The following is a 55,317-nucleotide window of genomic DNA, read 5'->3' as shown; positions in this document are numbered from 1 at the left end:
GTTGATTTTTTTCCGCTAAACGCGCGGCGCTCAGGGCCGCCCACATCCCGGCAAAACCGGCGCCTACGATCAGGATTTGTTTACGCATCTTTTTTTCACTCGCTGTTAACTACGATTCATTTACTCGGATTTTATTGGTCGCAGTTAAGAAAAGCAACGCCTCTCACGCGATCCTGAGGATCCTTTAGCAGCGTTTTTATTTAATATACTGATAAATAATAAATTAAATTTTTGTCTTGCGAGAGGAGATATCAGATATCTGGAATGAGGCGGTGGGAAAAGCTACAATAACTCAGATTAATATTGGCTGAGATAAGTGAATGGCATTTTACAGTTCCGGAGTTGAGTACGGCATCCATAGCCTGATGTGTATGGTGGACAGCAAAGGCGACGCCCGCGATATGAGCGTGCGCGAAATCGCCGAGCTGCAAAACGTGCCCTACGATTATCTGGCCAAGATTTTTACCCGCCTATCGAAAGCGGGCCTGGTGCGCAGTATTGAAGGCAAAGGCGGCGGCTTTCAGCTTGCCAGAGCGGCTGAGCACATCACCGTGTTGGATGTTGCCAACGCTATTGATGGCGAAAAGCGTATTTTCGAGTGCCGTGAGATCCGCCAGCGTCTTGCGGTGTTTGATGAGCAGCCGCCGCAGTGGGCCTGCGAAGGTATTTGCGGTGTGCGTGCGGTCATGGATATGGCGCAGCAGCGAATGGAAGAGGCGTTAGGCCAGCATACTATCCTCGATCTGGCGCGTAAGATGTACCGTAAAGCGCCGGATGAGTTTGTGATTGAAGTGCAGGAGTGGATCGCGGCGCGTAAGAACTAGGCCGCGCGCCCCGGCGGTTGTCGCCGGGGCGGCTAACGGGTTACTCGGCGCTGGCCGGGGTATTGATCATCCGGTTCAGCCACGGCACCATAAAGGCCATCACCACCGTCACCGCCAGGGTCACGAGGCCAATTTTACTAAACACGTTGGTGTAGATCGGCAGCGTCTGCAGCGGGTCGGTTATATTTTCCGGCACCGCGGTGAAGGTCGCGACATAGCCGCCCATCAGGAACGCGGCGGCCTGTGTCAGGAACCACATCCCCAGAATAAAGCCCATCAGCCGCTGCGGAACCAGCGCGGCGACCATCGCCAGTCCCAGGGCGCTAATCAGCAGTTCGCCGAGACTCTGGAACAGATAAACCAGCACGATAAACCATGGCGAGGTGAGCCCCTGCGGGTCGGCAAACCACATCCCGGCCGCGGCGGCGGTCAGAAAGCCCAGCGCGCAGAGGAACATGCCGAGAGTGAATTTCATCGGCATGGTCAGGTCTTTACCTTTGTTGCCAAGACGGGTGTAGATAGCCGCCAGTACCGGGCTGGCGACCACCACCCAGAACGGGTTCAACGCCTGGAAACTCACCGGGTTAATCGCGATGCCGAGAATGTCGTGATGCACGTTATTGATGGCGAAGAAGTTCAGCGAGGTTGGCATCTGGGCGTACAGGATATAAAACACCACCGCTTCGAGCATCAGGATGAAGGCGACGAACATCTTGTTGCGGCCGGTTTTATCGAGGCGGAAGGCTTCGCGGAAGAAGAAAATCGTCACCACGATGGACAGCACAATCAGCACCAGGTTGGCGATTTTAACGTTATGCATCAGCCAGGCGCAGAGGAAAATCATCACCACGGTGCCGACCAGCACGTACAGCAGATTACGGAAACTCAGCGGCTGATGATCCGGGGTTGAACCGATATCTTTCACCATTCCACGGCAGGCGAAGTAGACCATCAGCGCGACGATAAGCCCGGCGCCGCACAAGTTGTAGGTCACCGCGTAGCCGAACTTATCGGCAATAACCGGCGCCAGCGACAGCGACAGTAGCGAGCCGATATTAATCGACATATAAAACAGGGTGAAGGCGCCGTCGAGACGGGCGTCTTTCGGCGGATAGCATTTTGACAGTAGGCTCGCTGGATTGGCTTTAAACAGCCCATTGCCGACGGCGATAGTGCCAAGCGCGATAAAGATAAGGTCGGGTTTGAGCAGCGACAGGCCGGTCATAAAGTAGCCGATAGCCAGCACGACGGCGCCGAGCACCAGCGTGCGTTTGGTTCCCAGCAGATGGTCACCGACATAGCCGCCGATGGAAATGAGGCCGTAGACCAGCGCCGCAAAGGCGCCAAAGGTGATAAATGCCTGTTCCTGAGAGAAACCAAGCTGTTTAACAAAGAACACCGCCAGGATGCCCTGGACGCCGTAATAGCCAAAACGCTCCCATAACTCTACAAAAAAGATCATGAAGAACGGACGGGGTTGCTGCAGCAAGCCCGTAGGTGCAGTTGTTTTCATATTCCTTCGCCTTTTAGTGCTATCCCAAAAAGTATGAACGCGTCTGCCAAAACGCGCCGAAAAAGTCTTATGGCCCATAATGATTCGGCCATTGGCTGAATGTATAGATTATTATATAGATATTAATTCTAATAAATGGTTGATCACACTAACCGATATTAATTATCTGGATTGATATCCTGATGGGGGCAATGGGATTCAGGCGGGATGCAGCATAAAAACAAAAACGCCCGCAGGCGCGGGCGTTGGCTGGCGAGGAAAAGCGATTATTCGTCTTCTTCGTCGCGCAGCGGTACGATCAGCATATCAACGTGAACGGTGTTGATCAGCTGACGCGCGGAGGACATCAGCTTGCTCCAGAAGTCCTGATGGTGACCGCAGACTACCAGGTCCATATCATATTTTTTAATCGCGTCGACCAGCACCTGGCCAAGATCGCCGCTGCCGCTCAGGGTTTCGGTAATCGGGTAGCCGGCGTTGGTGGAAAGCTCGGTCAGCGCGTGGTGCGTCTCTTCAGAGATGCGTTTCTGCATGTCGCCCAGATTGACATCGATAAGACCGGTGTAGAGGTCGGAGTAATTCACATCCACGTGAATCAGGGAAACTTTCGCATTGTAGGGACGCGCCATAGAAACCGCTTTCTCTACCAGCACTTTGCTTTCCGGTGATAGGTCTACTGCAATAAGAATGTGTTTGTAAGCCATAGTGTTACTCCTTCCATAAGTTGTCGATGACCGTTGGACCAGACAGCCTGTGCTGTCGATTCGCCCGCGTCCTGCAAGCTAGATTCGCGGGGGGTAAGCCTTTAAGGACTTAATTGTAGAAGATAATTTCTACAATATAGCGCCCCTCGCACTCCGTCAATGCACCTGGTTCACCGTTAGTTAAACAAATTATTCCGTCTTACGTATTGATAACGATTAACCTTGTGGTAAAAAAATTAACTGATCTCCTACACTATTTAATGAGCCGGTCGGATAAATAAACGTGACCGGAATCGCACTCTTTTACTGTACGGTGGGTTGGATGATATTGGGGAGCGGTAGTCCCGGAGGGATCTCCGTGGATGGGTCGCCGGGGAGGAAGTATGATCAGCACTGTTGCGCTGTTTTGGGCCCTGTGTATCGTTTGTGTGGTGAATATGGCACGTTACTTCTCATCGTTGCGTGCATTATTGGTTGTGCTACGTGGTTGCGATCCCTTGCTCTATCAATATGTTGATGGCGGAGGTTTTTTCACCTCGCATGGGCAGCCCAGTAAACAAATGCGGCTGGTTTGGTATATCTATGCCCAACGATATCGCGATCATCATGATGACGAGTTTATTCGTCGCTGTGAGCGTGTTCGCCGGCAGTTCATCCTGACCAGCGCGCTGTGTGGTCTGGTGCTGGTGAGTATGATTGCGTTGCTTATCTGGCATTGAGCCGTGCTGAATAGACGGCAAAAAAAATGGGCCAGTTTCCTGACCCATTTTTCGCATGACTACTGCTTAGATAAGCTTCAGAGCCAGCCAGTACAGCACGCCTGACAGCAAAATGGCTGCCGGCAGGGTGAGTACCCATGCCATCAGAATGCTGGTGACGGTTTTCTTCTGCAGACCGCCGCCATCAACGAGCATTGTCCCCGCAACCGAGGAAGAGAGCACGTGGGTGGTGGAAACCGGCATCCCGGTGTAGCTGGCAAGGCCGATAGACACCGCGGCGGTCATCTGGGCGGACATACCTTGCGCGTAGGTCATACCCTTCTTACCAATCTTCTCGCCGATGGTGGTCGCCACGCGGCGCCAGCCGATCATGGTGCCAATACCCAGCGCCAGCGCGACCGCCATAATGATCCAGATTGGCGCGTACTCGATGGTGCTCAGCATATCGGTTTTCAGTTTCTTCAGCAGGCGCTGGTCGTCAGAGCTCACATCCGGCAGTTTTGCCACTTTGTCGGTGGTGTCGGAGATGCAGAGCATAATACGACGCAGCTGGCCGCGCTGATCCACTGACAGCGAATCGTAGCTTTCCGTTCCGGTGAGCATCGTCTTCACGCGGTCAAGCGCATTGATGGTGTTCGCCGGATGGCAGTGGAACTCGCCGTTGGCCGCGGTGTTGGTCTCCGGTGACGGAACCAGTTGATCAACGCCGGTGGCTTTCTTCAGCAGCTCAGGGCGCTGTTGGAAGAAGGTTTCCACGTTGTTGACCGCATCGCGGGTACGAGTGATTTCGTAACCAGATGCGTTCATGTTGACCACGAAGCCCGCCGGCGCGACGCCAATCAGTACCAGCATGACCAGACCAATGCCTTTCTGCCCATCGTTAGCGCCGTGCGAGAACGACACGCCGATAGCGGACAGGATCAGCGCGATACGGGTCCAGAACGGCGGTTTTTTCTTACCGTCTTTCTTTTCGCGTTCCGCTGGGGTCAGGTGGATACGAGCGCGTTTTTTGGTACCGCTCCAGTAACGACGCAGAATGAAAATCAGGCCGCCTGCTACCACCAGGCCAACGATCGGCGAGACGATGAGCGAGGCAAAAATGCCGATGACTTTCGGGATATTCAGTGCATCCACCACTGAAGTACCGGTCATCAGCGCATTGGTTAAACCAATACCGATGATGGCGCCAATCAGGGTGTGAGAACTGGAGGCCGGGAGGCCGAAATACCAGGTTCCGAGGTTCCAGATGATTGCCGCCAGCAGCATAGAGAACACCATGGCGAGGCCATGTGCGGAACCCATGTTAAGCAGCAGGTCCGTTGGCAGCATATGCACGATGGCATAGGCTACGCTGAGACCGCCCAGCAGAACGCCGAAAAAGTTGAAGAGTGCCGCCATCGCAACAGCAAGCTGCGACCGCATTGCGCGAGTGTAGATCACCGTTGCAACAGCGTTTGCGGTATCATGAAAACCGTTAATCGCTTCGTAAAACAGTACAAAAGCTAAAGCAAGCAATAATAATAGTCCGGTATGTAAATCCAGACCGGCAAATAAATGTAGCATAGGACGTTACGCCATTTTGAGGACATGAACGCGGCGCATTATCAGTGACTTTAGCGGCGCGGGCAAAGTGAAATATAGACTTTTTTTGATTTTCTTCCTGTTTGGGTTTTACCCGGTTGGGAGTAATCCTATATTTTTCAAAGACGTAACTGATTGTTGTTTTTTTCGTGCTGGTGCGACCAGAGTGAAATATTTACAATTCCCGACAATTCGGGAATGAGGAAAGTTGAGTGGAAAGGTTTGATGCCATTGTGATCGGCGCCGGTGCGGCGGGAATGTTTTGTGCGGCGCTGGCGGGGCAGTTGGGCTGCCGGGTACTGCTGCTCGATAATGGCAAAAAGCCGGGGCGCAAAATCCTGATGTCCGGCGGTGGCCGCTGCAACTTTACCAACATGTATGTCGAGCCCGCGGCGTATCTCAGCCAAAACCCGCATTTTTGCAAATCTGCGCTGGCGCGCTACACCCAGTGGGACTTTATCGAGCTGGTTGGCAAATATGGCATCGCCTGGCATGAGAAGACCTTAGGTCAGCTGTTTTGCGATGATTCAGCGGAGCAAATCGTCAACCTGCTGTTGTCTGAATGTGAAAAAGGCGGCGTACAGATCCGTCTGCGCAGCGAAATTCTCAGCGTCGAACGCGATGAACAAGGCTACCGGCTACAGGTGAACGGCGAAACGCTGGCGGCGAAGAAGCTGGTAATCGCCTCCGGCGGTCTGTCGATGCCGGGGCTGGGCGCATCGCCGTTTGGTTACAAGGTGGCCGAGCAGTTCGGCCTGAAGGTGCTGCCAACCCGCGCCGGGCTGGTGCCGTTTACTCTGCATAAACCGCTGCTTGAACAGCTGCAGGTGCTTTCCGGCGTTTCGGTGCCAGCTACCATTACCGCCGAGAACGGTACGCTGTTCCGCGAAAATTTGCTGTTTACCCATCGCGGCCTTTCCGGCCCGGCGGTGCTGCAGATTTCCAGCTACTGGCAGCCCGGTGAGTTTGTCACCGTCAACCTGCTGCCGGACTGCGATCTTGAGGCATTCCTCAACGAGCAGCGGGGCGATCATCCGAACCAAAGCCTGAAAAACACCCTTGCGATGCAGTTGCCGAAGCGGCTGGTCGAATGTTTACAGCAGCTTGGGCAGATACCTGATGTGACACTGAAGCAACTGAACGTTCGCGATCGGCAGACGCTGGTGGAGACGTTAACTGCCTGGCGCGTGCAGCCGAACGGCACTGAAGGTTATCGTACTGCTGAAGTGACGCTCGGCGGTGTGGATACCAACGAACTTTCGTCACGTACTATGGAAGCGCGTAAAGCGCCGGGGCTTTACTTTATCGGTGAAGTGATGGACGTCACCGGCTGGCTCGGCGGCTATAACTTCCAGTGGGCGTGGTCAAGCGCCTGGGCCTGCGCGCAGGCGCTGGCGGAAGTTTAATCGAAAAAGCCCGGGCATCCTGATGCCCGGGCTTTTTCGATCAGTTCAGCCCAAGAAAATACTGGGCGATTTTGAAATAGATAATTAATCCGGTGCCATCAATCAGCGTGGCGATAAACGGCGCGGAAACCACCGCCGGGTCGATACCGATCCGCTTAAGCAACATCGGAATAACCGAAGACACCACCGCGCTCCACAGAGTAATGCAGACCAGCGTCAGGCTGACGATCAGCGTGATTTCCATGCCAATCCCCATCATCCAGGCGCGCAGGCAGCCCGCCAGACCCAGTGTCAGGGCAATCAGAAACGAGGTCGACACCTCTTTGCGGATTACCCGTCCCATGTCACGTAAGCGGACTTCACCCAACGCCATCGAACGCACCAGCGTTGAGGTTATCTGAGTTCCGCTGTTGCCGCCGGTGCCGATCAGTAACGGGATGAAGAAGGCCAGCGCGATGGCCGATTCCAGCGCCTCTTCAAAATGCTGCAGCACGCTGCTGGTGTAGGCTTCGGCAACAAACAGCAGCAATAGCCAGACCGAACGTTTCTTCCACAGCGTCCACGGACTGATTTCCAGATACGGTTTTTCCAGCGGTAGCGTCGCCCCCTGCAGCTGGGCGTCTTCGGTGACGTCATCCTCCAGCAGATGAGCAATTTCTTTTTCCATCAGGCAGCCGACCAGCTCGCCTTTATCGACAACCGGCACCAGATCGAGGCCGCGCTCGGTGAGTTCGGCAATGACCTGAGGACGCTCATCGTCGGGTTTAACGCGGAACAGACAGCTGTCCATCAGGTAGCGAATAGACTGGCCTACCTCTGCCTCCTGCAATAGTTTTTTGACCGATAAGCTGCCGCGCAGCTTGTTGCCAGCGACGACAAATACCTGGCCGGGGATATCGTCGCTGGCGAGCTGCGAGATAAAGTGTTCACGCGCCTCATGGACGCTGAAATGTTCCTGCAGCGTAATAAAGTCGGTACGCATGTACTGGGCGATCGCATCGCCGTCGAAGCCAGAGGTCGCCTGATGCGCGGCGCAGAGTTGAATGGAAGACATGATTAAAATCCCTATAAAAAATCACTCATAGGGGCGAACAAGACAGGGTTAGCGCAGGCAGATCCCTACGTCCTGGTTTTAGCACTGCATAACGTATCTGAACGGTTATGACCGCCAGAAGTTACCTTGGCAACACCTTGATTCGATGGAAGCCTGTATTTCCCTGAGTGGTCTCTCTCGATACCAACAGGGCGGTAACTTGTATTTATGCAGGAGCCTCGCCATAACGAGATCGTTAAATGAGGCGCCATTATTGGCGAACAGGGATAATTAACAAAGTGTATAGTTTATGTGGTTTATCAACTGTTGATAAACAAAGTTTGCCTGGTAAGAAGTTGACTTCACATTGTGCTATCAGAAAAATGATTTCAGTAGGTGAACTCATGCGGCAAGGAGGGGTAAAACCATGATCAAACCTAAAACGCCAAATTCAATGGAGATTGCCGGGCAGCCTGCTGTTATCAACTACGTGCCTGAACTCAATGCATTCCGCGGTAAGTTCCTGGGATTATCAGGATATTGCGATTTTGTTTCCGATAGCATTCAAGGGTTACAACAGGAGGGCGAGATATCATTACAGGAATATCTTGCTGATTGTCGTGAAGCGGGCATCGAGCCTTATGCTCAGCCGGAAAAGTTGAAAACCTTCACATTGCGCTATCCTGAATCATTTGGTGAGCGTCTTAGCTCCGCCGCTGCAGAGGAGCAGGTTTCCGTAAATACCTGGATCCTTGAGACGCTCAATGAACGTCTCAAACAGGCTTAAAACAGTCTGCATCAAATTGCCATCGTTTTAATTATCATCCGCTAAACACCGCAAATGCCCATGCCGCACGCCGCGCTGGGCAATCACCTCGTCGGCAAAATGCTGTACTTCGTCCATGTTGCCTTTCAGCACCGCGATCTCCAGACAGTCATCATGATTGATGTGGACATGTAACGTGGCGACCGAAAGATCGTGATGCTGATGCGAAGAGGCGACCAGCCGGCTCGCCAGTTCGCGTTTTTCATGCTCATACACGTACGACAGGACCGCATAGCCGCGCTGCGCCGCCTGCTGTAGCGGATTGTGGTGAAGCGCGTCACGCAGAATATCGCGCACCGCTTCCGAGCGGTTGTAGTACCCGCGGTGGGCGCTGTGCGCGTCGAGCGCGGCCAGCAGGTCATCATCCAGAGTCAGGGTTACGCGCTGCATGGCATGGCCTCGTTAAGCAGAGTGTTGGGAAAGGGCGGGAGCACCGCGCGCTGTAGCGCCTGTCCGGCAGCGGATGTAAGGCGCAGCGGCAGACTAACCGTTGCCGTTTCAACGATGCGTCCGCTATCCATCACCAGCACCCGCTGGCAAAAACGCTCCACCAGCCGCAGGTCGTGGGTGATAAACAGGCAGGCGGTGGCGAACTGCGCCTGCAGGCGTTTGAGCAGGGCGATAATTTCCGCCTGAAGCATTAGATCGAGATTCGATACCGCTTCGTCGAGAATTAATAGCTGCGGACGGACCACCAGCGCCCGCGCCAGGCACACGCGCTGCAGCTGTCCGCCGCTGAGCTGCGCCGGACGCTTGTCGAGCAGCGCCGGGGCGAGATCAACCGCAAGCAATATCTCCTCCACCCGCTGCGTACGCTCATCGCGCGATAAACTAAACAGGTGCCGCAGCGGCTCGCTGATAATCTCGCGTACCGTTTTGCGCGGATTCACCGCGCTAATGGCATCCTGAAACACCAGCTGAATATCGCGGCGAAAGGCGCCGGTCGCTTCCCCCTTCAGGGAGGTCAACGACGCGCCGCGCCAGGCGACATCGCCATACCGCGGCGTTTCGAGACCGACCAGCATCCGCGCCAGGGTACTTTTGCCGCAGCCGCTGCGCCCGAGCAGCGCCACCGTTTCACCGGGGGCGATGTCGAACTGGATATCGCGCAATACCGGGCCATGATGGGGGTAATCGTGGCTCACTGCGTTTACGCTGAGTAAATTCATGGTGTTTTCTCCAGACCATACAGCGCCAGATGGGCGGCCAGCAGGCGCTGGCTGAGCGGGTGCTGTGGGGCGCTAAATAGCGTGTTGACGTCGCAGCGTTCAACGAGACGGCCGTTTTCCATCACCGCCACGTCATGCGCCAGACGGGCGACAACGCCCATATCATGCGTCACCAGCAGCAGCCCCTGCCCGCGGTTGGCGACGATATCCGCCAGCAGGTCGAGAATGCGCGCTTGGGCAACGGCATCAAGGTCGGTGGTCGGCTCGTCGGCGATAATAAACGGCGCGCGGCTGAGCAGGGCCAGGGCCACCATCATCCGCTGCAGCATGCCGCCGCTCATCTCGAAGGGGTAGCGCTTAAGTAGCGAGAGCGGATTTTCCAGCCCCACTTCTTCCATCGTCGCCAGCAGGGCGGCGTTATTGACTTCGTAACCCGCCGCCCGGCAGGTTTCCCACGCGTGCGCCGCCATGGTATGTAGCGGATTAAAGGCGCTGCGCGGATTTTGCATAATGGTGGCGATGATCGAGCCGCGCAGCTGTTCACCATACACCGGGATACCATCGAGCAGCACCCGGCCCGCGATTTGCCTGACGCCAGGCGGTAAAATACCGAGCGTGGCGGCGCAGGTCAGTGATTTACCGCTGCCGCTACTGCCGAGCAGCGCCAGAACCTGACCGCGGCGCAGGGTAAGGGAAACGTCGCTGACCAGCGGACGGTCGGCGACGAGCGAAAGTTGTTCCAGTTGGATCTTTTGCGGCATCAGTGGTTATGCTCCGCGATCAGCTGAGGATCGAGACGATCGCGCAGCGCGTCGCCTACCAGGTTAAAAGCCATCACGCTGATAAACAGCGCCAGCCCGGGCCAGACCATTTGCAGCGGCTGCGTCCAGATATACTGACGGGCGTCGTTGATCATCACCCCCCATTCCGCCGTCGGCGCGCTGACGCCGAGGCCGAGGAACGACATACCGGCCACGTGCAGCATCATATGACCGATATCCAGCGAGGCGAGCACCAGTAGCGAAGGGATCACCGCGCCGGCCAGATGGTCACGGAACAAGGGCCAATGTCCCGCGCCGCTCAGGCGCGCGGCGAGAATAAACTCGCGCTGGCGCAGAGAGACCACCAGGTTACGCACCATCCTTGCGTACCAGGCCCAGTGCGACAGCGCAATGGCGATAATCACGTTGCTAAGACCGGTACCGAGTACGCCGACCATAAAGAACGACAGTATTGAGGTTGGGAAGGTCATAAATAGTTCGGCCAGGCGCATCAGGCCGCGATCGACGCGGCCGCCCACCATCCCGGCGCTGCCGCCGACCGTAAGGCCTATCAGCAGCACCAGCAGCAGGCAGGCCATCACCGCGCCCAGCGAGACGCGGGTGGCGGCGAGAAGGCGCGAGAAAATATCCCGGCCGAGATGATCGGTGCCGAGCCAGTGGGCGTCACCTGGAGAGAGCAGACGTTGATGGAGATCGATGGCCGCCGGGTCATAGGGCAGCCACCAGCCGCTGCTCATGGCGATTGCCGCCAGCAGCGCAATAATGAGTAGCGCCAGTTTTACCGGCCAGCGGAAGGTTGCGAACAGCGTCATACGGTAGCCTCCTCATGGCGGCGCAGGCGCGGATCGAGCGCGGCGTTAAGCAGGTCGACCGCCAGATTGGCCAGCACGAACACCGCCACCATCATCAGGGTGAAGCATTGGATCACCGGGTAGTCGCGATTGAAAATCGCGGAAACCGCATAGCGACCGACGCCGGGCCAGGCGAAGATATTTTCGATGATCATCGTGCCGCCAATCAGCTCGCCGATGTGCATACCCAGCGCCGTCACTACCGGCAACGTCGCGTTACGCAGCACGTGTCGCCGCTCCACCTGACTTTCGCTCAGCCCGCGCAGACGCGCCCAGACCACGTGGCGCTGGCTGGACACTTCCAGCATGCTGGCGCGCAGCAGACGGGCATTGATCGCCAGCGACATCAGGGCGATGGAAAACGCCGGCAGCAGCAGATGTCGCCAGCCGCCGTAGCCCATTGCCGGCAGCCAGCGCAGATGGACGGAAAAGAGCATCACCAGCAAAAAGGCCAGCCAGAAGTTGGGCATTGAGACGCCGAGGAAGGCAATCAAACGTACGGCGAAATCGGGTAATCGGTCGCGATGGCGCGCGGCCCAGATCCCCAGCGGCAGCGAGGTCAGCAGAATAATCACCAGCGCCGCGCCGGTGAGCTGTAGCGTCGCGGGCAAAAAATGCAGCAGGTCGTCCAGCACCGGGCGCTGGCTGGCGTAGGAGACGCCAAAATCGAGATGCAGCGCGCGCCACAGCCAGTGTAGATACTGTAGCGCCAGCGGCTGATTGAGCCCAAGCTGCTCGCGGGTAGCGGCAATCATTTCGCTGGTGGGCGGCACGTTAGAAAGGCGCAAATAGTCCAGCGCCGGGTCGCCGGCGCCAAGACGTAACAACAGGAAGATGATCGCCGAGGCGGCAAGCAGCATCAGCGGCAGCGGTAGCAGGCGGCGAAGGAGATATTTCAACATCATGGTGTCACCGGCGTAATGAGTTCTAACGGCAGATCGGTGGTCACCGGCGCGAAGGGCACTTCGCCCAGCGTTTTGCGGGCGACGGACATCAGCGAGACGTAGCTTATCGGCAGATAGACCGCTTCGTTGTGCAGACGGGTGAGGATATCGCGATACAGTTCGCGACGGCGGCCTTCGTCGGTGGTAGTCAGTACCTCTCCTATCTCTTGATCAATCACTGCTTTATCCGGCAGGCCGCGCTGCGCCTGATAGTCGGCGTGCGAAGCGACGCGCATTGAGCTCATAAACGCGTGCGGGTCGAAGGGCGCGCCCCAGCTATGGTTGAAGATCATCGTGAAGCGGCCATCGTGCTGGCGGGCATAGATACTGCTCTCCTCTTCGCCGACCAGCCCGACATCGATACCTACCTGGCGCAGGTCGGCCTGGATAATTTCCGCCATCGACTTAGCCAGCGCATCGGTGCCGATAAAAGCCAGTTCAAGTCGCAACGGGCGCCCGTCTTTTTCACGAATATCCTTGCCGGATATTCGTTTCCAGCCAGCGCTTTCCAGTAGCGTTCGGGCTTTATCTGGATTGAAGCGGCGCGGCGGCAGATCATCCGGCGCGTAAGGTACCGACGGTGCGAAAAGCGCGTCGGCAACCTGCTGAGTGCCGTACAGCACGCCGTCAATGAGCGCCTGTTTATTGACGGCATAGTTAAGTGCCTCGCGTACCACCAGTTCATTCGTTGGCGCTTGCAGCGTATTGAGCGCCAGCATCACGGTTTGCGACGGGGCGGAAAGACGCGTGCGGTACTCGTCCTGCTGGCGAAAACGGGCGAACGTATCCAGCGGCAGTAGCCCTTCATCGCCGTATAGCAGATCAACTTCACCGGTTTCAAAGGCGACCGCCCGGCTGGTGGCATCGGGGATCACTTTCACGGTGACTTTCTCAAGCGCCGGTTTTTTGCCCCAGTAGCGCGGGTTGCGTACCAGTACATCCTGCTGATTAAGCTGCGAGCTGGCCAGCATCCACGGACCGGTGCCGATGGGCGCCTTGATGCCTCGCTGCGTACTACCGTCAACAAACTGCGAGGGGGCGATAAAACGAAACGGGCGGGGAAGGGCGAGTTCCTGTAGGAACGGGTAGTAGGCGCTTTTCAGGGTGATTTGTAGTTCGTTATCGCTGAGCGCTTGAACGTCCGTTATTTGATTGGTCAACTCCAGCCAGGCGTGCCGCTGGCGGTTGGCCAGCACCGCCTGAAAATTGGCCACCGCGGCCTGGGCGTTAAAAGGTTCGCCGTTGGAGAAGTAGACATCATCACGCAGGGTGAAACGCCAGATTTTACCATCGGCTGAGTGGATCCAGCGGGTAGCCAGCCAGGGGGTAACCCGGCCATTAGCCTGATATTTGACTAGCGGCTCATACACCATACTTTGGGCGAACATTTGGTTCGGCGTATACAAATGTGGATTAAGAGGACCGACGTTAACCGGCCAGGCGATGGCGATTTCATGCATGGCGGCGGGCGCGAGCAGAGGAATGCAGGCGCAGAGCGCCAGCAAGGTGGTGCGGAAAATAGACAAGGTTTACATCCAGAAGGAACGAAAAGTATGACGATTTTAATAATTTGTCATACTTAAGGAGTAACCTGGATCAATATGTTGGGAGAAAACCATAACAAAATCATATGTAGCATATGATTACGATTGTCTGAACAAATCCAGCAGGGTGGTGACCTGTTCATCGAGCGGAGCCAGGTCCCGCTTCACTATCAAATGCAGCGGCGTGGCGCGGCGGGCGCCATGGCTCAGCGGCAGCGCTTTCAGCACGCCCTGTTCCAGGTGTGCGCGGATTCGCTCCTCAGGTAACCAGCCGAATCCCACCTGATACAGCACCGCATCTATAGCGGCATCAATAGTAGAAAAGGTCCAGGCATCGCGCGTGGATGAGGCATCGCCGCTACGGTCGGCAATGCGGATCAGCGGCCAGGGAGCCAGTGCGTTGTCGTCCAGCAATTCATCCGATTGCGATAGCGGATGGTCGCGATGGGCGACCGCGATAAAGTCGATATTCATCAGCCATTCACCGCGCCCGGTAATATCCTGGCGACGGGTTAAGACCATCACGTCTGCCTCGCTGCGGGCGGCGCTTGCCTCATCGACGTTTTCCAGCACTTCGGTCAGCCGAACCTGAGTTTGCGGGTAGCGTTGCTGAAACTGACGCAGAATGGCGAACAGCCGCTGGCGGGGAAAAATGCTGTCGACGACCAGATCCAGCCGGGTGCGCGCGCCGTTGCGCAGCGTCGCGGCGTGGGTCTCAACCCACGAAAAGGCCTTCAGTAGCGGTTTCACCTGATTGAGCAACAGTTCGCCAGCGGGCGTCAGCACCGCCCGCCGCCCGGACGGCGCCAGCAGCGCCACTCCTAAACGTTCCTGCAGCAGCGCCAGGTTATAGCTCACCGAAGACTGGCTGCGGTTGGTCTCTTCCGCGGCTTTGGCAAAGCTGCCCAGCTCAATCACCTTTTCCAATAGCGCCCATTGTTCCAGCGTGGTCTTGTGCATAATTCATCTAAAAATTAGATTATTTTCATCCAAACATAGCGTTATTCATTCAATTTTTAAAGCCGTATTCTTACCTCAACGAAACAGAGGAGAATAAATAATGAGCACTTTCGATAAACATGACCTCAGCGGCTTTATCGGTAAACATCTGGTTTATACCTACGACAACGGCTGGAACTACGAAATTTACGTTAAAAATGGCACCACCCTGGATTATCGTATTCACAGCGGCATCGTTGCCAACCGGTGGGTGAAAGACCAGCATGCGTACATCGTGCGGGTAGGCGAAAGCATTTATAAAATTTCCTGGACCGAACCAACCGGTACCGACGTCAGCCTGATCGTCAACCTGGGCGACAAACTGTTCCACGGCACCATTTTCTTCCCCCGCTGGATCATGAATAACCCGGAAAAAACCGTCTGCTTCCAGAACGATCATATTCCGTTAATGAACGCCTTTCGTGACGCCGGCCCGGCCTACCCGACCGAAGTGATTGATGAATTCGCGACTATTACCTTTGTTCGCGATTGCGGCGCGGATAATAACGAAGTTATTAATTGCCCTGCTAATGAATTACCTGCTGATTTTCCTGCAAATTTGTAATACAGCAGAAATAATTCTGTGATCTAACGCTAATTTTTACCGATAGATTAAAACGTAAATAAATATTTATTGCGGGCTGGTTGACGATTCGTTTACTTTTACCCGTTAAGCCCCAGTTTTCTCTATGAAACTGGGGCTTTTTACTACTAATTCCTGCCATAAGAAAATACTATCCATCTGATTCTCAATGAGATATTACTATTCTCGCGAAAAATATTAATTTCTTAATATTATCCTAAGCAACAGCGACTAGATTTATAACCGTCGAAATACCCTGGAATGAAATGTGGCGGTGAACCGACTTCATTTTCATTTTGTTTAAGTCCGCTGGCGCAGGATATTTCTTTCTACCGACCCCCTTTTTTAGTGGGTTATTAATAGAACAGGAAAAAGATGAGCGAATTTCTGCCGTTTTCGCGCCCGTCGATGGGCGACGCAGAGCTGGCTGCGCTGCGTGAAGTTTTGCAATCAGGATGGATTACTACCGGTCCTAAAAACCAGGCGCTGGAAGAAGCATTTTGCCAACTGACCGGCAACCGCCACGCTATCGCCGTCAGCTCCGCCACCGGCGGTATGCACGTCACGCTAATGGCGATGGGCATTGGCCCTGGCGACGAAGTGATCACCCCTTCGCAAACCTGGGTGTCGACGTTGAATATGATCTGTCTGCTGGGCGCTACGCCGGTGATGATTGATGTCGATCACGACAATCTGATGATTACCCCTGAGGCGGTGGAAGCGGCGATCACCTCGCGGACGAAAGCGATTATTCCCGTCCACTACGCGGGCGCGCCTGCGGATATCGATGCGATCCGCGCCGTTGGCGAGCGCCACGGTATTCCGGTTATCGAAGATGCCGCGCATGCCGCGGGAACGCACTATAAGGGCCGCCATGTCGGCTGGCGCGGCACCGCGATTTTTTCGTTCCACGCGATCAAAAATATGACCTGCGCCGAAGGGGGGCTTATCGTCACCGATGATGACGAGCTGGCTTCCCGCATCCGCAGCCTCAAATTCCACGGCCTGGGCGTTGACGCCTACGACCGCCAGACCCACGGCCGCGCGCCGCAGGCGGAAGTGATTACACCCGGCTTCAAATACAATCTGGCCGATATCAACGCCGCGTTGGCGCTGGTGCAGTTGGATAAGCTTGCACAGGCGAATCAACGTCGCGCTGCAATCGCCCAGCGCTACCTGCGCGAGCTGGCGGATACCCCGTTTAAGCCGCTGACCGTTCCGGCATGGGATCACCAGCACGCCTGGCACCTGTTTATTATCCGCGTTGATGAAGCGGCCTGCGGCATCAGCCGCGATGCCCTGATGGAAAAACTCAAAGCCATGGGCATAGGCACCGGTCTGCACTTCCGCGCGGCCCATACGCAAAAGTATTACCGCGAGCGTTTTCCTGAGGTTTCGTTACCGAATACCGAATGGAACAGCGCGCGCATTTGTTCCATCCCGCTGTTCCCGGATATGACCGACGACGATGTCACCCGCGTCATTACCGCGCTGCATCAGTTGTCAGGACGTTGATATGCTTACTTATCCTCCCGTAAAAAAAGTCTCGGTGGTTATCCCGGTTTATAACGAACAGGATAGTCTGCCGGAACTGCTGCGTCGTACCGACGCCGCCTGTGCGACGCTAGGGCGCCAATATGAAATTCTGCTGATCGACGACGGCAGCAGCGACGATTCCGCGCGCATGCTGACCGAGGCCGCCGAAGCCGAAGGCAGCCACGTGGTGGCGGTGCTGTTGAACCGTAACTACGGCCAGCACTCGGCGATTATGGCCGGTTTCAGCCATGTCACCGGCGATCTGATCATCACCCTTGATGCCGACCTGCAAAACCCGCCGGAAGAGATCCCGCGGCTGGTGGAAAAAGCCGATGAAGGCTACGACGTGGTCGGTACCGTGCGCCAGAACCGTCAGGACAGCATCTTCCGTAAATCTGCCTCGAAGATGATTAACCGCCTGATTCAGCGAACCACCGGTAAAGCCATGGGTGATTACGGCTGCATGTTGCGCGCCTATCGCCGCCATATCATTGACGCCATGCTCAACTGCCATGAGCGCAGCACCTTTATCCCGATTCTGGCGAATACTTTCGCCCGCCGGGCGGTCGAGATCCCGGTGATGCACGCCGAGCGCGAATTCGGCGACTCCAAATACAGCTTCATGCGTCTGATTAACCTGATGTATGACCTGGTGACCTGTCTGACCACCACCCCGCTGCGTTTACTGAGCATTTTCGGCAGCGTGATAGCCCTGTTGGGCTTCGCCTTCGGCCTGCTGCTGGTGGTGCTGCGTCTGGCTTTCGGTCCGCAGTGGGCGGCTGACGGGGTGTTCATGCTCTTCGCCGTGCTGTTCATGTTCATCGGCGCTCAGTTTGTCGGTATGGGCCTGCTCGGGGAGTATATCGGCCGCATCTATAACGATGTTCGCGCCCGTCCCCGTTACTTTATTCAACGTGTTGTTCGTCAGCCGGAAACGGCGTCTCAAGAGGAAGATCGTTCATGAAAGCAGTAGTCTTCGCTTATCACGATATGGGTTGCGCAGGTATTCAGTCACTGCTGGATGCCGGGTATGAAATCGCCGCTATTTTTACCCATCCGGATAACCCTGGCGAAAACCATTTCTTTGGTTCCGTTGCCCGTATTGCCGCCGAGCAGGGTATCCCGGTATGGGCGCCGGAAGATGTCAACCATCCGCTGTGGATTGAACGTATTCGCGAGATGAAGCCGGATGTGCTGTTCTCGTTCTACTACCGCAACCTGCTGTGCGATGAGATCCTGAATATCGCGCCGAAGGGGGCTTTCAACCTGCATGGTTCTCTGCTGCCGAAATACCGCGGTCGCGCGCCGCTGAACTGGGTGCTGGTCAACGGCGAAAGTGAAACCGGCGTGACCCTGCACCGAATGGTTAACCGCGCCGACGCGGGCGATATCGTCGCTCAACAAGCTGTGGCTATCGGCCCGGATGAAGCGGCGCTGGCGCTGCACCGTAAACTGTGCGCCGCCGCCTCCGATCTGCTGGGCCAGGCGCTGCCGGCTATTCGTGAGGGTAAGACTCAGGAACGCGCGCAGGACCACAGCCAGGCGACCTACGTGGGCCGTCGTACTCCGGAAGACGGGCGTCTCGATTGGGACAAACCGGCGCAGACTCTGCACAATCTGGTGCGCGCGGTGTCCGATCCGTGGCCGGGCGCCTTCGCCTATGCCGGCGCGAATAAATTTATCGTCTGGAAATCCCGCGTGCGCGCCGACCTGCCAGCAGCCAAGCCCGGCACCGTGATCTCTGTCGCGCCGCTGGTAGTGGCCTGTCAGCAGGGGGCGCTGGAAATCGTCACCGGCCAGACCGAACGCGGCGTTTATATGCAGGGAACCCAACTGGCGCAGGCGCTGGGGCTGGTGACCAGCGCGGTACTGAGCAGCAAACCGGTGGTGGCGATTAAGCGCCGTACCCGCGTGCTGATCCTCGGCGTCAACGGCTTTATCGGTAACCATCTGACCGAACGTCTGTTGCAGGACGACAACTATGAGATTTACGGCCTGGATATCGGCTCTGACGCCATCAGCCGTTTCCTCGATAACCCGCGTTTCCACTTCGTAGAAGGCGATATCAGCATTCACTCCGAGTGGATCGAATACCACATTAAGAAGTGCGATGTGGTACTGCCGCTGGTCGCGATCGCTACGCCTATCGAATACACCCGTAACCCGCTGCGCGTGTTCGAGCTGGATTTCGAAGAGAACCTGAAGATTATCCGCGACTGCGTGAAATACAATAAGCGCATCATTTTCCCGTCGACCTCGGAAGTGTACGGCATGTGCACCGACAAAAACTTCGACGAAGATACCTCCAACCTGGTGGTCGGGCCGATCAACAAACAGCGTTGGATCTACTCGGTTTCTAAACAGCTGCTGGACCGCGTGATCTGGGCCTATGGCGATAAGAACGGCCTCAAATTCACCTTGTTCCGTCCGTTCAACTGGATGGGACCGCGTCTGGATAATCTTAATGCCGCGCGTATCGGTAGCTCCCGCGCCATCACTCAGCTGATCCTCAATCTGGTGGAAGGTTCGCCGATTAAGCTTATCGAAGGCGGTAAGCAGAAGCGCTGCTTCACCGATATCAGCGACGGTATCGAAGCGCTGTTCCGCATCATTGAGAACAAAGACGGTCGCTGCGATGGACAGATAATCAACATCGGTAACCCGGAAAACGAAGCGAGCATCAAAGAGCTGGCGGAAATGCTGCTTGCCTGCTTCGAGCGCCACCCGCTGCGCGATCGCTTCCCGCCGTTCGCCGGTTTCCGTGAAGTGGAAAGCAGCGATTACTACGGTAAAGGTTACCAGGACGTTGAGCATCGTAAGCCGAGCATTCGTAACGCAAAACGTTGCCTGAACTGGGAACCGACCGTCGAGATGGAGGAGACCGTTGAGCACACTCTGGACTTCTTCCTGCGCACCGTTGAGCTCACGGACGATAAAAACTCATGAAACAAGTCGGCTTACGCATAGATGTCGATACCTTTCGCGGGACGCGTGATGGCGTACCGCGGCTGCTGGCCCTGCTGGGCAAGCACGGGATTCAGGCAAGCTTCTTTTTCAGCGTCGGGCCGGACAATATGGGGCGCCATTTATGGCGCCTGGTAAAACCGAAGTTTCTGTGGAAAATGCTGCGCTCTAACGCGGCGTCGCTGTACGGCTGGGATATTCTGCTGGCCGGTACCGCGTGGCCGGGGCGCAGGATTGGCGCGGGTAACGAAGAGGTTATTCGCGCCGCCGCGCAGATCCATGAAGTGGGCCTGCATGCCTGGGACCACTACAGCTGGCAGGCATGGAGCGGCGTGTGGCCGCAGGAACGTCTGACGCTGGAAGTGGAACGCGGTCTGCTCGAACTGGAACGCATTATCGGTCGCCCGGTGACCTGCTCAGCCGTCGCCGGCTGGCGCGCCGACCAGCGGGTGGTAAAAGCGAAAGAATCCTTCGATTTCCTCTACAACAGCGATTGTCGCGGCACGCGGCCATTCCTGCCGCAGCTTGGCGGCGGGGCCTCCGGCACCGTACAAATCCCGGTGACGCTTCCCACCTGGGATGAAGTGGTCGGTAGCGCCGTCGATATCGCCGGCTTTAACCGCTATCTGCTGGACTGCATCCATCGCGACAAGGGAACGCCGGTCTATACCATCCACGCCGAAGTGGAAGGCATTGCCTACGCTGACCAGTTCGATGCGCTGCTGACCATGGCGGAGGAAGAAGAAATACAATTTTGCCCACTGAGCCAGCTGTTGCCCGCTGACTTTAGCGAGCTGCCGTCAGGCAAAGTGGTCCGTGGTGAACTGGCTGGCCGGGAAGGTTGGCTTGGACGTGAACAATTACTGGGCTCGGGTGTATGAAAAGCATTCGTTATGGCGTCTCTCTGGTTGTGCTCTTTGCGCTGTATTACTTATTGCCGCTGAATTTCCGTTTGCTGTGGCAGCCTGATGAAACCCGTTATGCCGAGATCAGCCGTGAAATGCTGGCTTCCGGCGACTGGGTTGTGCCGCATCTGCTGGGTTTGCGTTACTTTGAAAAGCCAATTGCCGGTTACTGGATTAACAGTATCGGCCAGTGGTTATTCGGCCATAATAACTTCGGCGTGCGTTTCGGTGCGGTTTTCGCCATTACCGTCAGCGCGTTGCTGGTGGCGTGGCTGGCGTGGCGTATTTTCCGCGATAAACGCGTGGCGATCCTGTCGCCGGTTATCTTCCTCACCGCGCTGCTGGTATACGGTATCGGAACCTACGCGGTGCTGGACCCGATGATCACCATGTGGCTGGCGCTGGCGATGTGCAGCTTCTGGGGGGCCTCCCAGGCGCAGAGCCGCGGCGGTAAGATTTTAGGTTATGTCTTGCTGGGCTTCGCCTGCGGTATGGGGGTGATGACCAAGGGCTTCCTGGCGCTGGCGGTGCCGGTAGTTGGCGTGCTGCCGTGGGTGATTGCGCGTAAGCGCTGGCGCGAAGTGCTAACCTACGGTTGGCTGGCGGTAGTGGTCTGTACGTTGGTGGTGCTGCCGTGGGGGCTGGCTATCGCTAATCGCGAACCGGATTTCTGGCGCTATTTCTTCTGGGTCGAACATATTCAGCGTTTCGCCGAGAAAGACGCCCAGCATAAAGCGCCGTTCTGGTACTACATTCCGTTCCTGATAGCCGGAAGCCTGCCGTGGCTGGCGCTGCTGCCAGGCGCGCTCAAGCGCGGCTGGGTCGAACGCGATGATGCCCGCGGCGCACTGTATCTGTTAGGCTGGGTGGCGATGCCGTTCCTGTTCTTCAGCATCGCCAAAGGAAAACTGCCGACCTACATTCTGCCGTGCTTTATGCCGCTGTCGATTCTGATGGCCCGCTACGCGCTGGATGCCGCGAAGGCGGGGGCGAAAGCGTTGCGCATTAACGGCATGATCAACCTCGGTTTTGGCCTGATCGGCCTGGTCGCGGTGCTGGTGGTCTCACCGTGGGGCGTCATGCATAAACCGGTGTGGACGAAGATCGAGCTGTATAAATGCCTGCTGGCGGCGATCGCCTTTGCCGTATGGGCGCTAATGGGCTGGTTGGCAATCAAGGACAACGGTCGTCGCTGGACGCTGGCCGCCATCTGCCCGCTGGGGCTGGCGCTGCTGGTGGGCTTCGCTATTCCGGACCGGGTTATTGACAGCAAACAGCCGCAGTTCCTGGTGGATATCGTGAGTGAATCGCTGGCGCCAAGCCGCTATGTACTGACCAACAGCGTCGGTATCGGCGCGGGGCTGGCGTGGGAGCTCAAGCGTGACGACATCATCCTGTATGACAAGCAGGGGGAGCTAAAATATGGCCTCGGCTGGCCGGATGCGCAGAGCAAATTCCTGGCGACTCACGAATTTGCTGATTGGCTGGCGGCGCACCGCCAGCAGGGACCCATCTCTCTGGTGCTGCTGATGGATAAAGGTGAAACGATGAACGAACTGGCGTTACCGAAACCTGATAACTCCTACGAGCTGGGGCGCGTGGTGTTTATTCAGTATCTGCCGCAATGAGTGTCTGGTTCTGTCTGGTACTCGCCAGCCTGCTTAGCTGCGCCGGCCAGCTGTGCCAGAAGCAGGCGACCCGGCCGTCCCGTAGCGGGCGGCGCGGGCGGCATATCCTGGTCTGGTTGGGATTAGCCCTGCTGGCGCTCAGCGGCGGTATGCTGCTGTGGCTGGGGGTACTGCAGGCAATCCCGGTCGGTATTGCCTATCCGATGCTGAGCCTCAATTTTGTCTGGGTGACGCTGGCGGCATGGGGCATCTGGCGCGAGCCGGTGGCGCGCCGCCACTGGCTTGGCGTTGGGCTGATCGTCGTCGGTATCGCCGTTCTGGGGAGTAGCGTCTGATGGGCTTAATCTGGGCGTTATTGAGCGTTGGCCTGGTCAGCGGCGCACAGCTGCTGTTGCGCAGCGCGATGGTCGAACTGCCGCCGTTGACCGATATCCTGACCTTCCTCAATCATCTGCTGCATTTTCGCACCGGTACCTTCAGCCTGGGTTTCGGCCTGGTTGGCTATCTGCTGTCGATGGTCTGTTGGTATTTCGCGCTACACCGCTTACCGTTGGCCAAAGCTTACGCGCTGCTAAGCCTGAGCTATATTCTGGTGTGGGCCGCCGCCATCTGGCTGCCCGGCTGGCATGAACCGTTTTACTGGCAATCGCTGCTGGGCGTGCTGATTATTATCGCTGGCGTGCTGACCATCTTCTGGCCGGTCAAGCCGCGCCGTTAAAACATTGAATGTGCGCCGCCGTCAGCTTAAACGGCGTTGGCGTACAGACCGCAATACTTAACCCTTCATACTGAATCTGGCTCAATGACAGCGCGCCGTGAAAGGCGCTGTCCACAGAGGTCATCTGCCAGGCGCTGCCGCCGCGTTGTTTCACCAGCGCTTCTTTGCGCGTCCAGATACGCCAGAAGGCGGCTAACTGCCGCTCCGGCGGTTCACGCTCCAGTTCCTGGTGCTCGCCCTCGCTGAACAGGGCGTTAGCCAGCCGCTGCCAGCCGTTGCGCGGGCGAATCACTTCGATATCGCAGCCAACCTCGCCTTCATCGCTCAGCAGTAGGGCAATATGGTTGCCGCTGTGGCTAAGGTTAAACCACCGCTCGCAGCCGGGCGGGAAAGCCGGTTTACCCTGTTCGCCATACTGAATATCCATTAGCGGGGTAGTCGCATGCGCCAGCAGCGCGCGCCCGGCAAGCCAGCTGGCCCGCCACGGGCCGTCCGGCGCCTGCGCCATCAGCACAGGCGGCAACGGCAGGGCGCTAAGGATTGAGATGTGGCCGAGGATAAGCTGATACATCTTACGGCCAGCGCTGAATAATGATTGAGGTGTTAATGCCGCCGAAGGCGAAGTTGTTGCTCTGCAGGAATTCACAATCAATCTTGCGCGATTCGCCCATGATGTAGTCAAGATTACCGCAGTTAGCATCCGGATTATGCAGATTCAGCGTAGGCGCGAACCAGCCCTCGCGCATCATCTGCAGGCTCATCCACGCCTCCAGCGCCCCGCAGGCGCCAAGGGTATGGCCGAAATAGCTTTTCAGCGAGGAGATCGGCACATTGTCGCCATAAATCGCCGCCGTCGCCTGGCTTTCGGCGATATCGCCGCGGTCGGTCGCGGTGCCGTGGGCCGAAATGTAGCCAATATCCCGGGCGCTTAAGCCCGCCATTTTTAACGATTGTTCCATGCAGATCTGCATGGTTTCGCGCTGCGGTTGGGTGATATGCGCGGCATCGCAGTTGGTGGCGAAGCCGATGATTTCGCCGTAAATAGTCGCGCCGCGCGCTTTGGCGTGCTCCAGCTCTTCCAGTATGAGAGTACCGGCGCCTTCGCCTATCACCAGCCCATCGCGCTGTTCATCGAACGGGGCGGGGGTGAGGTCGGGCTGTTCATTACGCTGGCTGGTGGCGAACAGGGTGTCGAATACCGCGGCTTCCGACGGGCATAGCTCTTCTGCGCCGCCGGCGACCATCACCGTTTGATAACCGTGGCGAATGGCTTCCCAGGCGTAACCGATCGCCTGGCTACCGGAAGTACAGGCGCTTGACGTCGGAATAACGCGGCCGCGCAGACCGAAAAACAGCCCGGTATTAACCGCGGTAGTATGGGGCATCATCTGCACGTAGGTGGTGCCGGTAATATTGTTGGTGTGCTTTTCCGTCAACATGGTAGCGAACTCGCTCACCGGGCCGGTACTGCCGGTTGACGAGCCGTAAGCGATGCCGGTCTCGCCGTTGCTCAGCACGGCATCGTCGATAAGCCCGGCCTGCTCGAGCGCCAGTTCAGTGGCGCGGGTAGAAAGTAGCGACACGCGGCCCATCGCGCGAATACGCTTACGGGTATAGTGGGCCGGAAGGGTGAAATCATCGATCGGCGCGCCCAGTAGCGTATGCAATCCGTCGTAAATGCGCCACTCCGGCATGGCGCGCACGGCGTTTTTATATCTCTGCAGCCCCGCCGAAACATCCTGCCAGTTGTCGCCAAAGGCGGTGACGCCGCCCATCCCGGTAATGACCACACGACGTGTCATAACATCCCTCCATTGATTGAAATGACCTGCCGGGTAACATATCCCGCTACATCCGACATTAAATAACTAGCAAGCCCCGCGACCTCGTCCGCCTGTCCCATGCGTTTCATCGGGATCATCGACATCGCCTCTTTTAGCGCAGCCTCTTCCATTTCGATCATCCCGGTATCGATAAGCCCCGGGGCGATGCAGTTCACGGTGATTTTGCGTTTCGCCAGTTCAATGGCCAGCGCTTTGGTGGCGCCGATGATCCCCGCCTTAGCGGCGCTATAGTTGACCTGGCCGCGGTTGCCCATGACGCCGGAAACGGAAGATAGCGTGATGATACGCCCGCCCTGACGCGCGCTAATCATCGGCATGATGCACGGATGAATAACGTTGTAGAAACTGTCGAGGTTGGTGTGGATCACCGCGTCCCAGTCATCCTCGCCGAGCGCCGGGAAGGCGCCGTCGCGGGCGATGCCGGCGTTGCTGATAATGCCGTACCATGCGCCGTGTTCGGCCATATCCTGCTCAAGCACTTCGCGACACTGCGCGCGGTTGGCGACATCAAAACTCAGTAGACGACCCGAGCCGCCAGCCGAGGTAATCGCCTCCAGCGTTTGCTGTGCGCCCGACGCATCGCGATGATAGTGGATGCCTACGACAAAGCCATCTGCCGCCAGCTGACGGGCGATAGCGCGACCGATGCCTTTACTGGCGCCGGTGACCAAAACTGAACGACTCATTCTGACGCTCCTTGTTGAAATAGGGTGTTAAGTTCTGTTGGCGTCGGCTGGAAGGTATTGACCCGCCCGCTTGCCAGTTCTTCATTGCCTGCCGTAATGGCGCATTCGAAGCTGCCGAAACGCTCGTCCTGCATTAACAGCTTCACGGTAACGGACAGCGCCTTGCCGCCAGGTAGGCATCCTGTCGCGCAGACTAACTCGCGTGCGCCAAGCACCATACCTAGTGCGATGGACGTTTGCCCCCGCTGTTGGCGGTGCCATCCGGACCAGACGCCAACGGTTTGTGCCATGAGTTCCAGGGCGAACCAGCCGGGGAGATTGCCCTCGGCATCAATAAACGGCGCCAGGACGCCATGGGTCGAGACCGTGACCCGGCAGGTAGCGGTTTCGTCGGTGACATTGACGACCTCTTCCAGCAGCAGCATTGGCGGCTTGTGCGGTAGATAAGCGCCGGGCGATAAGTAGTGGCTCATTAAATGCTCCCGAGCAGAATGCTGGCGTTATTACCGCCAAAGGCAAACGAGTTCGACAGGATAATCGGCCGCGGCAACGGTAGGGGACGTTCGATAATCCCGCACGGCGGAAGGGTCGCGTCGCGCGGCGACTGGCTGAAGTCCTGCGCCGGCAGCAGCAGATTGCGTTGCAGGATCAGCATGCCGATGGCGGCTTCGGTGATCCCCGCCGCGCCCAGCGTATGCCCGGTCAGATGTTTGGTGGAGCTGCATGGCACCTGCTCGCCAAATAGCGCGTTGACGACGTGAGACTCTATCCGATCGTTCAACGGTGTGGCGGTGCCGTGCAGGTTGATATAGCCCACCTGTTCAGGGGCGATGCCCGCATCGTCCAGCGCCTGCTGGATAGCGCGAATTGCCCCTTCTCCCTCAGGATGCGGGGCGGAAATATGCCAGGCGTCGCTGGACTCGCCGATACCCAGCAGCGCGACAGGCTGCGGTTCGCGGGTCAGCAGCATCAGCGCCGCCCCTTCGCCGATGGTGATGCCGCAGCGATCGCGGCCAAACGGCTGGCACAGGGTCGTGGAGAGCGACTCCAGACTGTGAAAACCGTTGATCGGCATACGGCTGAGGGTATCCGCGCCGCCGACAATCGCCGCATCCGCCAGCCCGGCTTCAATCAGTCGGCGCCCGCTGATAATCGCTCTGGCGCTGGAGGAGCAGGCGGTTGACAGCGTAAATGCCGGGCCATCCAGCGCCAGCCAGTGGCTGAGAAAACGCGATGGGTCTCCCAGCTCCTGCTGCGGATATTGCCAGGCCGCGCTTTCCGCGCCGCTAAGGGTCGAAGTGACGTGCGCGTCGCCCTCATCCAGCCCCGAGGTGCTGGTGCCAAGTACCACGGCAACGCGCTCCCGCCCGTACTGGGCGATGGCGTCATCCACCTGCGGCTGAATTTGCGCCAGCGCCGCCAGCAGCAGCTGATTATTGCGCGAACGATGGGCGCTAAAGGTATCGGGAATGGCGGGTAATTCGCCGTCCACGCCTGCGAAAACCGCCTGCGGATGTCCCTGTAGCCACCCCTCGCGCGGGCGCATGCCTGGCGCGATACCGCGAACCAGATTGGCGGCGATTTCATGATTATCGCGCCCCAACGCGTTAATCATGCCGACGGCAGAAATGTAGATCATCTCAGTCACCCAGGTATTGAATGGTGATGTGGTATTTAAAGACGTGCTGTTCGATGCTTATCGGCACGCGCTTGCCTTTGCGGTTGATATAGGTGATTTCCGTGACCAGCTTCCCGCGCGCGTTACGCAGTTCGCGTTTGTCGCCGCGGTCGGTCAACGTCCACCCTTTTGGCAACTGCGGCATCCATGCGCTAACCGGCCAGTGGCTGAGCATCACGTCGGCCAGTACCTGGCTGGCTGGCGGCAGTTGCGGAACCACCATCGACTGTTCCGCGCGCAGCCCTCTTTCATCATAGGTCACCAGGAACAGACGGATACCGACGGACGACAGGCCCGCCAGCGTGAGCTTTTTATCATCGGCATTAAGCATGACCAGCAGCGACTGGGTTTGGCCGTTGAAGCTGCCGGTGAGTAACTGCTGCGAGTCTATGGCCGGCGAGATGCCAGGCGGCGGCAACGTGACGCGCGTACCCGGTTCCAGCCACGCCTGCGGACGGCCTTTCGGCTCCGGCTGCGAATGGCTGCAGCCGGCCAGTAATAAGGCGGCGAGTAGCGCGAAGGCGCGCCAGAATGATGGTCTTATCATCGTCTTTTTTTCTCTTTTTTGGTCGGCATCGCCAGCGGCGAAAGCAGGAAGGCGGTGAAAATGCCGCTTACCAGAACAATACCAAAACTACTAATGGCCTGAGTGGCGCTAAAGACCAGCATGCCAAGCGTCAATAAGGTGGTCATCATTGCCAGCGTGACCGCCAGCAGCGATGTCAGCGGCGTGCCGCGCGGGTTGCTGAAAAACAGCGTGTAGTTAATGCCGATGCCCAGTACCAGCACCAGCGCCAGCAAGGAGAACAGGTTAACCGGGTGGCCGCTAAGCGCCAGCGCCGCCAGCCCGCAGCCCAGCGACAATACGGACGGCACCAGGCTTATTAGCCCTTTGCGCCAGCCAAGGCGGATAACGGCGCCACAGGCAATCACCGCCAGCGCAACGCCCAGCAGCCCGGTTAAAATATGGCGGTAGAGCGCGAACAGCTGGTCGAAATCGCTTTTACGATCTACCCATGCTATACCACCAGGAAACAGCTCGCTCAGCATGCCCACCTCTGCGCTGTTTCTCACGCCTTCAACCGGTACCAGCACGCCGCTTTCGCCATCCGGCAGCGTCAGCCACAGCAGCCGCCAGCCTTCGCTGGCCGGGCTGGCAAGCCAGTCATCGACCGTTACCGGCATGGCGCTGAGCTCGGGATTTACTGCTGGCATTCCGGCGTTTTGTAACGCTTTTGCTACCGCAGGCGCTGCATTTTTCAGTAACGTTAAATCCTGCTGCTGGCGTTTGAGTGAATTCAGCGGAATAGCGCGATATCCGCTGATTAATCCATCGGTTTTTGCATGTTCCAGCTGTAAGGTAAACCTCTCCAGGATCTCCAGCGTTTGCTGGGCGGATTCGCCGTAAACCACAAACCACTTCTGGTCGACGCTTTGTCCGGTGAGCGCGGTAATCGCTTTTTCCTGAGCCAGGATATCCTGCGGCAGCGCCTGGAGCTGCGAAATATCATCATCCACCCGCAGCGTCGCGAGCCCCGCCAGCGACAACAGCGCCAGCGCAACGGGAAGGCCGATGGACAGCTTTTTATTGCGCCGCCAGGCGGCGAGCCAGCGCAACAGCGACACCATCGCCGGCACCGGGCGCACGGGGAGCCCCCGGCATAGCCATGGATGCCAGAAAATTACCGTCAGGCATGAGGCGCTCAGGCCGACCGCCGCGAATAGCGCCATCTGGCGAATCGCCGGAAAGGGAGCCAGCATCATAATCAGATAAGCCGCCACGGTGGTGAGCAGCGCCAGCAGCAGCGCATGACGCACTTTGGCGAGGCTTTGCCACGGGGTTAATTCCGCGCCATGCACCATCCGTTCGGTCAGATAATAGAGCGTATAGTCGGCGGAGATGCCGATGATGCTCATGCTCATCACCAGAGTCATCAGATGCAGTTCGCCAAATAGCAGCAGCGTGACGACGGTGCCCGCCAGCGCGCCGATCGCAATGGAGAGCAGGCACAGTAGCAGTGGGCGCAGGGAGCGGAATACCGCCACAATCAGTAGGATCACGCCAAGCAGGGTGGCTACCCCAAGGGTGGAGATATCCTGTTTGGCCTGCTGGCTGGCGTAATCGCTGTAGAACACGGTGCCGCGTGACAATAGCTGCGCCTGCGGATGCTGCGTTTTCCACTGCTTCTCCAGCTCGCCGAGCGTAGTGACCAGCCGGTGCGTCTGCTGCATATCGAATGAGGAACCCGCCAGTTCGCCATGCAACAGATACCAGAGGTTGCCCTGGGCGTCTTTGGTCACCAGCCAGCCATCCTGCAGCTGCATCCGCTGGCCGCCTTTCGCCATCGCCAGCTGCGAGCCGCGCATCAGCATCAGCGGATCGTTTTGCAGTTCTTTGCCGCTGACGCCGGAAAATGCCGAATAGAGCTGCGAGAGGATCCATTGCGCCTGCGCTTCGCCGCCGTTTTGCAGGCGCGCGCGGGTAGCGGGGTCAATTAAACCGTTACGATGTTGCCAGAAAAACGCGCCCCAGGCCTGCTGGCTCTCAGCATCCATTGGGCCTTTTACCTCGGCCAGCGCTTTCGATGTTTGCAGCAGCCGCAGCCAGTCGCGGGCCACCTGCGGATCGGCCTGTTTACCGGGGCTGACCAGCCACACCAGTTGGCGGTCAAGACGCTGCATAAAACCGTCGTTCAGGCCAGGTGGGATTGCGCCAAGCGTCTGCTTCGGCAGCATAGCCAGTACGCTGCTGTTAAGCCGGGCCTGCGGCAGCAGCGCCAGCAGCGCGCCCGCCAGGATCAGGCAGACGATAGCCCATAACAGCGCAGGGCGTTTACTGGGCGGCAAAGCGTTGGCGTTCATCATCGGTCAGTTGCGCTGGCGTCAGTTGATGTTGGGAAAGCGTAATATCGGTGCGATCGCCTTGTTTGTCGTTGAGCTGAATATGCTCCAGATAGGTTTTTCCGGTCAAATCGATGCGGGCAAAAATCTTATCCAGCGGCGTAGTGATGGGCGTCAGGCGCAGCGTCCACTGGCCTTCGCCTTTATCGGCAAATTCTACGCGGAAGTTCTCTTCCAGGACTTTACGATCCGCCTGGAACAGCGCGCGTAGCAAATGGTTGAACTGGAACATCTGCGGGTTGTTTTCAGCGGTGATGGTCTGCGGCGGCTGATCGTTAATTGCCTGCACCATCCGTTTGTCATCCAGCAACAGCTGCATTGGGAACGGCGAGGTTTGATCCCACAGTAAACCCTTATCGCGGGCGATCAACATCTGTCCCTGGGATCGCAGCGGCTGCGGCAGATCCTTAATCGTGCGAACTTGATCGAAGTGGGCGCGCACCACCGGCTGTTCGGTAAAACGTTGTTGCAGGGTATCAAGCGTCAGGGCGCTGACCAACGGGCTGATAAACAGCCCTAACAGCAGCAGTAATCTCATGGTGTGACCCCCATGCGTTCAAACAGGATATTCGGGCTGACGAAACACATCTCGCGGCTATTTTCGTCCACCGCGACCTGGATGGTGTAGCCGGTGGTGGTACGTTTGCCGCTATCGGCATCAAAAATTTCGTAGCCAATGCGTAGACGGTTCTCAAACTCTTCTATCCGCGCGCGGACGCGAATGCGCTGCTCGAAGGTGATAACGTCGCGGTATTTCACGCGGGTATCGACCACCGGCCACAAATAACCAGAATCTTTCATCTGCCGGTAGCCGTAGTTGAACTGGTTAAGCAGCGCCTCACGGGCAATTTCGAAGTAGCGGAAATAGTTGCCATGCCACACGACACCCATCATATCGATGTCATGAAACGGAATTGTCAGCTCTACTTCAGCAGTAAAACGGGGATCGTTAAGCACCCTTTACTCCTTGTCTTTGGGATCCGGCAGATGCCAGAAATCGAAAAAGTTGAACCAGTCGAGCGGCGACTGCAGCGCGTAGTGTTCCAGCCGTTCGGCGTAGCGGTCGATGATGTGTTGCAATGCCTGCTGGCGTTCGGCGCGCGGCAGCAGCAGCGGATCGGCGAACGGTTCGCAGTAAATGCGTAGTTTGCTCTGTTGGCGTAGGGCGAAAATCAAATTAACCGGGCAGCGCAAAATGGCTGCCAGGATAAACGGCCCTTGTGGAAAGGGGGCGGCTTGCCCCATAAAACGGCTCCAGCAGACGCGCCATTCACCGCCGCGCTGCGGGTTAACCGCAATACGGTCGCCGACAATAGCGATCCATTCGCCGCGATCCAGCTTTTCTTGCAGCAGCATGGCGGTTTCCGGGCCGATATCGGTCACCGGCATCAGGTTCAGCCCGGCCTGAGGCGCCATCTCCGCCATAATTTGTTTAAAACGTTGCGCGTTTTCGCTGAACACCAGGGCGTTGATGGTTTTGCTGCCCTGCAGTTGCGCCAGCGCGCGGCAGGCTTCGACATCGCCGAGATGCGAGGCCAGCAGTAGTTTTCCTCGCGGGTCGCTAATATTTAGCGTCTCCTCGGCGCCTGCGGCAAAGACCACGTCGCGACCAAACTGTAACTCGCCGCGCCAGCTGGCGATTTTATCCAGCATCGCCTCGCCAAAGCGCAGGAAGTGCCGGTAGCTGGTCAGGGTTGGCGGTATCGGCATCTGGCGCGCGGAGAGCTGTTCGCGCGCGCGGGTTATCCATTGTTGCGACGCGCGGCGCGCCGTCGCGGCCGTCAGCCAGTACACACCGACTACTGGATAAAGCAGCAACGAGAATGCCTTGCGCCCCAGCAGTCGCCACACCAGCAGCATCAGGCGCATTCCCCATAATCCTTTTACCTCCTGCTGGCGCGCCCAGTGCGGCGAGGCGCGGCGAAACAGCAGGGAGGGGATCCGCGGCAGCATGCCGAGGAACAGACGCGTGTGCATCAGCGAGATGCGGCAGTTATCTTTGAAGGCATCAAAATGCGACAAACCGTCCGGTGGATAGGTCACGCGGGTCGGAATAAAGTAGCTGGTGTTCCCCTGCCAGTAGAGGCGCACCATCACTTCGGTATCGAAATCCATGCGCTGGCCGAGCGTCACGCGCTGCGCCAGCCGCAGCGTTGGCATCACCGGATAGACGCGAAAGCCGCACATGCTGTCTTTCAACTGCAGTGATAGCGTTTCAATCCATACCCAGATGTGGGTTATCCAGCGCCCGTACAGGCGCGAACGCGGGATGGAGTCGTCGTAAATCGGCTGCCCGGAAATTAACGCTTCGGGATGGGCCTGCGCCAGCGCCAACAGTTGCGGAATATCTTCGATGGCGTGCTGACCATCGGCATCGACCTGCACCGCGTGGCTGAACCCAGCTTCCGCAGCGGCCTGTAGTCCATGGATCACCGCAGCGCCTTTGCCTGCGTTCCGAGGTAAGCGGATTAGGGTCAGATTGGCAGTTTCCGCCGCCAGCCGATCCAACTGCTGCCGCGTGCTGGTATCGCTGCCGTCGTCCACCACGATGCAAGGCAGGCCAAAGGGCTGCAGGCGCGCCAGCACTTGCGGCATCATTGCGCCGTGGTTATAGCAGGGAATCAGCACGCAGGGAGAGAAATCTAACGGCATAAGCGAATTTTCCCGCTGCTGGCGGTATGTCGCGCTTCGCCGTCGTGGCGCAGATAGCTAAACGTAAGAGTCTGGCGCGCTTCCTGCCAGTTGAGGGCGAGCGTAACGGTTGTGTCCGGCAATAGCGGCGACTGAAACTTCACGTTCTGAACGCTGTGAAAACGCCAGCCGGGGGCCAGAAGCGTGGTGGCGTAATGCATCGCCCAGTCCATCTGCGCGACGCCGGGTAGTAGCGGCTGCACGGCAAAATGGCCGCGAAACCAGAATAGCGCCGGATCGAGATATAGCACGATTTCAACCCGATCGGCTTGCGGCTGACGGCGCTCAATTTCATGGGGCTTCACGAAATAACTCCTGTAATTGCGCGTAGACACGCTTGTTCATGCTGTTAACGGGGAGCTCGTCAATCACCCGCCAGTAACGAGGGATAGCCACAGGCTCCAGCAAGGCGCGCAGCGCTTTACGCCACTGTAATTCCTGGCTTTTCCCCCAGCGGCGGCGGGTATCGTCGTCCAGCACTAACAACGCGCCAACGCTCTGGCGGCTGCCGCGGGTAATCGGCACGACGGCGGCCTCAAGAATGCCATCCAGCTCCAGTAATCGGTGTTCCACTTCGCTTAGTGAAATGCGCTTCTCTTCAATTTTAACCACCCGGTCGCGACGACCTGCCAGCTGGAATTGACCACTTTCATTGAATTGCAGAATGTCATCGACAACCAGGCCGTTATCGTCGGCGATTAGCGGCGAAAAAAGACGGAATGTGTCGCCATACGGCTGAAAACGGATGCCGGTGAACGGCTGCCATGGCGTGTCATCCTGCAGGCGCTGACGGCAGGCGATAACCCCGCTTTCCGTGCTGCCGTAGATTTCATCCGGCCAGACAGCAAGCCAGCTGGCGGTTTGCATCGCATCCTGCCAGAGCAGCTTGCCGCCGGCGGACAAAATCATCGTGACCGGTGGTGGGGGCAACTGGCGATCGAGACGTTTGAGGAAAGCCGGACTGCTGATAAACAAATAATGATGATCATGGCTTAATGCCGCCAACTGCTCGGCGTACTCAATCATCGCCGCGTGCAGCGGCAAACCCAGCGCCATTGGCAGGAACAGGCGGAACGTCAGGCCATATAAATGCTGTGGCGCGACCGATGCCACTACTCTGATATCTGCCAGGCGTCCGGCATAGTGCGCAGCTAATAACGCCGCTTCGCGGTCGAGACTATTAACGGGTTTAATAATCCGCTTCGGTTCGCCGGTCGAGCCGGAAGTGAACAGCTCAATGCCGGCATTATCGCCGATCGCCGGGAAGGCGTATTCGTGGGGGGCGGTCGTCATGGCGGAATGCACAACCTGTACCGGCCCGCGCCACGCCAGCGCCTTATCGCTCAATATGCCGTCGAAAAGCGCCCGCTGTTCGTTTAATAGCGACGCTCGGCTATGGCCAGGGAGCACAGGCGTTTTCCCCGCATGCAGCGTGGCCAACAGCGCAACCATAAACAGGTAGCTGTTGTCAAAACAGAGCGCCCAGCGCTCGCCTGGCTGCTGTTGCAAGCAGGAAAGCAAATGAGCGACATCGTAGCGCAGATGCGCCAGCGTCCAGCGGCGCTCTTCCTGCCACGCAATCAGAGTTTGCGGCGGGCGCGGGGCGCTGAGCCACTGGGCCAGCGTGAGGGGCTGCATCATGGTTTATCTCGTTTAATCACCCGCTGACGCACCAGCCACTCGCCGGCCATCAACATCCCTATTAGCAGATAGGAAATCATGCCGTTCCAGGCCGTCCACAGCGACATGTCGCCATGCAGCGCGGTAAATAGCGCAATACCGCCGTTGCCAACGAAAAAGGCGCACCAGATTTGGGTAACCCGGCGGGTGTAACGCACCGCACGTTCAGGAAGAGCCGGTTCCCGCAGCCGCGCCAGGCGCTCGACTATCGGCATGCTTGACCACAACGAGCCGCCAAACACTGCCAGCATCACAGTGTTCACTACCACCGGATAAAACAGCAGCAACTGATGGGTTTTTAGCAGATAGCTGGCAATGCACAGCGTCATGCCGGTTGCCGCTACGACCTGAGTGACCACGTTCAGCGGCCCCGCCTGTCGCCGGGTCTGGCGAAAGCGTAAAAACAGCAGTAGCGCCATTAACGGTAGTAACCATTGCAGACTGTTATGCGCCAGGCCAAACCAGACTAAAAACGGCCAGGCCAGCAGCATTACCCCTGTCATTAACGGAACGACCGGCAGCGAGCGGATGCCCGACACGGTGAATTACGCTTCTTTCAGTAAGTGTTCTACCGCATCGACGACATCCTGCACGGTGCGTACGGTTTTAAACTCTTCTGGCTTGATTTTCTTACCGATTTTCTTTTGCAGATGGACGATCATGTCGATGGCGTCGATGCTGTCCAGTTCGAGATCTTCGTACAGGCGGGCCTCAGGTTTAATATCCTGCGGATCGATTTCAAATACCTTCACCAGCAGCGAGGAGACTTCTTCGTAAATGGCTTGTTGTTCGGTCATGACGGTTCTCCTCAGGCACGCTGCGCTTGAATAAATGATGCCAGCGTGGCGACGGAGAAGAAGTGCTGGCGCATCTCTTCGCTTTCAGCCGACAGCACCACGCCATACTGATTTTTCACCGCCAGCCCCAGCTCCAGCGCATCGATGGAGTCCAGACCCAGGCCATCGCCAAACAGCGCGGCGTCGGTGTCGATATCATCTGCGGACAACTCGTCCAGGTTCAATGTACTGATTATCAGATTCTTAATTTCAAGATAAAGCGCTTGCATCATTAATTCCTGTTTCAGGTGTAGTGCCTGATTCTAATTTAAGCAAAATATGCCGGTTTAACTGCCGTGCGGCCAGCGCCGGTTCTTGTTTATTTGCCTCGTAAAACTGGTCTATCCGCAGCCGTTCTCCGACTTCGACGGTAAATAACGGCTTCGTTCGCGGCGCGTCGTACCACTTGCTCTGTTTACCCAGCATATGCTCGGTACAACGGATGATGACGACGCGCAAGTCGCTGCCGCAGCGCACGGCGATATTGGCCGCGCCGCGCTGCAGCTGCATTTTTTCCCCCGGCACCGTTCGGGTTCCTTCCGGGAAAATCAAAATAGTATCGCCCTGCTGTAAGCGCTGCCGGCTGGCCGGGAGCAGGGCATCGGCCCGATCGTTAATTAAATAATCCGCCGCGCGGATCACGCCGCTGACAAATGGGTTTTTCAGCAACGCGCTTTTCACCAGACAGTCGGTCTCCGGCATCACCGAGGCCAGCATCACGTAGTCGATAAGGCTGGGATGATTAGCGACCACCAGGCAACCGCGCTCCTGATGTAAAATATCGCGTCCTTTGATCTGGTAATCGAGTACGCCGACGCCTTTTACCACGCCGAGAAAACAGCGGAAACTGAGCGAAATACTGCGCCGTGCTATACGGCGGCGTCGGGCCTTATCGCGCACCAGGACCAGCAATAGATTGAACCAGACGACAGAGAGCAGCAGCCCGCCAAGGCCAAACAGCGCGAAACAAACACCGGTCATTGCCGCGCGCCAGAGCCGATTGAGCCGACACAGAAGCGCGTTCATGAACGGCTCCATTGCCATTGCACGCGTTCTCCTGGTAGCGTGAATGCGCGCGCATTTTGCAAATAATACTGTAAAAACAACAGGCTTTGCGGCAGCGCAGTCTCTTCGACTGCATCATGGCGTTGTGCTTTACACTGCCATTCGCTTCCCGCTTCAATGACCCACGCCACCGCGTAGGGCCAGGTTGGCATCGTTGGTGGTAGCTGCGAGTGATAAAACTCCGGCAGAAAACCATCGAAATCAACCATCAAGATGCGCTGATAGCCCGCCTGTAGTAGAGCCATCGCTTCATATAAACCCTGCTGGAAAGTATCGCGACCGGCAGAAAGGGATGACGACGCAATGGTTTTTTTCGCCGCAATCGTCAAATTACCGACGGCGGAATTATGTACCGACAAGGCGAAATCGGTAGGCGAGACCGCCTGCTCCATCGCCAGGGCGTGGAGGATCCGATAGTTACGCTCTAGTTCACCGTGACGGCTGGTATAGAGCACAGCATCGATCGCATGGCGGCGCAGCATCGCCAGCCCACACTCCACGGCTAGCCTGCTGCCGGAGCTAAGTCGGCGGGCGGTCATCATCGGTAATTCGCTAAGTTTGGCCGGCGCTGCGGCTGGATCGATGGCGTGCAAATGCTGTGACCACCGTTGCCACTGCTCGGTGCCACTGACTCCAGGCGCGAAGGCCTGCCAATCAACTATGTTAAATGAAAATGTCATCTACACGCGTCCGCGAAAAATCAATTATTTTTCTGACATATCAACAAGGTATGTCCAACGCCCAAATTATCGTGACGTTGTTCTACCCGGAAACCCGCCATTTCCAGATAGCGATAAAACTTCTCTACGCTGTAGAAACGACTGTTGCCGTTGGCCATACAGGTAAAGTAGAGCGAAGACGCATTCAGACTAAATGATGCTGCTTCAAACTTTTGCGCATCCCAGAACAGCTCCAGAATACACAGGCGCGCGCCGGGTTTCATGACCTGCGCGACGTTACTGAGTAGCGTGATAATTTGTTCCGGGGAAAAGCAGTCAAGGAACTGGCTCATCCACCAGATATCCGCCTCTCCTGGTAAGGGGGCGTCACTCAGCATATCCACAGCATGACAGTCAATGCGATGGGTAAGGCCCGCATTTTCTATATTTTCGCGGGCCAGCGCAATTTGTTGTGGCAAATCTAATAACGTAATCGCGATATTTTCATCATACTGGCAGCAGCGTAGCGCCCACTTACCGGTATTTCCGCCGACATCGTACAGGGTTGCGGGCCGGCTGGCGAATACATGTGGCAGCGCGGCGCTAAAGGCACCGTCGGAATAGTAATGATCGAAAGCAAACCAGCTTTTACGTGCCGCTTGCGGAAGTTGCGATAATGCCGGGTAAATCGTTGGCCACTCACCAAAAACTTTTAAACCAGATGGTTTACCTTCCTGTAACGCATTTTCCAGAAAGAATAATCCCTGATAACAAACGTCCTGAGTAAAATCCATATTTACACGGGTCATCGTATCATGGAGTAAGAAATGTCCCACTTTAGCGAGGTAATAGCGTTCTTCTTTATAGGTAACAATACGCCCGCTTAATCCCATATCCAGCAAAACGCCTACAGCATATTCATTTCCCTCACAATTTTCGCTAATTGCTTCAAGGGTCGCGCCGCGTTTACCTTGCCGATCGAGATAATCCAGGATGCCTGAGTTACGCAGACATAACGCGGTTTGAAAGAGCATAGGGGCGAAAGCGATGCGTTGCGCTTCCGTGATAGCATCCAGTGCGCTAAGAGAGTCCTGTTGGTACACGTTCGGCACAACCTTTTTCAATCAATGAGAGGGGAACGGGCCAATACTGGCCCGTTGAGGAGTTACTTCTGCAACGCCGTATTAGCGGCGAGGGTAACCTGAATATCTTTATCGAGATTGTGCACCCAGCGATTATAGTTTCTATGAATCTTTCCGCCGGAAGCCATTAGATTAAGGCTGCTCACGTAATTAATAGAATAGCTTGTTGCTGAGTAGTTAATTTTAATATCCGCGGAGTGGGCTCGGTTTTGCAAATGCCCTTTGATAACGCCAGGACCTGCATCGGACATAATCCATTCACGTTGAATACCCGCCTGGAGAATAGCATTCTTGACCTGAGCTTCGGTATGACCCGCGCTAACCGTAGTCTGGACCTGTTCAATCGGCGCAGTGCGCGCGCAACCCGCCAGCGCGCCGACAACCGTGGCGGCAACAATCCAATGAATAACCTTTTTCATGAATACTCCCTATCGATATATTTGTTGAGAAAATACTTAGGTCAATGTCAAAAATAATAATATCGTCGTGATGTCGTGTTTTTATTCAGGTTGTTTATTTAATTTGTTTTACTTTAAAAATGTGACAAATAAATATCCTAATGTTATAGGAATGCTGATTTTCGGATAAAGCGACGGCGCAGGTACGCTGCGGGGTGAAGTATAAGTAAATTAACTCCGCTTAATCAATGAATATAATCGGTAAGTTATGTCTTAATTTTACGCATTTTAAATCGCCAATCGCCGTTGATTTATTGCCAGGGTAATATTGCGGCTAAGGGCTGCTTTTCTGTACACGTCGTGGTAATAGTGAAGCGTGTCGTATCAATTTGGTGGAACCTAATGCCTGAACCCGTCGCCGAACCGGCGCTCAGTGGACTGCGCCTCAATCTGCGGATTGTCTCCGTCGTAATTTTTAACTTTGCCAGCTATCTCACTATCGGCCTGCCGTTGGCGGTTCTGCCAGGCTACGTTCACGATGTGATGGGGTTTAGCGCCTTCTGGGCCGGGCTGGTGATTAGTCTGCAGTATTTCGCCACGCTGTTGAGCCGACCGCACGCCGGGCGCTACGCCGATCTGCTTGGACCGAAAAAGATTGTCGTTTTCGGCCTTTGCGGCTGTTTCCTGAGTGGTTTGAGCTATCTGCTGGCGGCCTGGAGTAGCGGCTGGCCGTTGCTGAGTCTGCTGCTGTTATGTCTGGGACGAGCGATCCTCGGCATTGGCCAGAGCTTCGCCGGCACGGGCTCGACGCTATGGGGTGTAGGCGTTGTCGGCTCGCTGCATATCGGGCGGGTGATTTCGTGGAACGGCATTGTGACCTACGGCGCGATGGCGATGGGCGCGCCGCTGGGCGTGCTGTGCTATTCATATATTGGCCTCAGCGGCCTGGCGATGGTCATTATGGCGGTTGCTCTGGTGGCTATCATTTGCGCGCTACCGCGAACGGCGGTGAAGGCAACGAAAGGGAAAGCGATGTCATTTCGCGCGGTGCTGGGCCGGGTTTGGCCTTACGGCATGGCGCTGGCGTTGGCTTCTGCCGGCTTTGGGGTTATCGCGACCTTTATTACCCTGTTTTATGACGCAAAAGGCTGGGACGGCGCGGCCTTTGCGTTAACGCTGTTCAGCTGCGCGTTTGTCGGCACGCGGCTGCTTTTTCCCAACGGTATTAACCGCCTCGGCGGCCTGAACGTGGCAATGCTCTGTTTTAGCGTGGAGGTTATTGGCCTGCTGCTGGTGGGCTTTGCACTGACGCCGCTGATGGCGAAGGTCGGGACTTTCCTCACCGGCGCGGGGTTCTCGCTGGTTTTCCCTGCGCTCGGCGTAGTCGCAGTAAACGCAGTACCGCAGCACAATCAGGGCTCGGCGCTGGCGACCTATACCGTATTTATGGATTTGTCGTTGGGAGTGACCGGGCCGTTGGCCGGTCTTTTGATGGCGTGGACCGGGATACCAACGATTTATTTGGCGGCGGCAGGGCTGGTGATGGCGGCGCTACTGCTGGGCTGGCGGTTAAAAAAACGGCCCCCGGTGGTTGAACCGGAGGCCGCTGCATCAGGGCAATAAAATTAGTTAATGACCAGCGTGTTGACGATGCTTTCTGCTTCGGTCTGCGCCTGTTGCTGGTTGTCCGCTGGCAGAGTGACCTGCAGGGTCAGCAGTTTGTCATCGACTTTACCGAGCAGCACGGAGGACCATGCGGTCTGCCCTTTGGCGGAAATAATGCTGTCCAGTTGCTGTAAGGTGTGGCCTTTGATCTCAATCGATTTGTTAGACACGACCTGCAGCTGCGGGTCGCGGCTGCGCTGCTGATCTTCCAGACGTTTGGACAGCACCGCCAGATCTTCATTAGTGCTGTCGCCGACGATCACAATCACCGCTTTCTGTCCGGTGGCGTCGGAATAGACGTGCATATTGTTGGCCTGGGTGCCGAGCTTACCGCTCTGGTCGGCCATACCTGCCGGCAGAGTGAAGCTCAGTTTACCATCCAGCAGGCTAATCGCCTGGCCGCTGGTGTTGCTCTCTGCTGCTGCCCCGACGGTCGGCGCTTTTGAATCGCTGTTATCACAGGCCGCAAGCCCCATAACCAGCAGGCCAATACCGACATATTTAACCAAATTGCGCATTGACATCTTCCTTTCGATAAACGGCCATTAACGGCTCATCCGGTTATCTTATCACAACCGTTAGCGAGTACCTTTAACCTGGCTGCAATGCCGACAAATCAGATTTATCCGCCAGTCTTTTCAACAGCATATTCAACAGCACGCCGTACATCGGCAAGAAGAAGACGATGCTGATAAGTACTTTGAAGCAGTAGTCGACGATGGCGATTTCCCCCCAGTGGGCGGCCATAAACGGATCCGGGCTGCGCCAGAAGGCGATGAAGAAGAAGGCCAGGGTATCGCTGACGTTACCGAACAGGGTCGACGCCGTCGGCGCCAGCCACCAGCGACGATTCTGACGCAGGCGGTTGAAGACGTGGACGTCGAGAATTTGCCCCAGCGCATAGGCCATAAAACTGGCGGCGGCGATACGGGCGACGAACAGATTAAAGGTGCCCAGCGCGGCAAAGCCCTGCCACTCGCCCATATAAAACAGCGCCGAAATGCCATAGGAAATAATCAGCGCCGGGATCATCACCGCGAAGATGATGCGTCGCGCCAGCGGGGCGCCAAAAATGCGCACCGTCAGATCGGTGGCGAGAAAAATAAAGGGAAAACTGAACGCGCCCCAGGTGGTATGGAAACCAAAAATGGAGATCGGCAGCTGGACCAGATAGTTGCTGGAGGTGATCACCAGCAGATGAAATAGCGAAAGCCAGACGAGCGCTTTCTTACGCTGTACGGTAGTAAAGGGATTCATATTGTGACCTTTTTATGCCCGTCATGCTTCATATCAATGCAGGAATCGGGAGCGGAACGTTGGGGTGAGGGAACCCAATTAAAAACGGCTGCATGATACTGCGTTGAGAGCGTAATGCAATGGTTGTTTTTCGCGCAAACGTTAACCTGGCTTGCGTACTGGCGAAGTGGGGGTAAACTAGGGCCGTTTTGTTGAAGTGAGATAAAAATGAGCGAACTTTTCTCCAGTCCTGACCATACGCTGGACGCCCTTGGGCTCCGCTGTCCGGAGCCGGTGATGATGGTGCGTAAAACCGTGCGTACCATGCCGGTGGGCGAGACCCTGCTGATCATTGCCGACGACCCGGCGACTACCCGCGATATTCCCGGTTTTTGCCTCTTTATGGAGCATGAACTGGTGGCGCAGGAAACCGAAGCCCTGCCGTACCGCTATTTAATCCGCAAAAGCCACTGAACCCATCCCGGATAGCGGCGCGTTGCGCCTTATCCGGGCTACCCAACGATCTGGAACCGTGCTGCGCAAGCAGGGAATATCGCTTCAACATTACTTTTTACGCAATAACCGCAGAGCGTTAGCCGTTACCAGCACCGTCGCGCCGGTATCCGCCAGCACCGCCAGCCACAACCCGGTCAGGCCGAGAAGGGTCGTGACGAGGAAAATCCCCTTTAACCCTAAAGCGATGGCGATATTCTGGCGAATATTGGCATGGGTGGCGCGCGCGAGCGAAATCATCTGCGCCAGGCCGGTGAGGCGATTATGAGTCAGCGCCGCGTCGGCGGTCTCCAGCGCTACATCGGTGCCGCTGCCCATCGCAATACCGATGGTCGCCGCTTTCATCGCCGGGGCATCGTTGATACCGTCGCCGACCATTGCCAGCGGCGCGTTGGCGTTAAGCGCCATCACCGCGTTCACTTTGTCCGCCGGCAGCAATCCGGCGCGGAACTGCAGACCCAGTTCATTGGCGATAGCCGCCGCAGCGCGCGGGTTATCCCCGGTGAGGATCACCCCTTGTACGCCCAATTGATGCAGCTCTTCCACCGCCTGACGCGCATCGTCGCGCAGGGTATCGCGCAGCGCCAGAATGCCGAACAAGGTATCATCGCGCATCACCAGCACCACCGTCTGTCCGGCGCTCTCCAGTTGCTGGATCTGCGCCTCATGTTCAGCAGGTGCAGCCTTACTGGCCGCGCAGATTAAGATGCGGCTGCCGTTGACCTCGGCTTCTATCCCGGAACCGGCCAGCGCCCGCTGGTTGCGCGCAGCGGGAAGAGTCAGCTTACGCTGCTGCGCTTCGCGTACGATAGCCTGCGCCAGCGGATGACTGGAGCCTTGTTCAACCGCTGCCGCCAGCGCCAGCAGGCCGTTTTCATCAACGTCGGCGGCGGCGATAACGCGGGTGACCTGCGGTTGGCCGATGGTCAGAGTACCGGTTTTATCGAACGCCACCTGGCGCACCTGGCCCAATTGTTCCAGCGCCGCACCGCCTTTAATCAGCGCCCCGCGCCGTGCGGCGATCGCCAGACCGGAAGTAATCGCCGCCGGGGTGGAGATGACCAATGCGCAAGGGCAGCCGATTAACAGCAGCGTTAAGCCTTTATAGATCCACGGCAGCCAGGCGCTGGCGAAGAACAGCGGCGGTACGATGGCAACCAGCAGGGCGACCACCATAATGGCCGGGGTGTAGATCCGGCTGAAGCGATCGATGAAGCGTTCAATCGGCGCCCGGCGCTCCTCGGCTTCTTCAATCAGTTTGAGGATCCGGTCAATGGCGCTATCTCCCGGTTCGGAGATAACGCTCAATTGCACCAGGCGATCGACGCTGGTGGCGCCAGCGGCTACGCGCTCGCCGGCTTTACGTTCCACCGGTACCGATTCGCCGGTCAGCGCGCTTTCGTCAAAGCTGGCAAACGGCGATAGCAGCTCGCCATCGGCCGGCAGACGCCCGCCGGCGGCGACCTCAATCACGTCGCCAGGACGTAGGTCGCGTTGGGAGACGGTCTCACGCTCGCCGTTGCGCAGGCGAACGGCGGTATCAGGTTTGAGCGCCATCAGGGCGCTCACGCCCTGACGCGCGCGGCTGGCGGCCCAGCCTTCAAGTCGTTCGCCGATCAGGAACAGCAGCAGCACCATCGCCGCTTCGGCGGTGGCCCCGATAAACAGCGCGCCAATGGCGGCGACGCTCATCAGCGTTTCGATGGCAAACCAGCTGCCGCTTTTAATTAACCGCAGCGCCTGACGGGCAACCGGCCACAGGCCGACGAGGGTCGTGGCGACAAACGCCAGTTTGCCGAACGGGTGGTTAAACTGCTCCAGCCCCCAGCTGAGCGCCATCATCACTACCAGACTCAATAACGCCAGGTTTTCCTGCAGCCATGAACCTTGCGGTTTCTCTTCCTGCGGCGCGTCAGCATCGCGCAGGGTATAACCCGCGGCGCGTACCGCGTTTTCAACCTGCGAACGGATATCGCTGTCGGCATTGACCAGCAGTTTCTCGGTGGCGAATAGCACCTGTACCTGGCTGACGCCGTCGATTTGGCGCACGGCGGTCTCCACCTTACGGGCGCAGGCCGCGCAGTCCATCCCTTCCACCTGCCAGCTATAGCGGGCGCCGTTGAGCGGCTGCTCAGCGGAGGCGGTTTCTCCGGCGCAGTTATGATCGGTACAGCAGCTTTCCGCGGGCGCTGTCGCCGGGGTAAATTTGAATGACGAGAACTGGGGGACTTTTTTGTCCTGAGATTCTGGTGTCGACATGGCACCCTCCGGGTAATGATAATTTTCTCATTACCCGCAGGATACACTCTGGAGTCGACTCCAGAGTCAAGCAGTAAATTACAGATACAGTGCGCGAACGATCAGGAAGTGCCCGGCAAAGTAGAAGGCTGCGGAAATGGCGTTATCGGCGCGGAAGCGACGGCGATAGTGGCTAATCAGCCAGACGGCGTTACCCAACAGCAGCGAAGCGGCGCCAAGGAAGCCGGAGAGCGCGGTATCGGTCGGCCGCACGAACCACAGTTCGCCCGCCAGCCACACCATCACCAGAGTCATACCGATAAAGGTCAGCACCGGCATGCGCATCTCTTCCAGCCGGGTCCAGATAATCGCCAGCAGCAGCGCGCCGAGCACCAGCAGTACCAGCGGCAGCGGCCAGAAGAACGAAAGCGTCATCTGGCTGGCGAACCAGATCGTATACAGCAGATGAGAGAGGAAGAATGCGCCAACCGCGTACATCACCCGCTGGCGCGGCAGCAGGGTTAACGCATCGCCGAGCAGCGAAGCGCACAGGCCCGCCAGCACCAGGTAGCTAATGGCGTTGAACATCGGCGCCTGCCAGGCTAACAGCAGCAACAGAAGCAGGGTGACCGGTTTAAAGACCCAGCGCTGCCAGGCCGGCCCACGATAGGACGCATCGACGTAAAGCCATGCGGAGAAACAGACAGCAATAAACGACCAAAGCATAGTAAGTCCCTGTATCTGTTATCATTAAATAAGCGATTACGCTTACGGTACCGGATCTCAGTGTAGTGGTTTGGGCCAGAAGATGACAACGTTATTCAATGCGCGTTATCCTTATTCCTGATAATTCTTATGGGTACGCAAATGAGTAAAGTTCCGCTATTTTTTGTGCTGGTGGTCGCGGTGATTGTGGTGGCGGCCTCGTTTCGCTACGTGCAGCAGCGCCGGGAGAAAATGGATAACGACGCCGCGCCGCTGCTGCAGAAGCGGGTGGTGGTCAGCAATAAGCGGGAAAAGGTGATTAACGATCGCCGCTCGCGCCAGCAGACGGTGACGCCAGCCGGCAGCGAGATGCGTTATGAAGCGAGCTTCCGCCCGGAAAATGGCGGCCTGGAAGTGGTGTTCCGCCTTGATGCCCCGCAATATCACGCGCTGAGCGTCGGCGACCGGGGAATGCTGAGCTATAAGGGCTCAAAATTCGTCGACTTTGTTGCCGATAACTGAGCCCTCGATTAACCGTTACTTCTTCTTCAGCGTGGCCTTCAGCTTTTTCTGCCAGGCCACCAGTTCAAATACGCCGAAGATGAAAATACGAATCTGCTCAAAACGGCTCAGCGGCGGCGCATCTTTCGCTTGCGTCGCTTTCAACAGCGTCAGCTGCAGGCCATGCATCAGAATCATAAAAATCAGCGCCACGTTAACGAAGATATTCAGCGGTTTTGGGAAAGGTTGAAACAGGTTCAACAGCAAAAACGCCCAAACGCATAGCATCAGCAGGCGGCCTAAATTAATCAGCATGGTTTTCTCCTTGTGCCTCGCGTTGATACAGGCGGTAGGCGACCTGTCCGGCGACTTTTTCGCGATACAGCTGCCAGTTTGCCGGAACCGGCGGTAGTCCGTTTTCTACTTCGCTCTCGACATAAATCAGCGCTTCATCAGCGAGCCAGTGGTTTTTTTCCAGCAGGCTGAGCGTTTCTTCCAGCAGCCCTTTGCGGAAGGGAGGATCGACGAAGACAATATGGTGCGGCGTACCCGGCTGGCTGAGAAACGCCAGCGTGTTGGTGTTGACCACCTTGCCGTTGTTGGCTTTCAGCGTCGCGAGATTTTTTTGTAGCTGCTGCGCGACGCCGCGCTCCATCTCCAGTAGCGTGGTGCTGGCGGCATAGCGTGACAGCGCTTCCAGCCCCAGCGCGCCGCTGCCGGCGAAGCAGTCAAGGCAGTGGGCGTCGACCATCGACGGCGCCAGCCAGTTAAATAGCGTTTCCCGAACCCGGTCGGTGGTCGGGCGCAGACCCGGGCTCTCCGGCACCGGTAATTTACGGCCCCGCCACTGTCCGCCGATAATGCGGATCTGGCCGCTGCCTGCGTGATTTGGTTTCTTCATCTCTTTGCTCAAGTCTCAACTTCCAGCCTGCTATTCTAACGATCGAAGACCATTGACGAAACCTTAATCCGGGGGCGGTGATGCGAGTTAAGTTAAGTGATAGACTATCCAACTAATTTCATCATTTTTTCAGCTTCTGAAGCGGTTGTGTCGAAGCTGCGCCATGAATAAACAGCGAGGAGTGTGGTCGCAAATGGCAAAAGAGAAAAAACGTGGCTTCTTTTCCTGGCTGGGCTTTGGGCAAAAAGAACAGGCTCAGGAAAGCGAAACAGAACAAAAAGTAGAAGAACAACAAGAGGTTGCGGAACAGGCTCCGGCGGCGGAAACGCCTGCGGAAGCCGTACCCGCGGCGGAAACGGTAAAAGAAGATCCGGAGGCCTTTGCCGCTGAGGTCGTAGAAGTCACCGAACAGGTTGTTGAAAGCGAACTGCCGCATCCGGTGGCGGAAGAGACCGCGGCGTCGGAAATCGTTGTTGAAGAAGCGCCGGTTGTTCCTGCGGTAGAAGAAAAAGTCGCTGAACCGCTGGTTGAAGAGGTGATAGCCGAGCCGGTTATCGCCGAAGCGGTCGCTGAACAGACGCCGGAAGAGGTTATCGTCGCGGAGCCTGAGGTCATCGAAGATGAGCTCCTCCCGCAAGAGCCCGAAGCCGAATTAAGCGATGAAGAGCTCGAAGCACAAGCTCTGGCGGCGCAAGGCGTAGAAGAGACGCCAGAAGAAGAAGCGGAAACTCAGGAAGCGGCGCCGCAGGAGCAGGAAAAACCGACCAAAGAAGGTTTCTTCGCCCGCTTAAAACGCAGCCTGGTGAAAACCAAACAGAATCTGGGTTCCGGATTTATCAGCCTGTTCCGCGGCAAAAAAATCGACGACGATCTGTTTGAAGAGCTGGAAGAACAGCTGCTGATTGCCGACGTTGGGGTGGAAACCACGCGTAAGATTATTACCAATCTTACCGAGGGGGCCAGCCGTAAGCAGCTGCGTGATGCCGAAGCGTTATACGGTCTGCTGAAAGAAGAGATGAGCGAGATCCTGACGAAAGTTGAGGAACCGCTGAATGTTGAAGGGAAAACTCCATTTGTTATTCTGATGGTCGGCGTTAACGGCGTGGGTAAAACCACCACCATCGGTAAGCTGGCGCGTCAGTTTGAGCAGCAGGGTAAATCCGTGATGCTGGCGGCGGGGGATACTTTCCGTGCGGCGGCGGTGGAACAGCTGCAGGTCTGGGGCCAGCGTAACGAGATCCCGGTGATTGCCCAGCATACCGGCGCTGATTCAGCCTCGGTTATTTTTGACGCCATTCAGGCGGCGAAAGCGCGCAATATTGATGTGCTGATTGCCGATACCGCGGGGCGTCTGCAGAATAAATCGCATCTGATGGAAGAACTGAAGAAGATTGTCCGCGTAATGAAGAAACTGGATGTCGACGCGCCGCATGAAGTCATGCTAACCATCGACGCCAGCACCGGGCAGAACGCGATTAGCCAGGCCAAACTGTTCCACGAAGCCGTGGGGCTGACCGGCATTACGTTGACTAAGCTTGACGGAACCGCGAAGGGCGGGGTTATCTTCTCAGTGGCTGACCAGTTCAGTATTCCGATTCGCTATATTGGCGTCGGCGAACGTATTGAAGATCTGCGTCCGTTTAATGCGGGCGACTTTATTGAGGCACTTTTTGCCCGAGAGGATTAAGAATGATTCGCTTTGAACAAGTCAGCAAAGCCTATCTCGGTGGGAGACAAGCGCTGCAGGGGGTGACGTTCCACCTGCAGCAGGGCGAGATGGCGTTCCTGACCGGCCATTCCGGCGCGGGGAAAAGTACCCTGCTGAAGCTTATCTGTGGTATCGAACGGCCGAGCGCCGGGAAAATTCTGTTCAGCGGCCATGATATCAGCCGCCTGAAGAGCCGCGAGGTGCCGTTCCTGCGCCGCCAAATCGGCATGATTTTCCAGGACCACCACCTGCTGATGGATCGCACCGTGTTCGATAATGTGGCGATCCCGCTGATTATCGCCGGCGCCAGCGGCGATGATATTCGCCGCCGCGTATCCGCAGCGCTGGATAAAGTCGGGCTGCTGGACAAAGCGAAAAATTTCCCCATCCAACTCTCCGGCGGTGAGCAACAGCGTGTGGGCATTGCCCGCGCGGTGGTCAACAAGCCGGCGGTGCTGCTGGCGGATGAACCGACCGGTAACCTCGATGAGGCGCTCTCGGAAGGGATTTTACGTCTGTTTGAAGAGTTTAACCGCGTAGGGGTGACGGTACTGATGGCGACGCACGACCTGGGGCTTATTTCCAGCCGTCCGTACCGTGTCCTGACGCTAAGCGACGGTCATATGCATGGAGGCCATCGGGGTGAATAAGCGCGACGCAGTGAACCAGATTCGCCAGTTCGGCAGCAAGTTCGATCGTCTCCGTAACGCCACCGGCGGCGGCAACGGCGGGCGCAATGCGCCAAAACGGCCAAAAGCGGCGCCGAACCCGGCATCGCGGAAGAGTAACGTCTTTAACGAGCAGGTGCGCTACGCCTGGCATGGCGCGTTACAGGATTTAAAAAGCACGCCGCTGGCGACCTTTCTCACCATTATGGTGATCGCTATTTCGCTGACGCTGCCGAGCGTCTGCTATATGGTCTACAAAAACGTCAACAGCGCGGCGTCGCAGTATTATCCGTCGCCGCAGATCACCGTCTATCTGGAAAAAACGCTGGATGACGATGCGGCGGCGCGGGTGGTTGGCCAACTGCAGGCGGAGCAGGGCGTTGAGAAAGTAAATTACCTGTCGCGCGATGAGGCGCTGGGCGAGTTCCGCAACTGGTCCGGGTTTGGCGGCGCGCTGGATATGCTGGAAGAGAACCCGTTGCCGGCGGTAGCGATTGTGGTGCCGAAGCTCGATTTCCAGAATACCGATTCGCTTAACACCCTGCGCGATCGCGTCTCCCGTATTCAGGGGGTAGACGAAGTGCGCATGGACGATAGCTGGTTTGCGCGCCTGGCGTCGCTGACCGGGCTGGTCGGCCGGGTGTCGGCGATGATCGGCGTGCTGATGATCGCCGCGGTGTTCCTGGTGATTGGCAACAGCGTGCGCCTGAGCATCTTCGCCCGTCGCGATACCATTAACGTCCAGAAGCTGATCGGTGCTACCGACGGTTTCATCCTGCGTCCGTTCCTCTATGGCGGCGCGCTGCTGGGCTTCGCCGGGGCGTTTTTGTCGCTGATTCTGTCGGAGATTCTGGTGATGCGCCTCTCCTCGGCGGTGACCGAAGTGGCGAAAGTGTTTGGTACTAAATTTGAACTCAGCGGCTTAGGCTTCGATGAATGCCTGCTGATGCTAATCGTCTGCTCGATGATTGGCTGGGTCGCGGCCTGGCTGGCGACGGTGCAACATTTACGTCACTTTACCCCCGACTAAAAATTTTCTGGTATAATCTTTCCCTGCACTGAATATCTCTCTGCAGGGAAAGAGTCCCTGTTCGCCTCTTCCCTAATCTTTCATCTCCATGTCACATTTTGTGCGTAATTTACTCACAACGTTGCATGGAACTTGTGGATAAAATCACTGTCTGATACTACTGTGGGTGATATTCTCGTTGCTCATAAATGCTGGCATGTTTGTTGCCTGATGGGGACAAGATCATGTCAGACACTATCGATTGAGAGGATTTGAATGACCAAAGAAATGCAAACTTTAGCTTTAGCCCCCGTTGGTAACCTGGAATCGTACATCCGGGCTGCTAACACTTGGCCGATGTTATCGGCTGATGAAGAGCGGGAGCTTGCTGAAAAGCTGCATTACCAGGGCGATCTGGAAGCAGCGAAAAAGCTGATTCTGTCTCACCTGCGCTTTGTTGTTCATATTGCTCGTAACTACTCGGGCTATGGCCTGCCGCAGGCGGACCTGATTCAGGAAGGTAACATCGGTCTGATGAAAGCCGTACGTCGTTTCAACCCGGAAGTGGGTGTGCGACTGGTTTCCTTCGCCGTGCACTGGATTAAAGCGGAAATCCACGAATACGTGCTGCGTAACTGGCGTATCGTTAAAGTCGCAACCACCAAAGCGCAGCGTAAGCTGTTCTTCAACCTGCGTAAAACCAAGCAGCGTCTGGGCTGGTTTAACCAGGACGAAGTGGAAATGGTTGCCCGCGAGCTGGGTGTGTCGAGCAAAGACGTGCGTGAGATGGAATCACGTATGGCAGCGCAGGACATGACCTTTGATATGTCGTCCGATGACGAATCCGATAGCCAGCCGATGGCGCCGGTGCTCTATCTGCAGGACAAAACGTCTAACTTTGCCGACGGCATCGAAGACGATAACTGGGAAGAGCAGGCTGCTAATAAACTGACTGACGCGATGCAAGGCCTGGACGAGCGTAGCCAGGACATCATCCGCGCTCGCTGGCTGGACGAGGACAACAAGTCCACGCTGCAGGAGCTGGCGGATCGTTATGGCGTCTCGGCTGAACGTGTTCGTCAGCTGGAAAAGAACGCGATGAAAAAACTACGCGCCGCTATCGAAGCCTAATCTTCGTCTTTTAACGCCGTAGTAAATTGAGCCTCTGCTGTTTCAGCGGGGGCTTTTTGTTTTATATCCCCGTCACACCCGTTTTCTCTCCCGGCGCGAATTGCCGCGACGTTTAGCTTCAGTCACATAACTTTTACATCTCCTGCAAATTGTTGTTTCAAATTCTGAAAAATGGGGTATGTTTTGGCATAGTGTGCTGCAAAAGCGCAGGCGGCAGACCCAAATACAGCCATACTATTCTTGGTATGGACTAATAATCAGAATAATGCGCTAACAAACAACATCACAACAAATGCAAAAACCATAATAATGGGGAGCCTCAGGATGAATATGAAGGGTAAAGCGTTACTGGCAGGATGTATTGCTTTAATTATGAGCGGTTCCGCGCTGGCGGAAGATATTAAAATTGCCGTCGTGGGAGCGATGTCCGGCCCGGTTGCCCAGTATGGCGACCAGGAATTTACCGGTGCGGAGCAGGCGGTAGCCGATATCAACGCTAAGGGCGGCATCAAAGGCAATAAATTGCAGATCGTAAAATATGACGATGCCTGCGACCCGAAACAAGCGGTAGCTGTTGCGAACAAAGTGGTGAATGACGGCATTAAATACGTTATCGGTCACCTGTGTTCATCATCCACCCAGCCGGCATCTGACATCTATGAAGACGAAGGCATCCTGATGATTACCCCGGCGGCAACCGCACCGGAGCTGACGGCGCGCGGCTATAAGCTGATTCTGCGCACCACCGGTCTCGACTCCGATCAGGGCCCGACGGCGGCGAAATATATTCTCGGCACGGTGAAGCCGCAGCGCATCGCTGTTGTTCATGACAAACAGCAATATGGCGAAGGGCTGGCGCGCTCAGTCCAGGAAAACCTGAAGAAAGGCGGCGCCAACGTGGTGTTCTTTGACGGTATCACCGCCGGTGAGAAAGATTTCTCTACCCTGGTGGCGCGTCTGAAGAAAGAAAATATCGACTTCGTCTACTACGGCGGTTATCACCCGGAAATGGGACAGATCCTGCGCCAGGCGCGCGCAGCCGGCCTGAAAACCCAGTTTATGGGCCCGGAAGGCGTGGCTAACGTTTCCCTGTCAAACATCGCCGGCGAGTCGGCAGAAGGCCTGCTGGTCACCAAACCGAAGAACTACGATCAGGTTCCGGCGAACAAACCGATTGTGGATGCCATCAAAGCGAAGAAGCAGGATCCGAGCGGCGCCTTCGTGTGGACCACCTATGCGGCGCTGCAGTCGCTGCAGGCGGGGTTAAATCAGTCTGAAGATCCGGCGGAAATCGCGAAATACCTGAAAGGGGCGAAGGTGGATACCGTCATGGGGCCGCTGTCGTGGGATGAGAAAGGCGACCTGAAAGGATTCGAGTTCGGCGTGTTTACCTGGCATGCTAACGGTACAGCGACCGACGCCAAATAATTTAACCTGCGCCTTTCACGCCGCAGATGCGTTGTCTGCGGCCCTTAAACCCGGTTGCGCTGCGCTTACCGGGGCTACAATTTCCAGGTAGCCCGGCTACGCGAAGCGCCGCCGGGTTCTTCCCTGGTCACGCTGCGTTTATTGGGGCTACGGCTTAATGCTTCTCCCAACCATTCTGCTGGGCGCTGAAACCGAGCGCCTGCATAAATGCCGCCATCACGCCGCGGTCTTCCACCCCGCTATCGGCAACGCGCCAGCTATTGATATTCGGGTTATCGCTTAACGCCTCTTCCACTAAATATTGCCCCACGCCGCGGCGGCGGGTGACTTCACGCACGCACAGGTCGCTGAGCTCGCCTTCGACGCCGCGCAGGGTAACGCGTACGGCGCCGAGCAGACGTTCGTTAAAGCGGGCGACGTAAATACGATGGTTATCGTCCAGCATCAGCGCCGCAGGATCCTGCGACGGCCAGATTTTGCCTAAATCAATGCGATCCTGATCGCTGAAGTGCTGTAAACGGATAATAGTGAGCTTCATACGCGGCAGTTCCAGTCAAAACAGATGCGACAGTGTACTCAAATTTCATGTTTGGCGGGGCGCTGTTTTGCACTCATTCATCAGGGGATTCGTTTTCCTGGTTGCACGGGGGTAGCGCAATACATCATGGATCGAAAAATAAGCAGAATTTTAACCTGATATGTAGCGTTTTATTCCGCCTTATATGCCGTTATTTTATGCTGTGAACTGGACTTTTTTTTGTTTATCTTCGCCTAAAACCAGAATATTATCTTTTCTTAATCACCTGAAAAATAGAGATTTTAATCAAAATTCAGGTAAAAAACCGCGCTAAACCATTAAACTTCATGGTAAAAATGGCGTTGTTTAATAAAAGCACAGAATGCTTTTTAACCATAAAAATACAAAACATTTACATCACATCACGAACGGGGTTCTGAAGCATGAAAAGGAACGCGAAAACGATCGTCGCGGGAGTCGTTGCATTAGCGATTTCCCACGCGGCGATGGCAAAGGATATTAAAGTCGCCGTCGTCGGCGCGATGTCTGGCCCGGTTGCCCAGTGGGGCGATATGGAATTCAACGGCGCGCGCCAGGCGATTAAAGACATTAACGCCAGCGGCGGCATTAAAGGCGACAAACTGATTGGCGTCGAATATGACGACGCCTGCGATCCGAAACAAGCGGTCGCGGTCGCTAACAAAATCGTCAATGACGGCATTCAGTACGTTATTGGCCACCTCTGTTCCTCCTCCACCCAGCCGGCTTCGGATATCTATGAAGATGAAGGCATCCTGATGATCTCCCCTGGTGCGACCAATCCGGAACTGACCCAGCGTGGCTACCAGTACATCATGCGTACCGCAGGTCTTGACTCTTCCCAGGGGCCGACCGCCGCGAAATATATCCTCGAACACGTGAAGCCGCAGCGTATTGCGATTATTCATGACAAGCAGCAGTACGGCGAAGGGCTGGCGCGTTCCGTGCAGGACAACCTGAAGAAAGCTGGCGCCAATATCGTCTTCTTTGATGGCATCACCGCCGGCGAGAAAGACTTCTCCGCGCTGCTGGCGCGCCTGAAGAAAGAGAATATCGACTTTGTCTACTACGGCGGCTACTACCCGGAAATGGGGCAGATGCTGCGCCAGGCGCGCTCCGTCGGCCTGAAAACGCAGTTTATGGGGCCGGAAGGCGTCGGTAACGCCTCGCTGTCCAACATCGCCGGCGCGGCGGCGGAAGGTATGCTGGTGACGATGCCAAAACGCTATGACCAGGATCCGGCCAACAGCGCTATTGTTGATGCGCTGAAAGCGGATAAAAAAGATCCGAGCGGCCCGTACGTCTGGATCACCTATGCCGCCGTTCAGTCGCTGGCGCAAGCGATGGACAGAACCGGCAGCCAGCAGCCGCTGGATTTAATTAAAGATTTGAAAGCTCACGGCGCGAAGACCGTGATTGGGCCGCTGAATTGGGATGAAAAAGGCGATCTGAAGGGATTTGAATTTGGTGTCTTCCAGTGGCACGCGGATGGTTCATCCACCGTCGCTAAGTAAGACGCGTTATCCCACCGCCCGCACCGCGCGGGCGGCATGAAAAAGGTTACCTTATGTCCGAGCAGTTTCTCTATTTTCTGCAGCAAATGTTTAACGGCGTCACGCTGGGCAGTACCTATGCGCTGATCGCCATCGGCTATACGATGGTTTACGGCATTATCGGCATGATTAACTTCGCCCACGGCGAGGTCTACATGATCGGCAGCTACGTCTCGTTCATGATTATCGCCGCCCTAATGATGCTGGGGATCGATACCGGCTGGCTGCTGGTCGCCGCAGGCTTTATCGGCGCTATCATTATTGCCAGCGCCTACGGTTGGAGTATCGAGCGTGTAGCCTATCGGCCTGTACGCAGCTCCAAGCGCCTGATTGCGCTTATTTCCGCCATCGGGATGTCGATATTCCTGCAGAATTTCGTCAGCTTGACCGAAGGCTCGCGCGATGTCGCGCTGCCGAGTCTCTTTAACGGCCAGTGGATTGTCGGCCACAGCGATAATTTCTCCGCCACTATCACCACCATGCAGCTGGTCATCTGGGTCGTTACCTTTATCGCCATGTTGGCGCTGACGTTGTTTATTCGCTATTCGCGAATGGGCCGCGCCTGTCGCGCCTGTGCGGAAGATCTGAAAATGGCGAGCCTGCTGGGCATCAATACCGACCGCGTTATTGCGCTGACCTTCGTCATTGGCGCGGCGATGGCGGCAGTCGCTGGCGTTCTGCTGGGGCAGTTCTACG

At 56.7% G+C, this 55,317-nt stretch carries 60 protein-coding genes and 1 riboswitch (2 of these 61 cut by a window edge); of the genes, 22 read left to right on the top strand and 38 right to left on the bottom strand.

From position 1 onward, the window contains the following. On the bottom strand, nt 1–88 hold the 5' portion of the coding sequence (locus PGR10_RS20350) for an NAD(P)/FAD-dependent oxidoreductase (RefSeq protein ID WP_430924011.1). Its footprint begins 1,115 nt before the window's first position; only the first 88 of its 1,203 coding nucleotides appear in the window; the start codon lies at nt 86–88; its stop codon lies beyond the left edge, outside the window. A 232-nt stretch (nt 89–320) separates the two neighbouring features. On the opposite strand from PGR10_RS20350, the gene PGR10_RS20345 reads away from it, so the two are divergent. After that, complete coding sequence (locus PGR10_RS20345; protein WP_015369269.1) at nt 321–824, top strand: RrF2 family transcriptional regulator; 504 nt, start codon at nt 321–323, stop codon at nt 822–824. A gap of 40 nt (nt 825–864) precedes the next feature. Here the strand turns inward: PGR10_RS20345 and dtpB are convergent, their stop codons facing one another. Both dtpB and uspA read right to left on the bottom strand, forming a co-directional pair. Further along, nucleotides 865–2,337 carry a dipeptide/tripeptide permease DtpB gene (gene dtpB / locus PGR10_RS20340; RefSeq protein WP_430924010.1) on the bottom strand — a complete coding sequence of 491 codons (1,473 nt, stop codon included), beginning with the start codon at nt 2,335–2,337 and terminating at the stop codon, nt 865–867. A 266-nt stretch (nt 2,338–2,603) separates the two neighbouring features. Then, on the bottom strand, nt 2,604–3,041 hold the full coding sequence (gene uspA, locus PGR10_RS20335) for a universal stress protein UspA (RefSeq protein ID WP_004145166.1): 438 nt from the start codon (nt 3,039–3,041) through the stop codon (nt 2,604–2,606). Between the two features lie 383 nt (nt 3,042–3,424). On the opposite strand from uspA, the gene uspB reads away from it, so the two are divergent. After that, nucleotides 3,425–3,760, top strand: a complete 336-nt coding sequence (gene uspB / locus PGR10_RS20330; protein WP_015703743.1) for a universal stress protein UspB — start codon at nt 3,425–3,427, stop codon at nt 3,758–3,760. A 66-nt stretch (nt 3,761–3,826) separates the two neighbouring features. Here uspB and pitA read toward each other — a convergent pair whose 3' ends face one another. Next, nucleotides 3,827–5,323 carry an inorganic phosphate transporter PitA gene (pitA, locus tag PGR10_RS20325; protein ID WP_045397146.1) on the bottom strand — a complete coding sequence of 499 codons (1,497 nt, stop codon included), beginning with the start codon at nt 5,321–5,323 and terminating at the stop codon, nt 3,827–3,829. 230 nt (nt 5,324–5,553) lie between these two features. Between pitA and PGR10_RS20320 the strand changes: the two genes are divergently transcribed. Further along, nucleotides 5,554–6,747, top strand: a complete 1,194-nt coding sequence (locus PGR10_RS20320) for an NAD(P)/FAD-dependent oxidoreductase (RefSeq protein WP_430924009.1) — start codon at nt 5,554–5,556, stop codon at nt 6,745–6,747. Between the two features lie 40 nt (nt 6,748–6,787). Here the strand turns inward: PGR10_RS20320 and PGR10_RS20315 are convergent, their stop codons facing one another. Continuing rightward, on the bottom strand, nt 6,788–7,801 hold the full coding sequence (locus tag PGR10_RS20315; protein ID WP_015369274.1) for a magnesium transporter: 1,014 nt from the start codon (nt 7,799–7,801) through the stop codon (nt 6,788–6,790). A gap of 56 nt (nt 7,802–7,857) precedes the next feature. Further along, a riboswitch (M-box (ykoK) riboswitch) is annotated at nt 7,858–8,039 on the bottom strand. A 168-nt stretch (nt 8,040–8,207) separates the two neighbouring features. On the opposite strand from PGR10_RS20315, the gene PGR10_RS20310 reads away from it, so the two are divergent. Next, complete coding sequence (locus tag PGR10_RS20310; protein WP_015703740.1) at nt 8,208–8,567, top strand: type II toxin-antitoxin system HicB family antitoxin; 360 nt, start codon at nt 8,208–8,210, stop codon at nt 8,565–8,567. A gap of 27 nt (nt 8,568–8,594) precedes the next feature. Here PGR10_RS20310 and nikR read toward each other — a convergent pair whose 3' ends face one another. The 7 genes from nikR to PGR10_RS20275 all read right to left on the bottom strand — a co-directional run bounded on the left by nikR (nt 8,595) and on the right by PGR10_RS20275 (nt 14,856). Further along, complete coding sequence (nikR, locus tag PGR10_RS20305) at nt 8,595–8,996, bottom strand: nickel-responsive transcriptional regulator NikR (protein ID WP_430924008.1); 402 nt, start codon at nt 8,994–8,996, stop codon at nt 8,595–8,597. Beyond that, nucleotides 8,984–9,775: a nickel import ATP-binding protein NikE gene (gene nikE / locus PGR10_RS20300; protein WP_316425048.1), complete on the bottom strand. Its 792-nt coding sequence runs from the start codon at nt 9,773–9,775 to the stop codon at nt 8,984–8,986. Before nikE ends, nikR begins: the two co-directional genes overlap by 13 nt. Next, nucleotides 9,772–10,536, bottom strand: coding sequence for a nickel import ATP-binding protein NikD (locus tag PGR10_RS20295; RefSeq protein ID WP_430918697.1), 765 nt, complete (start codon nt 10,534–10,536; stop codon nt 9,772–9,774). Before PGR10_RS20295 ends, nikE begins: the two co-directional genes overlap by 4 nt. Further along, on the bottom strand, nt 10,536–11,369 hold the full coding sequence (gene nikC, locus PGR10_RS20290) for a nickel ABC transporter permease subunit NikC (RefSeq protein WP_113373986.1): 834 nt from the start codon (nt 11,367–11,369) through the stop codon (nt 10,536–10,538). The genes PGR10_RS20295 and nikC overlap by 1 nt, the downstream gene beginning before the upstream one ends. Next, nucleotides 11,366–12,310, bottom strand: coding sequence for a nickel ABC transporter permease subunit NikB (gene nikB / locus PGR10_RS20285; RefSeq protein WP_087859095.1), 945 nt, complete (start codon nt 12,308–12,310; stop codon nt 11,366–11,368). The genes nikC and nikB overlap by 4 nt, the downstream gene beginning before the upstream one ends. Then, complete coding sequence (nikA, locus tag PGR10_RS20280; RefSeq protein WP_430924007.1) at nt 12,310–13,878, bottom strand: nickel ABC transporter substrate-binding protein; 1,569 nt, start codon at nt 13,876–13,878, stop codon at nt 12,310–12,312. Before nikA ends, nikB begins: the two co-directional genes overlap by 1 nt. A gap of 117 nt (nt 13,879–13,995) precedes the next feature. After that, nucleotides 13,996–14,856, bottom strand: a complete 861-nt coding sequence (locus PGR10_RS20275; protein WP_047047856.1) for a LysR family transcriptional regulator — start codon at nt 14,854–14,856, stop codon at nt 13,996–13,998. 97 nt (nt 14,857–14,953) lie between these two features. Between PGR10_RS20275 and PGR10_RS20270 the strand changes: the two genes are divergently transcribed. From PGR10_RS20270 to arnF, 8 genes are all read left to right on the top strand, one after another. Next, entirely contained in the window at nt 14,954–15,460 is a 507-nt protein-coding gene (locus tag PGR10_RS20270; RefSeq protein WP_430924071.1) for a phenolic acid decarboxylase, read from the top strand. A 393-nt stretch (nt 15,461–15,853) separates the two neighbouring features. After that, nucleotides 15,854–16,993, top strand: coding sequence for a UDP-4-amino-4-deoxy-L-arabinose aminotransferase (gene arnB / locus PGR10_RS20265; RefSeq protein WP_045397116.1), 1,140 nt, complete (start codon nt 15,854–15,856; stop codon nt 16,991–16,993). Nucleotide 16,994: 1 nt separating this feature from the next. Next, complete coding sequence (arnC, locus tag PGR10_RS20260; RefSeq protein WP_113373983.1) at nt 16,995–17,978, top strand: undecaprenyl-phosphate 4-deoxy-4-formamido-L-arabinose transferase; 984 nt, start codon at nt 16,995–16,997, stop codon at nt 17,976–17,978. Beyond that, entirely contained in the window at nt 17,975–19,960 is a 1,986-nt protein-coding gene (gene arnA / locus PGR10_RS20255; RefSeq protein WP_063447380.1) for a bifunctional UDP-4-amino-4-deoxy-L-arabinose formyltransferase/UDP-glucuronic acid oxidase ArnA, read from the top strand. The genes arnC and arnA overlap by 4 nt, the downstream gene beginning before the upstream one ends. Continuing rightward, nucleotides 19,957–20,859, top strand: a complete 903-nt coding sequence (arnD, locus tag PGR10_RS20250; protein WP_087859018.1) for a 4-deoxy-4-formamido-L-arabinose-phosphoundecaprenol deformylase — start codon at nt 19,957–19,959, stop codon at nt 20,857–20,859. Before arnA ends, arnD begins: the two co-directional genes overlap by 4 nt. Continuing rightward, nucleotides 20,856–22,511, top strand: coding sequence for a lipid IV(A) 4-amino-4-deoxy-L-arabinosyltransferase (gene arnT / locus PGR10_RS20245; RefSeq protein WP_430918693.1), 1,656 nt, complete (start codon nt 20,856–20,858; stop codon nt 22,509–22,511). Before arnD ends, arnT begins: the two co-directional genes overlap by 4 nt. Then, entirely contained in the window at nt 22,508–22,846 is a 339-nt protein-coding gene (gene arnE / locus PGR10_RS20240; protein WP_430924006.1) for a 4-amino-4-deoxy-L-arabinose-phosphoundecaprenol flippase subunit ArnE, read from the top strand. The genes arnT and arnE overlap by 4 nt, the downstream gene beginning before the upstream one ends. After that, nucleotides 22,846–23,229: a 4-amino-4-deoxy-L-arabinose-phosphoundecaprenol flippase subunit ArnF gene (gene arnF / locus PGR10_RS20235; RefSeq protein ID WP_045397099.1), complete on the top strand. Its 384-nt coding sequence runs from the start codon at nt 22,846–22,848 to the stop codon at nt 23,227–23,229. Before arnE ends, arnF begins: the two co-directional genes overlap by 1 nt. On the opposite strand, the gene acpT is transcribed toward arnF, so the two are convergent. From acpT to PGR10_RS20140, 19 genes are all read right to left on the bottom strand, one after another. Next, nucleotides 23,213–23,800 carry a 4'-phosphopantetheinyl transferase AcpT gene (gene acpT, locus PGR10_RS20230; RefSeq protein WP_430924005.1) on the bottom strand — a complete coding sequence of 196 codons (588 nt, stop codon included), beginning with the start codon at nt 23,798–23,800 and terminating at the stop codon, nt 23,213–23,215. The two genes, arnF and acpT, sit on opposite strands and share 17 nt — an antisense overlap. A 1-nt stretch (nt 23,801) precedes the next feature. Continuing rightward, nucleotides 23,802–25,031: a beta-ketoacyl-ACP synthase gene (locus tag PGR10_RS20225; RefSeq protein ID WP_213794159.1), complete on the bottom strand. Its 1,230-nt coding sequence runs from the start codon at nt 25,029–25,031 to the stop codon at nt 23,802–23,804. Then, nucleotides 25,028–25,759 carry a 3-ketoacyl-ACP reductase FabG2 gene (locus tag PGR10_RS20220; RefSeq protein WP_430924004.1) on the bottom strand — a complete coding sequence of 244 codons (732 nt, stop codon included), beginning with the start codon at nt 25,757–25,759 and terminating at the stop codon, nt 25,028–25,030. Before PGR10_RS20220 ends, PGR10_RS20225 begins: the two co-directional genes overlap by 4 nt. After that, nucleotides 25,756–26,232 (bottom strand): 3-hydroxy-fatty acyl-ACP dehydratase, encoded by a 477-nt coding sequence (locus tag PGR10_RS20215; protein WP_430924003.1) that lies wholly within the window; start codon nt 26,230–26,232, stop codon nt 25,756–25,758. The genes PGR10_RS20220 and PGR10_RS20215 overlap by 4 nt, the downstream gene beginning before the upstream one ends. Continuing rightward, nucleotides 26,232–27,398: a beta-ketoacyl-[acyl-carrier-protein] synthase family protein gene (locus PGR10_RS20210; RefSeq protein WP_430924002.1), complete on the bottom strand. Its 1,167-nt coding sequence runs from the start codon at nt 27,396–27,398 to the stop codon at nt 26,232–26,234. The genes PGR10_RS20215 and PGR10_RS20210 overlap by 1 nt, the downstream gene beginning before the upstream one ends. Before the next feature lies 1 nt (nt 27,399). Beyond that, entirely contained in the window at nt 27,400–27,984 is a 585-nt protein-coding gene (locus PGR10_RS20205; RefSeq protein WP_271032820.1) for a DUF3261 domain-containing protein, read from the bottom strand. Further along, nucleotides 27,981–30,302, bottom strand: a complete 2,322-nt coding sequence (locus tag PGR10_RS20200; protein WP_430924001.1) for an MMPL family transporter — start codon at nt 30,300–30,302, stop codon at nt 27,981–27,983. Before PGR10_RS20200 ends, PGR10_RS20205 begins: the two co-directional genes overlap by 4 nt. Further along, nucleotides 30,271–30,876 carry an outer membrane lipoprotein carrier protein LolA gene (locus tag PGR10_RS20195; protein WP_430924000.1) on the bottom strand — a complete coding sequence of 202 codons (606 nt, stop codon included), beginning with the start codon at nt 30,874–30,876 and terminating at the stop codon, nt 30,271–30,273. Before PGR10_RS20195 ends, PGR10_RS20200 begins: the two co-directional genes overlap by 32 nt. After that, nucleotides 30,873–31,295: an acyl-CoA thioesterase gene (locus PGR10_RS20190; RefSeq protein WP_113373974.1), complete on the bottom strand. Its 423-nt coding sequence runs from the start codon at nt 31,293–31,295 to the stop codon at nt 30,873–30,875. The genes PGR10_RS20195 and PGR10_RS20190 overlap by 4 nt, the downstream gene beginning before the upstream one ends. A gap of 3 nt (nt 31,296–31,298) precedes the next feature. Next, nucleotides 31,299–32,990, bottom strand: coding sequence for a glycosyltransferase family 2 protein (locus PGR10_RS20185; protein WP_113373973.1), 1,692 nt, complete (start codon nt 32,988–32,990; stop codon nt 31,299–31,301). After that, on the bottom strand, nt 32,981–33,334 hold the full coding sequence (locus tag PGR10_RS20180; RefSeq protein ID WP_087859030.1) for a hydroxymyristoyl-ACP dehydratase: 354 nt from the start codon (nt 33,332–33,334) through the stop codon (nt 32,981–32,983). The genes PGR10_RS20185 and PGR10_RS20180 overlap by 10 nt, the downstream gene beginning before the upstream one ends. Next, complete coding sequence (locus PGR10_RS20175) at nt 33,321–34,670, bottom strand: acyl-CoA synthetase (RefSeq protein WP_113373972.1); 1,350 nt, start codon at nt 34,668–34,670, stop codon at nt 33,321–33,323. Before PGR10_RS20175 ends, PGR10_RS20180 begins: the two co-directional genes overlap by 14 nt. Then, nucleotides 34,667–35,248 (bottom strand): hypothetical protein, encoded by a 582-nt coding sequence (locus PGR10_RS20170; protein ID WP_087859032.1) that lies wholly within the window; start codon nt 35,246–35,248, stop codon nt 34,667–34,669. The genes PGR10_RS20175 and PGR10_RS20170 overlap by 4 nt, the downstream gene beginning before the upstream one ends. 6 nt (nt 35,249–35,254) lie before the next feature. Then, nucleotides 35,255–35,506 carry an acyl carrier protein gene (locus PGR10_RS20165; RefSeq protein WP_047047899.1) on the bottom strand — a complete coding sequence of 84 codons (252 nt, stop codon included), beginning with the start codon at nt 35,504–35,506 and terminating at the stop codon, nt 35,255–35,257. 11 nt (nt 35,507–35,517) lie between these two features. After that, nucleotides 35,518–35,775, bottom strand: coding sequence for a phosphopantetheine-binding protein (locus PGR10_RS20160; RefSeq protein ID WP_045397051.1), 258 nt, complete (start codon nt 35,773–35,775; stop codon nt 35,518–35,520). Then, complete coding sequence (locus tag PGR10_RS20155; protein ID WP_213317322.1) at nt 35,756–36,571, bottom strand: lysophospholipid acyltransferase family protein; 816 nt, start codon at nt 36,569–36,571, stop codon at nt 35,756–35,758. Before PGR10_RS20155 ends, PGR10_RS20160 begins: the two co-directional genes overlap by 20 nt. Beyond that, nucleotides 36,568–37,290, bottom strand: a complete 723-nt coding sequence (locus PGR10_RS20150) for a beta-ketoacyl synthase chain length factor (protein ID WP_430923999.1) — start codon at nt 37,288–37,290, stop codon at nt 36,568–36,570. The genes PGR10_RS20155 and PGR10_RS20150 overlap by 4 nt, the downstream gene beginning before the upstream one ends. Before the next feature lie 20 nt (nt 37,291–37,310). Further along, a complete protein-coding gene (locus tag PGR10_RS20145) occupies nt 37,311–38,372 on the bottom strand; it encodes a methyltransferase (protein WP_123273284.1) in 1,062 nt (353 codons plus the stop codon). A gap of 62 nt (nt 38,373–38,434) precedes the next feature. Beyond that, nucleotides 38,435–38,830, bottom strand: a complete 396-nt coding sequence (locus tag PGR10_RS20140; RefSeq protein WP_113373969.1) for a hypothetical protein — start codon at nt 38,828–38,830, stop codon at nt 38,435–38,437. A 381-nt stretch (nt 38,831–39,211) separates the two neighbouring features. Between PGR10_RS20140 and PGR10_RS20135 the strand changes: the two genes are divergently transcribed. After that, nucleotides 39,212–40,432 carry an MFS transporter gene (locus PGR10_RS20135; RefSeq protein WP_430923998.1) on the top strand — a complete coding sequence of 407 codons (1,221 nt, stop codon included), beginning with the start codon at nt 39,212–39,214 and terminating at the stop codon, nt 40,430–40,432. Between the two features lie 2 nt (nt 40,433–40,434). Here PGR10_RS20135 and PGR10_RS20130 read toward each other — a convergent pair whose 3' ends face one another. Then, nucleotides 40,435–40,992: a DcrB family lipoprotein gene (locus PGR10_RS20130; RefSeq protein WP_045397026.1), complete on the bottom strand. Its 558-nt coding sequence runs from the start codon at nt 40,990–40,992 to the stop codon at nt 40,435–40,437. 73 nt (nt 40,993–41,065) lie between these two features. After that, on the bottom strand, nt 41,066–41,731 hold the full coding sequence (locus tag PGR10_RS20125; RefSeq protein WP_213317318.1) for a 7-cyano-7-deazaguanine/7-aminomethyl-7-deazaguanine transporter: 666 nt from the start codon (nt 41,729–41,731) through the stop codon (nt 41,066–41,068). A gap of 207 nt (nt 41,732–41,938) precedes the next feature. Between PGR10_RS20125 and tusA the strand changes: the two genes are divergently transcribed. Further along, a complete protein-coding gene (tusA, locus tag PGR10_RS20120; protein WP_015703711.1) occupies nt 41,939–42,184 on the top strand; it encodes a sulfurtransferase TusA in 246 nt (81 codons plus the stop codon). Between the two features lie 90 nt (nt 42,185–42,274). Here the strand turns inward: tusA and zntA are convergent, their stop codons facing one another. Together zntA and PGR10_RS20110 are read right to left on the bottom strand one after the other, a co-directional pair. After that, a complete protein-coding gene (gene zntA, locus PGR10_RS20115) occupies nt 42,275–44,482 on the bottom strand; it encodes a Zn(II)/Cd(II)/Pb(II) translocating P-type ATPase ZntA (RefSeq protein WP_430923997.1) in 2,208 nt (735 codons plus the stop codon). Nucleotides 44,483–44,560: 78 nt separating this feature from the next. After that, nucleotides 44,561–45,187, bottom strand: coding sequence for a lysoplasmalogenase (locus tag PGR10_RS20110; protein ID WP_015369312.1), 627 nt, complete (start codon nt 45,185–45,187; stop codon nt 44,561–44,563). Between the two features lie 141 nt (nt 45,188–45,328). Between PGR10_RS20110 and PGR10_RS20105 the strand changes: the two genes are divergently transcribed. Next, a complete protein-coding gene (locus PGR10_RS20105; protein WP_020077761.1) occupies nt 45,329–45,688 on the top strand; it encodes a DUF2500 domain-containing protein in 360 nt (119 codons plus the stop codon). 15 nt (nt 45,689–45,703) lie between these two features. On the opposite strand, the gene PGR10_RS20100 is transcribed toward PGR10_RS20105, so the two are convergent. Together PGR10_RS20100 and rsmD are read right to left on the bottom strand one after the other, a co-directional pair. Then, the gene (locus PGR10_RS20100) at nt 45,704–45,982 is read right to left on the bottom strand and encodes a DUF1145 family protein (RefSeq protein WP_430923996.1); all 279 of its coding nucleotides are present in this window, start codon (nt 45,980–45,982) and stop codon (nt 45,704–45,706) included. After that, entirely contained in the window at nt 45,972–46,568 is a 597-nt protein-coding gene (rsmD, locus tag PGR10_RS20095; RefSeq protein WP_032715233.1) for a 16S rRNA (guanine(966)-N(2))-methyltransferase, read from the bottom strand. Before rsmD ends, PGR10_RS20100 begins: the two co-directional genes overlap by 11 nt. A gap of 193 nt (nt 46,569–46,761) precedes the next feature. On the opposite strand from rsmD, the gene ftsY reads away from it, so the two are divergent. From ftsY to livJ, 5 genes are all read left to right on the top strand, one after another. Continuing rightward, a complete protein-coding gene (ftsY, locus tag PGR10_RS20090) occupies nt 46,762–48,255 on the top strand; it encodes a signal recognition particle-docking protein FtsY (RefSeq protein WP_032715231.1) in 1,494 nt (497 codons plus the stop codon). A 2-nt stretch (nt 48,256–48,257) separates the two neighbouring features. Continuing rightward, complete coding sequence (gene ftsE, locus PGR10_RS20085) at nt 48,258–48,926, top strand: cell division ATP-binding protein FtsE (protein WP_015369317.1); 669 nt, start codon at nt 48,258–48,260, stop codon at nt 48,924–48,926. Then, nucleotides 48,919–49,974, top strand: a complete 1,056-nt coding sequence (ftsX, locus tag PGR10_RS20080; protein WP_015369318.1) for a permease-like cell division protein FtsX — start codon at nt 48,919–48,921, stop codon at nt 49,972–49,974. The genes ftsE and ftsX overlap by 8 nt, the downstream gene beginning before the upstream one ends. A 255-nt stretch (nt 49,975–50,229) precedes the next feature. Then, nucleotides 50,230–51,084, top strand: coding sequence for an RNA polymerase sigma factor RpoH (gene rpoH / locus PGR10_RS20075; protein WP_002920815.1), 855 nt, complete (start codon nt 50,230–50,232; stop codon nt 51,082–51,084). 324 nt (nt 51,085–51,408) lie between these two features. Continuing rightward, nucleotides 51,409–52,512, top strand: a complete 1,104-nt coding sequence (gene livJ, locus PGR10_RS20070) for a branched chain amino acid ABC transporter substrate-binding protein LivJ (protein ID WP_015369319.1) — start codon at nt 51,409–51,411, stop codon at nt 52,510–52,512. A 154-nt stretch (nt 52,513–52,666) separates the two neighbouring features. Here the strand turns inward: livJ and panM are convergent, their stop codons facing one another. Beyond that, nucleotides 52,667–53,050 carry an aspartate 1-decarboxylase autocleavage activator PanM gene (gene panM / locus PGR10_RS20065; protein ID WP_430923995.1) on the bottom strand — a complete coding sequence of 128 codons (384 nt, stop codon included), beginning with the start codon at nt 53,048–53,050 and terminating at the stop codon, nt 52,667–52,669. A gap of 422 nt (nt 53,051–53,472) precedes the next feature. Between panM and livK the strand changes: the two genes are divergently transcribed. Both livK and livH read left to right on the top strand, forming a co-directional pair. Continuing rightward, complete coding sequence (livK, locus tag PGR10_RS20060) at nt 53,473–54,582, top strand: high-affinity branched-chain amino acid ABC transporter substrate-binding protein LivK (protein WP_087859044.1); 1,110 nt, start codon at nt 53,473–53,475, stop codon at nt 54,580–54,582. Between the two features lie 53 nt (nt 54,583–54,635). Further along, on the top strand, nt 54,636–55,317 hold the 5' portion of the coding sequence (gene livH / locus PGR10_RS20055; protein WP_015369323.1) for a high-affinity branched-chain amino acid ABC transporter permease LivH. 245 nt of this gene lie beyond the right edge of the window; 682 of the gene's 927 nt are visible here — the first part of the coding sequence; its start codon is at nt 54,636–54,638; its stop codon lies beyond the right edge, outside the window.

Source organism: Klebsiella sp. 141198 (assembly GCF_050600785.1).
In the GTDB taxonomy this organism is placed as follows: domain Bacteria; phylum Pseudomonadota; class Gammaproteobacteria; order Enterobacterales; family Enterobacteriaceae; genus Klebsiella; species Klebsiella aerogenes.
This window is presented reverse-complemented; position numbering and strand designations above follow the sequence as displayed.

Coding starts and splice junctions, on each gene's coding strand:
- PGR10_RS20220 (WP_430924004.1), bottom strand. CDS start 25,759: ATGAGTCGTTCAGTTTTGGTCACCGGCGCCAGTAAAGGCATCGGTCGC.
- arnB (WP_045397116.1), top strand. CDS start 15,854: ATGAGCGAATTTCTGCCGTTTTCGCGCCCGTCGATGGGCGACGCAGAG.
- PGR10_RS20225 (WP_213794159.1), bottom strand. CDS start 25,031: ATGACACGTCGTGTGGTCATTACCGGGATGGGCGGCGTCACCGCCTTT.
- nikE (WP_316425048.1), bottom strand. CDS start 9,775: ATGAATTTACTCAGCGTAAACGCAGTGAGCCACGATTACCCCCATCAT.
- ftsE (WP_015369317.1), top strand. CDS start 48,258: ATGATTCGCTTTGAACAAGTCAGCAAAGCCTATCTCGGTGGGAGACAA.
- PGR10_RS20200 (WP_430924001.1), bottom strand. CDS start 30,302: ATGATGAACGCCAACGCTTTGCCGCCCAGTAAACGCCCTGCGCTGTTA.
- PGR10_RS20310 (WP_015703740.1), top strand. CDS start 8,208: ATGATCAAACCTAAAACGCCAAATTCAATGGAGATTGCCGGGCAGCCT.
- PGR10_RS20140 (WP_113373969.1), bottom strand. CDS start 38,830: ATGAAAAAGGTTATTCATTGGATTGTTGCCGCCACGGTTGTCGGCGCG.
- livK (WP_087859044.1), top strand. CDS start 53,473: ATGAAAAGGAACGCGAAAACGATCGTCGCGGGAGTCGTTGCATTAGCG.
- PGR10_RS20205 (WP_271032820.1), bottom strand. CDS start 27,984: ATGATAAGACCATCATTCTGGCGCGCCTTCGCGCTACTCGCCGCCTTA.
- nikB (WP_087859095.1), bottom strand. CDS start 12,310: ATGTTGAAATATCTCCTTCGCCGCCTGCTACCGCTGCCGCTGATGCTG.
- nikR (WP_430924008.1), bottom strand. CDS start 8,996: ATGCAGCGCGTAACCCTGACTCTGGATGATGACCTGCTGGCCGCGCTC.
- dtpB (WP_430924010.1), bottom strand. CDS start 2,337: ATGAAAACAACTGCACCTACGGGCTTGCTGCAGCAACCCCGTCCGTTC.
- livJ (WP_015369319.1), top strand. CDS start 51,409: ATGAATATGAAGGGTAAAGCGTTACTGGCAGGATGTATTGCTTTAATT.
- uspA (WP_004145166.1), bottom strand. CDS start 3,041: ATGGCTTACAAACACATTCTTATTGCAGTAGACCTATCACCGGAAAGC.
- PGR10_RS20125 (WP_213317318.1), bottom strand. CDS start 41,731: ATGAATCCCTTTACTACCGTACAGCGTAAGAAAGCGCTCGTCTGGCTT.
- rsmD (WP_032715233.1), bottom strand. CDS start 46,568: ATGAAGAAACCAAATCACGCAGGCAGCGGCCAGATCCGCATTATCGGC.
- tusA (WP_015703711.1), top strand. CDS start 41,939: ATGAGCGAACTTTTCTCCAGTCCTGACCATACGCTGGACGCCCTTGGG.
- arnT (WP_430918693.1), top strand. CDS start 20,856: ATGAAAAGCATTCGTTATGGCGTCTCTCTGGTTGTGCTCTTTGCGCTG.
- PGR10_RS20100 (WP_430923996.1), bottom strand. CDS start 45,982: ATGCTGATTAATTTAGGCCGCCTGCTGATGCTATGCGTTTGGGCGTTT.
- PGR10_RS20215 (WP_430924003.1), bottom strand. CDS start 26,232: ATGAGCCACTACTTATCGCCCGGCGCTTATCTACCGCACAAGCCGCCA.
- ftsY (WP_032715231.1), top strand. CDS start 46,762: ATGGCAAAAGAGAAAAAACGTGGCTTCTTTTCCTGGCTGGGCTTTGGG.
- PGR10_RS20155 (WP_213317322.1), bottom strand. CDS start 36,571: ATGAACGCGCTTCTGTGTCGGCTCAATCGGCTCTGGCGCGCGGCAATG.
- zntA (WP_430923997.1), bottom strand. CDS start 44,482: ATGTCGACACCAGAATCTCAGGACAAAAAAGTCCCCCAGTTCTCGTCA.
- PGR10_RS20150 (WP_430923999.1), bottom strand. CDS start 37,290: ATGACATTTTCATTTAACATAGTTGATTGGCAGGCCTTCGCGCCTGGA.
- PGR10_RS20210 (WP_430924002.1), bottom strand. CDS start 27,398: ATGATCTACATTTCTGCCGTCGGCATGATTAACGCGTTGGGGCGCGAT.
- PGR10_RS20345 (WP_015369269.1), top strand. CDS start 321: ATGGCATTTTACAGTTCCGGAGTTGAGTACGGCATCCATAGCCTGATG.
- PGR10_RS20160 (WP_045397051.1), bottom strand. CDS start 35,775: ATGCAAGCGCTTTATCTTGAAATTAAGAATCTGATAATCAGTACATTG.
- PGR10_RS20130 (WP_045397026.1), bottom strand. CDS start 40,992: ATGCGCAATTTGGTTAAATATGTCGGTATTGGCCTGCTGGTTATGGGG.
- PGR10_RS20110 (WP_015369312.1), bottom strand. CDS start 45,187: ATGCTTTGGTCGTTTATTGCTGTCTGTTTCTCCGCATGGCTTTACGTC.
- panM (WP_430923995.1), bottom strand. CDS start 53,050: ATGAAGCTCACTATTATCCGTTTACAGCACTTCAGCGATCAGGATCGC.
- pitA (WP_045397146.1), bottom strand. CDS start 5,323: ATGCTACATTTATTTGCCGGTCTGGATTTACATACCGGACTATTATTA.
- uspB (WP_015703743.1), top strand. CDS start 3,425: ATGATCAGCACTGTTGCGCTGTTTTGGGCCCTGTGTATCGTTTGTGTG.
- arnE (WP_430924006.1), top strand. CDS start 22,508: ATGAGTGTCTGGTTCTGTCTGGTACTCGCCAGCCTGCTTAGCTGCGCC.
- arnD (WP_087859018.1), top strand. CDS start 19,957: ATGAAACAAGTCGGCTTACGCATAGATGTCGATACCTTTCGCGGGACG.
- arnC (WP_113373983.1), top strand. CDS start 16,995: ATGCTTACTTATCCTCCCGTAAAAAAAGTCTCGGTGGTTATCCCGGTT.
- PGR10_RS20135 (WP_430923998.1), top strand. CDS start 39,212: ATGCCTGAACCCGTCGCCGAACCGGCGCTCAGTGGACTGCGCCTCAAT.
- PGR10_RS20195 (WP_430924000.1), bottom strand. CDS start 30,876: ATGAGATTACTGCTGCTGTTAGGGCTGTTTATCAGCCCGTTGGTCAGC.
- PGR10_RS20185 (WP_113373973.1), bottom strand. CDS start 32,990: ATGCCGTTAGATTTCTCTCCCTGCGTGCTGATTCCCTGCTATAACCAC.
- acpT (WP_430924005.1), bottom strand. CDS start 23,800: ATGTATCAGCTTATCCTCGGCCACATCTCAATCCTTAGCGCCCTGCCG.
- arnF (WP_045397099.1), top strand. CDS start 22,846: ATGGGCTTAATCTGGGCGTTATTGAGCGTTGGCCTGGTCAGCGGCGCA.
- rpoH (WP_002920815.1), top strand. CDS start 50,230: ATGACCAAAGAAATGCAAACTTTAGCTTTAGCCCCCGTTGGTAACCTG.
- PGR10_RS20315 (WP_015369274.1), bottom strand. CDS start 7,801: ATGTCTTCCATTCAACTCTGCGCCGCGCATCAGGCGACCTCTGGCTTC.
- PGR10_RS20105 (WP_020077761.1), top strand. CDS start 45,329: ATGAGTAAAGTTCCGCTATTTTTTGTGCTGGTGGTCGCGGTGATTGTG.
- PGR10_RS20295 (WP_430918697.1), bottom strand. CDS start 10,536: ATGCCGCAAAAGATCCAACTGGAACAACTTTCGCTCGTCGCCGACCGT.
- arnA (WP_063447380.1), top strand. CDS start 17,975: ATGAAAGCAGTAGTCTTCGCTTATCACGATATGGGTTGCGCAGGTATT.
- nikC (WP_113373986.1), bottom strand. CDS start 11,369: ATGACGCTGTTCGCAACCTTCCGCTGGCCGGTAAAACTGGCGCTACTC.
- PGR10_RS20175 (WP_113373972.1), bottom strand. CDS start 34,670: ATGATGCAGCCCCTCACGCTGGCCCAGTGGCTCAGCGCCCCGCGCCCG.
- PGR10_RS20165 (WP_047047899.1), bottom strand. CDS start 35,506: ATGACCGAACAACAAGCCATTTACGAAGAAGTCTCCTCGCTGCTGGTG.
- PGR10_RS20275 (WP_047047856.1), bottom strand. CDS start 14,856: ATGCACAAGACCACGCTGGAACAATGGGCGCTATTGGAAAAGGTGATT.